Here is a 57,671-nt window from a genome sequence, read left to right as displayed (position 1 = left end):
GGCGCCGAACGCACCCGCGTCCTGCTCGCCGGGGTCCTCGCCGCCGCGCTGGCCGCGCTCGCGGCCTCCCGTGAGTGGACCTCGGTCACCGCGACCACCCACGCCGGGCTCACCACCACGACCACCCAGACCGGCGCCGACTACGCCTCCTGGGCCCTGCCGTGCGCGCTCGCCGGAGGCGCGGCCTTCCTCGCGATGCTCGCCGCCGGCGTCCGGGTCCGCCGCTTCCTCGGTGCGGTCGCCGCCCTCGCCGGGCTCGCCGCCGCGCTCGGCGGCCTCCTCAACCTCGACGCGGGCGCGTGGCCGATCGCGCTCGCCGCGGCCGGTCTCATCCTGGCCTCGGCCGGGGCCGCGACCTGCGCCCGCGCGGGACGCTGGCCCGCCGCCGCGGCCCGCTACGAGGCCGCGTCCGAGACCGGCGACGCCATAGCAGAGGACCCGGTGTCGCTGTGGAACGCCCTCGACTCGGGGCAGGACCCCTCGTCGCCTAATATCACGGCATCGGCGCAGGAGAAGGGACGATCTTAGGTGAACGTGCTGGAGCAGATCATCACCGAAGTCCGCGCCGATCTCGAACGGCGCCAGACCGAGATCCCCATCGAGCGGATCCGCGAGGCCGCCGAGGCCGCCCGGCCCGCGTTCGACGGCTACGCCGCCCTCTCCGGCGGCGGTGTGAGCGTCATCGCCGAGGTCAAGCGGGCCTCCCCGTCCAAGGGCGCCCTGGCCGACATCCCCGACCCGGCCGAACTCGCCGCCGAGTACGCCGCCGGCGGCGCCTCGGTCATCTCGGTCCTCACCGAGGCCAACTACTTCAAAGGCAGCCTCGACGACCTCGACGCCGTGCGCGCCAAGGTGCAGGTCCCGGTGCTGCGCAAGGACTTCGTGGTCTCCCCCTACCAGGTCCTGGAGGCCCGCGCCCACGGCGCCGACCTCGTGCTGCTCATCGTGGCCGCGCTCGACCAGGACACCCTCGTGTCCCTCCACGAGCGCATCGAGGGCCTGGGCATGACCGCGCTCGTCGAGGTCCACACCGAGTCCGAGGCCGACCGGGCCCTGAGGGCCGGGGCGAAAGTCATTGGCGTCAACGCCCGCGACCTGACTACCCTCCAGGTGGACCGCTCGGTGTTCGAGCGGATCGCCCCGGGCCTGCCCCGCGACGTCGTCAAGGTCGCCGAGTCGGGCGTCCGCGGCACCCGCGACCTCATCCGCTACGCCAGCGCCGGAGCCGACGCCGTGCTCGTGGGCGAGGGCGTGGTCAAGCAGAAGAGCCCGCGCGAGGCCGTCGCCGAACTGGTCACGGCCGGGTCGCACCCGGCCACGCCAAGGCCCATCTAGGCGGAAGTTCCGGCCCCGGCCGGTGGAGAGACGAGAGGGAGCGATCGTGCCCAATCCAGACGCCCGCGGCCACTGGGGCGAATTCGGGGGACGGTTCGTCCCCGAAGCGCTCATCGCCGCCCTCGACGAGCTGGAGGCCGCGCACACTTCGGCGCTGGCCGACCCGGCGTTCATGTCCGAACTGGACGCTCTGGGCCGCGAGTACGGCAACCTGCCCTCGCCGCTGTACCTCGCCGAGCGGCTCTCCGAGGCCGCCGGGGTCGAGGTGTGGCTCAAGCGCGAGGACCTCAACCACACCGGCGCGCACAAGATCCGCAACGTGCTCGGGCAGGCGCTCCTGACCCGCCGTATGGGCAAGACCCGGATCATCGCCGAGACCGGGGCGGGCCAGCACGGCGTCGCCTCGGCGACCGCGGCCGCGTACTTCGGGTTCGACTGCACGGTGTACATGGGCGAGGAGGACACGCGGCGCCAGGCGCTGAACGTGGCCCGGATGCGGCTCTTGGGGGCCGAGGTCGTGCCCGTGACGACCGGTTCGCGGACGCTCAAGGACGCCATGAACGAGGCCCTGCGCGAATGGGTCGCGACCGTGGACGACACGCATTACCTCATCGGCTCGGTCGGCGGCCCGCACCCGTTCCCGCAGCTGGTGCGCGACTACTGCCGCGGCATCGGCGACGAGGCCCGCGCGCAGTTCCTGGAGCGCACCGGGGGCCTGCCGGACGTGGTCGCGGCCTGCGTCGGCGGCGGTTCGAACGCGATGGGCATCTTCACCGCGTTCCTCGACGACGACGTGCGCCTCTACGGCTTCGAGGCCGGCGGCGACGGCTACGACACCGGTCGCCACGCCGCCACGATCACCGCCGGGCAGATCGGGGTGCTCCACGGCGCCCGCACGTTCGTCCTCCAGGACGAGGACGGGCAGACGATCGAGTCGCACTCGATCTCGGCGGGCCTGGACTACCCGGGGGTCGGCCCCGAGCACGCGCACCTGGCCCAGAGCGGCCGCGCGGTCTACGAGCCGGTGGACGACGCCGAGGCCATGGCGGCCCTGGAGCTCTTGGCTCGCACCGAGGGCATCATCTGCGCGATCGAGTCCGCGCACGGCCTGGCCGGGGCGCTGCGCCTGGCGAAGGGCCTGGAGCCGGGCGCGAAGGTCCTGGTGAACCTCTCGGGCCGCGGCGACAAGGACATGGGCAACGTGGTCGAGTACTTCGACTTCGACAAAGGGGAGCAGTAGATGCGTTCGGCCGAAGCGTTCGCCAAGACTAAGGCCGAAGGCCGCGCGGCCCTCGTCGGCTATCTCCCGGCGGGCTACCCCACGCTCGCCGACTCCATCAAGGCCGTCGACATCCTCATCGACGGCGGCGCCGACCTCATCGAGCTCGGGCTGCCCTATTCGGACCCGGTGATGGACGGCCCGGCGATCCAGCGGGCCGCCGACCAGGCGCTGTCGGCGGGTTTCCGGACCCGGCAGGTCTTCGAGGTCACCGAGGCCGTGGCCGGGCGCGTCCCGATCATGGTCATGACCTACTGGAACCTGGTGGAGCGCTACGGGGTCGAGGCGTTCGCGCGCGACTTCGCAGCGGCGGGCGGGGCCGGGCTCATCACGCCCGACCTGATCCCCGACGAGGCCGAGGAGTGGATCGCCGCCTCCGATGCGCACGACCTCGACCGGGTCTTCCTGGTCGCGCCTTCGTCCACTGAGGAGCGCATCGCCTCCACGGTGGCGGCCTGCCGCGGCTTCGTCTACGCGCAGTCGGTCATGGGCGTCACCGGCGCCCGCTCGGACGCGCCCGCGGCAGCGCCGGAGCTGGTGCGCCGCACCCGCGCCCACACCGATCTGCCGATCGGGGTCGGGCTCGGAGTGCGCAGCGGCGACCAGGCCGCCGAGATCGCCTCGTACGGTGACGCGGTCATCGTCGGCTCGGCGATCGTGAACTGCTATCTCGACGCCCCGGACATCCCCACCGGGCACCAGCGGCTCGCCGAACTCACGGCCGACCTGGCCGCGGGCGTCCGCCGCTGAAACCCTATATCATATATCCTATAGGATATTCGGGGACGACTCCGGCCCGCGCGGGCCGGGGCCGCGCCGTTCTCCTCAACCCGATAGGTTTATGCGTCGTGGACCTCGCATACATCCCGAGCCCTGACCAATCGGTCTGGTACCTCGGCCCCATCCCGATCCGCGCCTACGCGTTCGCCATCCTCGCGGGGATCATCGCCGCCTGCTGGATCGCCGAGGTGCGCCTGCGCAGCCGCGGCGCCCCCAAGTGGGCCGTGCTCGACATCGCCGTGTGGGCGGTGCCCTTCGGCATCGTCGGCGGCCGCCTCTACCACGTCTTCACCAGCCCTGACGCCTACTTCGGCGCCGACGGCGACCCCTGGCGGATCCTCCAGATGTGGGAGGGCGGCCTGGGCATCCCCGGCGCGATCTTCCTCGGCGGCGTCGGCGTGTGGCTCGCGTGCCGCCAGCTCGGCCTCAAATTCACCATGGTCGCCGACGCGGTCATCCCCGGCATCCCCGTCGCCCAGGCGATCGGCCGCCTCGGCAACTGGTTCAACCAGGAGCTCTACGGCAAGCCGCTCGACGCCTGGTGGGCGGTCGCGATCGACACCCAGCACCGCGTCGCCGGCTACCGCCAGTTCGAGGCGTTCCACCCCACGTTCCTGTACGAACTGCTGTGGAACCTCGGCGTCGCGCTCGCCGTGTGGCTCGCCGACCGCAAGTGGAAGTTCGGCGGCGGCCGTGCCGTGGCCCTCTACGTGGCGCTCTACGGCATCGGCCGGTTCTGGATCGAAGGCCTGCGCATCGACCCCGCCCAGGACTTCGCCGGGCTGCGGCTCAACCAGTGGATGAGCGTCATCGTGGTCGTCCTGGCCGTGGTCTACCTGCTGCGGGTTCGTGCGATCCGCCAGGTCTTCGTGGTCGAGGACGGCAAGCGCGTCCTCGTCGACTGGAACTCGACGGCCGCGACCGAGGCCGGCTACGTGGGCGGCGCCCTGCCCTGGGGCACCGAGCTCGACGTCCCCGAGACCGACGCCGAAGCAGACGAGACCGACGACGACCCCGCTCCCGAAGACACCCCCGAAGACCCGCCCCTGTCGGACGCCGAGTCCGGCGAGAGCCGGTCCCGCGACGACGGGTGACCCCCGCCGCCTCCCCCCGAGCAGGTGCACATGCAGAACCGTAGAGCCGTAGTGGTCGGCGCCGGCGTCGCCGGGCTCGCCAGCGCGATCGTCCTCTCCAAGCTCGGGTGGCAGGTGGCGCTGCTGGAGCGGCGCGAGCGACTCAAGGGCGACGACCTCGGCATGGTCCTGTGGGCCTCGGGCGTGCGCGCGCTGCGCGCGCTCGGGGTCGACGCGACCCTGGATGCGGCCGGGACCCCGGTGGAGCGCTTCGAGATCCGCAGCGAGGAGCGCGTGTCCTCCTCGTTCTCCGCGGCCGTGGTCGGGGCCGACGACGGCACCCCGTCGGTCATGGTCCACAACGCGATGCTCTACGAGGCGCTCGTCTCGCGCCTGGGCGACAGCGTCCAGGTCTTCCCGGCCACGAAAGTGGACCGGATCGACCTCGTCGACCTGGCCGCCGGGGACGCCGACCGCCGCTGGGACGCCGACCTCGTGGTCGCCGCCGACGGCATCGACTCGCCCACCCGCCCGCTCATCGCGCCCGGCTCGCCGACCGTCGACGCGGGCGTGGTGGTGTTCCGCGGGATCATCCCCGCGCACCGGGCCCCCGAGCGGGTCGCCGACGCGGTCGAGATGTACGGGCCCGACCGCCGCCGCTTCGGCTACGGCGACCTCGGGCACGCGGGCGCGTGCTGGTGGGCCACCGTGCCCGGCGGGATGCGCCCCGAGTCCCCGCAGATCCAGCACGAGCTCATCAACCGCTGGTTCGCCGACTGGCCCGCACCCGTTGGCAAGTTCATCGCCGCCACGCGCCCCTCCGAGCTGACCCAGCAGGCCGTGCGGTACGTGTGGCCGGTCCCGGCGAGGCTCCACCAGAGCGCGGGCGAGGGCGGCCTGGTGCTCATGGGCGACGCCGCGCACGGGGTGGCCCCGATCCTCGCCCAGGGCGCGAGCCTGGCCTTGGAGGACGCGGTGACCCTCGGCTGGGCGCTGCGCCGCAACCCCGAGTCCGTACCCGAGGCCCTGGCCTCCTACGACCGGGCCCGCGCCGCCCGCATCAAACGCGTCGCGCGGCTGTCGCGGCGCGTCCACACGATCGCCTCGGGCGGGAGGGGCGTCACCCGCGGCCTGCTGCGGGCCGTCCCCGACTCGTGGGTGCAGAACCAGGCGGTGTCCCTCGCCGACTGGCGGCCGCCGCGCTGAGGCGAATATCCTCGGGGCCATGCAGATCCGCGACGCCGCCGAGTCCGACTGGCCCGCCATGTGGGCCTTCATGCGCCCCATCGTCGAAGCCGCCGAGACCTACCCGTGGGCGCCGGACACCCCCGAGGACTGGGTCCACGCCTACTGGATGGAACGCCCCGCCCCCGCGTCCCGCCTCGTCGCCGAGCTCGACGGCCAGGTCGCGGGCACCGTCGAGATCCACCCCAACCTCCCCGGGCAGGGCTCCCACGTGGCGAACGCCGGGTTCATGGTCGACCCGGCCTTCGGCCGCCGCGGCGTCGGCCGCGCCCTCGGCGAAGCCGCCCTCGCCCGCGCCAAAGCCGACGGCTTCTACGCCATGCAGTTCAACGCCGTCGTCGCCACCAACACGCACGCCGTCAAGCTCTGGCACTCCCTGGGCATGTCGACCCTCGCGCTCATCCCCGGCGGCTTCGACCACCCCAAGGACGGCCTGGTCGACATGCACCTCATGTTCCGCGTCCTGTGAACCTCGCCTTGCCTGTGTAGCATCGCAAACGCCATGAACGAACTCCAAGCGTCCCTGCTGGCCGTGGGCGTCCCCGACGTCGAAGCGGCCGTGGCGATCCACGCCCTCCTCGGCTCCGACCCCGCGCTGCTGGCCGAAGCCGGCGACCTGCCCCAGCGGCTGACCCTCGTCGACCCCTGGGTCAAGTCCACGTTCCTGCACCCCGACGGGCCCTTCCTCGAACGAGCGGCCACCGCCGTCGCCGACGCGCTCGGCGAGGAGCCCACCGCGAACCTCGACGCGATCTTGAACCAGATCACCGTCAGGCCCCGCACCGTCGCCGACCTGCGCATGACCACCGGCTTGGAGACGGCCGAGATCGCCGCGATCCTCCCCGACCTCGCCGAGGCCGGACTCGTCCGGCCCGACACCAACCCCCTCGACTTCGACAATCCCTTCTGGACCATGGATCACCGTTTCGCGCGATTCGCCTACGCGATGTTCGCCGACGGGCACCTCCAGCGCTGGAGGCGCGGCTACATCACCGACAAGCTGTGGCAGATGACCCACGCCCGCTTCGACCGGTACGTGTGCCGCCCCGAGTTCAACCGCCTCGCCCGCGAATGGGCCCTCGGCGATCCCGCCGCCGCAGCCTCGACCCGCATCGTGGTCCCCGACCCGCGCTTCAAGCAGCTGCGCACCATCGAGATCGCCGTCTGGAACGAAGAGGGCGACCCGATCGCGTTCGGCACCGTCCGCTGGAAGTTCAAGATGGTCCTCAACCAGTACAAACGCCTCCGCCACGTCAGGCGCCTCCTCGGCGACCCGCCCACGCGCCTCTACTGCGTCGCACCCCGGGTCGACGCCGCGCTCGCGGCCGAGACCGACCCCGACCTCTACCTGATCGGGCCCCAGAAGCTCCTGCCGCGAACCGAATCGTGACACCGGGTTGTGCCCAGCGGTGCCGTTCCCCTCGCCCTGCCGTCCCCGGCGCGCGGGCGCGGCTAGGCTGAGGCGCATGGTCGACATTCCCAAAGAGAGCACCGAAACGGTGCGCCACCCCCGAGTCGCCGTCGTGTGGTCGGTCCTGTCGGCCGAGATCGAACGCTTCGCCGCGGGCACCGGCGCCACCTTGCGCATCCTCGACGTGGGCGGCGGCTCCGGCGGCTTCGCCGTGCCCCTGGCCGAACTGGGCCACGAGGTCACCGTGGTCGAACCCAGCGCCAACGCGCTCGCCACGCTGCGCCAAAGGGCCGCCGAAGCGGGCGTCACCGACCGGGTCAAAGCCGTCCAGGCCGACGCCGACGAACTCCCCGAGATCACCGAGCCGGGCACCGCCGACCTGGTCCTGTGCCACTCCGTGCTCGAAATGGTCGACTACCCCGACTCGGCGCTCGACGCCCTCGCGACCGTGTGCGCGCCCGGCGGGGCCGTGAGCATCATGGTCGCCAACCGCATCGCCGCGGTGCTCGGCCGGGCCCTGTCGGGCCAGTTCGGGACCGCGCTCGACCTGCTCGTCCACGTCGACGGCGTCAGCGAGCAGCGCGACACCATCAAGCGCCGCTTCGAGACCGCGACCCTCACCGCGCTCGTGGGCGGCTCCGGCCTGGTCACCGAGCAGGTCCACGGCGTCGGCGTCGTCACCGACCTCATCCCGGCCTCGGCCAAGACCGAGACCGGCTCGGGTGAAGCCCTGCGCGAGTTCGAACTCGCCACCGCCTCCCGCGTCCCCTTCCGCGACATGGCCACCCACATCCACCTCCTGGCCCGCAAACCGATGCGCTGATACGACTTTCGACAGGGGTCGCCCGCGCGGTCCTACGCACTTGGACGTAGAGCAATTACGTCCGTCGGCCGAGGTCACCGCCGTTTGCGGCCCGTAGCCTGGTCGCATGAGCACGATACGCAGCCCCTGGCCGGGCGCACAGGCCCTCGCCTTCGACCTCGGCCTCGCCGTGCTGCTCTGGCTCCTGACCTCGGCTACCACCATCGGCGCCGATCCCGACCACGACCCCGGCCCGGCCGCGTTCGCGCTCATCGGCGCCTCCGCCGCTTTCTTGGCCCTGCGCCGCCCCTGGCCCGAACTCGCGCTCGCCGGGAGCCTCGCGAGCCTCTACACCTACCTGTGGCTCGGGCTCCCCGAAGGCCCCGTGTACCTCCTCCCGGCCATCGCGGTGTTCTTCTACGCCTTCGCCAGACCCCTCAAGACCGTCTTGGCGGTGCTCGCGGTCCTGTTCGCCCTCAACACCGCCTACCAGACCTTCGCACTCGGCACCGCCTCCGAGCTGTGGCTCAACGCCACGATCTCCCTGGTGTGGCTCGGCATCGCCGCCACCGGCGGCCGCATCGTCCGCGAGGCCCGCAGGGCCCGCGCCCGCGCCCGCGACGCCGAACGCGAACGCCAGCGGGCCGACGAACGCGTGGCGATGGCCCGCGAGATCCACGACGTGGTCGGCCACAGCCTCGCCGTGGTCTCCATGAACGCCGGCGTGGCCCTCCACGTCCTCGAACGCCACGAGCACACCCCGCCCGAAGCGGTCGAGAACCTCCAGGCCATCCGCGATACCGCCGGACGCGCCCTCGCCGACCTGCGCGCCACCCTCGCGCCGCTGCGCTCGGGCCGCCCGGCCGAACTGCGGCCCACCGGCGCCATCGCCGACCTCCCTTCACTCGTCGACGGCGTGCGCAAAGGAGGCCTGAGCGTCGACCTGCGCATCACCGGTGACGCGGACACCGTCGCGACCAACCTCGCGGCCACCGTCTACCGCGTCGTCCAAGAGTCACTCACCAACGTCATCCGCCACGCCGACGCCACCAGCGCCGCCGTCACCGTCGACTGCGGACCCGACACCGTGGACGTCCGCGTCGAAGACGACGGCCGCGGCGGCCCCGTCGACCTCGACCGCGCCGGGCAGGGCCTCACCGGCATGATGGAACGAGTCCACATGGCCCACGGCGAATTCGACGCAGGGCCCCGGCCGGGCGGCGGCTTCACCGTCACCGCCTCGCTCCCGGCGACCCGCACGCCCCGAAAGGAGCCGCGCCCGTGATCGAGCTCGTCATCGCCGACGACCAGAGCCTCATCAGGATGGCCCTGCGCAACCTGTTCAAGAACGAGGCCGACATCCGCCTCGCCGCCGAAGCCGAGGACGGCGACCAGGCCTGGGAACTCGTGCAGCGCATCAAACCCGACGTGGCCATGCTCGACGTGCGCATGCCCGGCATCGACGGCCTCGAAGTGCTCCGCCGCATCAGCCGCGACCCGAACCTCGCCAAGACCCGCGTCGTCATGATCACCACCTTCGAGATCGACGAGTACATCTTTGACGCGCTCGCCGGAGGCGCGGCCGGGTTCGTGATGAAGGACGCCGACCCCGCCGACCTGCTCAAAGCCGTGCGCCTCGCCGCCGCGGGCGACTCGCTCCTCAGCCCCGACGTGACCCGCAAGGTGATCGACGCCTACGCCGAACGCGGCACGGGAGCGGCCCGGCCCCACCGCAACCTGCCCGACCTCACCGAACGCGAACGCGAGATCCTCCGCTGGGTCGCCACCGGCCTGGCCAACGACGAGATCGGCGAACGCCTGTTCATCAGCCCCGCCACCGTGCGCACCCACATCGGCAAACTCCTGTCCAAACTCGACGCCCGCGATCGCGCCGGGCTCGTCGCCATCGCCTACCGCTCCGGCCTCGACATCCCCGAAGTCTGACCGGACCCGAAGGCCGCGCCCGCACCGGGCGCGGCCTTTTCCCTTGCGCCTCAACGCTTCGACGTAGAACAGGACACGCGCACACGACGATGCGCGTTCGGTCCCCGGCGGCGACATTGGACCCACCGAGTCATCCGACCGAAAGGACCCCCCAATGTCCGCACCACCGAAGAAGGCCGCGCTCGCGTTCGCCGCGACCCGCCGCGGGCGCTGGTTCGCCCTCGCCGCCTGGGCGCTCCTGGCCGTCGTCGGCTTCAGCCTCGCCCCCAAACTCGGCGGCATCCAAGACGACGCCCAGATCAACTGGCTCCCCGCCGACGCCGAATCCACCGAGGCCAAACGCGTCGCCGAAACCGAGTTCAACCAGAAAGGCCTGATCAGCCTCCTGGTGGTCTACACCGCTGACGCCGAGATCGGCGCTGACGCGTACGCCGCCGCCGAAGCCGACCGCGCCGCCCTCGACGACCTCGCCGCGCCCGGCGAGACCGCCGCTGGCCCGATCCCCTCCGAGGACGGCCGGGCGCTCATGCTCGTCGTGCCCCTCGACGACCTCTCGCTCGAAGACGAAGGCGAAGCGCTGTTCGCCGAAGCGAACACGATCGTCACCGACGGCCTCCCCGCGGGCGTCGAGGTCGGCTTCACCGGCGGCGCGGCGGTCTCCCGCGACATGGAATCGGCGTTCGAGCAGCTCGACGGGCCGCTCACCTGGATGACCATGGGCGTGGTCGCCCTCGTGCTCGTCCTCTCCTACCGCTCGCCGCTCCTGCTGCTCCTCCCACTGGCGTGCATCGCCGTCTCCGAGCGGCTCGCAGCCGGCCTGGCCTACCTCCTCGGCGAATACGCCGGGGTCACGATCAACGGCCAGAGCACCGGCATCCTCACCGTGCTCGTCTTCGGCGTCTCCACCGACTACACGCTTCTGCTCATCTCCCGCTACCGAGAAGAACTGCGCCGCAATGAGAACCGCTTCACCGCGCTACGTGAAGCCGTGCTGCGCACCACGCCCGCCGTGCTCGCCTCGGCCGGGACGGTGATCCTCGCGCTCGCGGTGATGCCGCTCGCGTCGGTCTCCAGCACCGCCGCGCTCGGCCCGGTCCTCATCGCGGGCGTCGCCAGCGCCGCCCTCGCCTCGCTCACGCTGCTCCCGGCCGTGCTCTCGCTGTTCGGCCGCGCCGTGTTCTGGCCCGTCACACCGCGATACGACCCCGAAGAGGCCAGCGCCCCCGCGCAGCGCCGCCACCGCATCTGGGGCCGCGTCGCCGGCCTGGTCTCGGCCCGGCCGCGCCTCATCGCCGTCGCCACCACCGCCGGACTCGCGCTCCTCGCGCTCGGCTGGATCAACCTCTCGACCGGCCTCGAACGCTCCGAACTGCTCACCACCGAGACCGAGACCCAGCTCGTGGCCGAGGCCATGGCCGAGCACTACCCGGCCGGGGCGAGCGAACCGGCCGAGGTCTACGTCCACCAAGCCGACCTCGAAGCGGCCCTCGCGGTCCTCGACACCGAGAACGGGGTGGCCGACGTCGAGGAACCGATCCTCGCGACCGGTTCGGACTGGGTGCGCCTCAACGCCGTCCTCGCCGACGAGGCCTCCTCGCCCGAGGCCGAAGAGACCGTCCTGGCCCTGCGGGCGGCCTTCGACGACGCCGGGACCGAAGCGCTCGTCAGCGGCCCCACCGCGACCCAGATCGACCTCGCCGAGGCCAACGACCGCGACCTGCGGCTGCTCATCCCGCTCATCCTCGCCGTGGTCTTCGGAGTGATCCTCGTGCTGCTGCGCGCCGTGTGGGCCTCACTGATGCTCATGGCCTGCACGGTCCTCTCCTTCGCCGCCGCCGTCGGGGCCGCCGGGCTGGTCCTCGACCGGATCGGCCGCGGCAGCGTCGACCACAGCTTCGTCCTGTTCGGGTTCCTATTCCTGGTCGCGATGGGCATCGACTACACGATCTTCCTCATGACCCGCGTCCGCGAGGAGATCCCCAGGTGGGGCCACCGGGTCGGCACCCTCCGGGCCCTCACCCTCACCGGCGGGGTGATCACCTCCGCCGGGCTGGTCCTGGCCGCCACGTTCAGCGTCCTCGCGCTCATGCCGCTGACGATGCTCATGCAGCTCGGCGTCGTGGTCTGCATCGGGGTCCTCGCCGACGCGATCATCGTCCGCTCCCTGCTCGTCCCCGCGCTCGTGCTGTGGATCGGCGAGCGCATCTGGTGGCCCGGCAAGGTCACCGAACGCGCAGGCTCCTGACCCCCGACGCGGCGGGCCCGACCGGCCCGCCGCGTCACCCCCTCGACTCGGTGGGACGGAACCGGCTAGCCTCGGGCCATGCCTTCGAGCCCGCACCTGGCGGACCAGCAGCCCGCCTACGGCACCGGCACGCTCGCCGACGTCATGCCCACCGCCCTCGCGGCCCTCGGCGTCCCCGCGGCGAACGGCCGGGCCGCGAACGCCGAACTCGACGGCGTCAGACGCGTCGCGGTGCTCCTCCTCGACGGCTTCGGCTACCACCTCCTCGGCCAGGCCGCCCAGGCCAGCGCCACCATCGGCGCGATCCACCACGGCGAACTGGGCACCCTCGCCCCGATCACCGCCACCGTCCCCTCCTCCACCCCGATCAGCCTGGCCTCCTTGGCATGCGGGATCCCGCCCGGCGAACACGGCATCATCGGCTTCACCGTGCGCGTGCCGGGTACCGGCGACCTCGTCACCCACATCCGCTGGGACGGCGCCCCCGACCCCGAGACCTGGCAGCCCAGGCCCACCAGCTTCGAACGCGCCACCGCCGACGGCGTCGTGTGCACCGTGGTCGCAGGCGGCACGTTCCGCGACACCGGCCTCACCCGCGCCATCTACCGCGGCGCCGACTGGCTCCCCGCCACCGGCCCCCGCGAGACCGCCGAAGGCGTCATCGCCGCCCTCGCCCGCGGCGACCGCAGCCTCGTCTACGCCTACCTGCCCGACGTCGACACCGCCGGGCACTTCCACGGCATCGGCTCGCCCGAGTGGCTCGACGCCGTCGCCCGCGTCGCCGAGACCATCGACGGCATCCTCACCGGCCTGCCCCGCGACGCCGCCCTGCTCGTGACCGCCGACCACGGCATGGTCAACGTCACCGACCGCCTCCACATCGACGAGCGCCCCGACCTCCTCCACGGCGTCGAGGCCGTCGGCGGCGACGGCCGCATGCGCTACCTCTACACCGCCCCGGGCGCGACCGAGGAAGTGCGCCAAGCCTGGGCCGAAGCGGTCGACGGCCGCGCCGAACTCATCGACCGCGACGACGCCATCGACCGAGGCTGGTTCGGCCCCACCGTCACCGACACCAGCCGCGAACGCATGGGCGACCTCGTCGTCGCCTGCGAGGGCACCTTCGCGATCGTCGGCGCCGAAGGCGAACCCCCGCATGTGGCCAGGCTCATCGGCCAACACGGCGGCCTCACCGCCGCCGAAATGGCTATCCCCCTCTGGACCTACCGCAACGGCTGACGCGGCCGACCCAATACACCCGAACGGGTGACACTCGGGCCGCGCGGCCCGATTCCTGTCGTACCCCCGCGCCAATATGGGCTCTACCTTTTCCCCTCGGGTGGGTGGGGGCTAGGGATGGCCGCCCAGCGCGACTCCCCGCCAACCCGGGATTGTCGGACCCGGTCGCTACGCTTCCGACGTGACCAGCGATCTCCACCGCGTCATCGGTCCGGATCTGTCCGATGAATCGACCGACATCCTCCATGTGGACATGGACGCGTTTTTCGCGTCCGTCGAGATCGCCCGCGACCCCTCGCTCCGCGGCAAACCCGTCATCGTCGCCGGGCTCGGGCCCCGCGGCGTCGTCTCCGCCGCCTCCTACGAGGCCCGCAAATACGGCGTCCACTCCGCGCTGCCCACCGCCATCGCCCGCCGCCGCTGCCCCCACGGCGTCTTCCTCACCCCCACCACCTCCTACGGCGAGGTCTCGCGCGCGGTCATGGCGATCTTCCGCGAGTTCACCCCCCACGTGCAGCCCATCTCGGTCGACGAAGCGTTCCTCGACGTCGCCGGAGCCCGCCGCCTCATCGGCAGCCCCGCCGAGATCGGCCGCGCCATCCGCGAACGGGTACGCGCCGACCACCGCATCACCTGCACCGTCGGCATCGCCTCCACCAAATTCCTCGCCAAACTCGCCAGCGAGCACAGCAAACCCGACGGCCTCGGCATCGTCCCCGCCGCCACCGAACTCGAATTCCTCCACCGCCTCCCGCTGCGCGCGATCTGGGGCATCGGCGAGAAGACCGCCGAGAAGCTCACCCGCCTCGGCATGCGCACCGTCGCCGACCTCGCCCGCCTCGACGTCGACGCCCTCGCCGCGTCCGTCGGCACCGCCAGCGCCGAGCACCTCTACGCGCTGGCGCGCAACATCGACCCGCGGCCGGTCCGGCCCGAGCGGGTGGAGAAGTCGATCAGCGCCGAGACCACGTTCGACCGCGACGCGCCCGACGGCGCGGTGTGGGGACCGGCACTACTGGAACTGTCGCGAAAGGTCGCATCACGGGCCCGCGCCGCCGGATGGGCGGGGCGCGGCGTCACGGTGAAGATCCGCTTCGGCGACTTCAAGACCATCACGCGCTCGCGGATGCTCTCGGCGCCCACCGACGTGGGCCAGGAGATCTACGCGGCCGCAAGGGATCTGGCCGACGCGGCCGCCACCGCGCCGGTGCGCCTGATCGGGGTGCGGATCGATCACCTGGTGGAGGCGGCCGCGGTGGGCCGTCAGGTCGCGCTCGGGGAGCCCGAGCACGGGTGGCGGGACATCGAGACGGTCATGGACGCGGCGGTCGCGAAATTCGGGAAGGACGCGGTCGGATCGGCCGCGCGAATGCGTCGTCGTGACTCGCGTGTAGACACACCGGATTCGGGGAACCCGCGCCATTGAGCGCTTCGGCGCTCGGGGCCGAACCCCAGCGGACTCAGTGAGGCCAGAACGGATCGATTCAAGGACGAACTGCCTTCCGCCTCGGGCGAAAGCCTCGTAGACTTGGTTCCAAGCACTGAGGCCTTGCCGGGGCCTCGCCGAGACTAGCGCAGGAGGAGTGTCGTGCCGCTCTCCGACCACGAGCAACGCCTGTTCGAACAGATCGAGCAGTCCTTGTCCGAAGACCCGCAGTTCGCCTCCGCTGTGCGTGCCCAAGACCCCGCCCATGTGACCCGGCGCAGGATGATCCTCGCCGGGATCGTCACCGTCATCGGCATCGGTGCGGTCATCGGCACGGTGATCGCCGGCGGCGACGCCGCGAAGTGGGGCGCCCCGGTCGGCGCCGTCCTCATGTTCGGCGGTCTGATCCTGGGCCTGTGGGCACAGCGGCGCAGCTCGAACGTGAAACTGAAGGCAGTGGACGGCAAGGCCACCCGGACCACCGGCTCGGGCCCCTCGTCCAAAGCCCCCAAGCCCGGCGGCTTCACCTCGCGCATGGAAGAACGCTGGCGCCGCCGCCGCAACAACGGCGACATCTTCTGATCCCGCACGAGATCACACCCGAAACGGCAGAGACGGGCCAAGCCTGAAGGCGGGCCCGTCTTCCCATGCCCGGCGAGCGTCGAAACGAGGGCAGCGTGATGCGCCGAGCGAGGCTGCCCTCTGGGCCCCCGGTGAATAGGGTGCCGCACGGGTGCGACATTCGGCGGCGGCAGCGCCGACGAGGCACCGACTCGGGGGAGGAGCGGCGCTCGCGTTCGCGGGCTCCGCGGGGCCGAAACGAGGGCAGGGGCGGGCGCCTCGCGGCGGCGTTTTGTGGGCCCCCGGTTTATAGCGTGCCTTATGGGTGTGACAGTCCGGTTCGGCGTTAGGGAGTTTCGCGTATGCGAGCGGGCAGCCGACGAAGCTCGCCGTGCCGAGGCTCGTGTGGCGTCGATCGTCGGGAAAGGGGCGTTTTCGGCCGTGGATACGACGAAGCCCGGTGGGGGAGTTCCCCGCCGGGCTGTCGTTCGTCTGGTGGCCTAGCGGCCGCGGAGCATTGCTCGGCGGGCTCCCTTTCCGGCGTTGGTGCTGGTGGGGATCGGGCCCTTGGGGATCGCCATGCCGATGCCGAGGGCGTCGAGACGCTTGGCGATGTGGTTGGCGGCCTTGGAGTCGATGTTCTTCGGAAGCTTCATGAGGCGCTTGCGCACCTCGGTGACCGAGAAGTCGTCGTTAGCGCCCTCGCCGACCGCGAACGTGTACACCGGGGTCGAGCCGACCACGCGCGAGATGCGCTTCTTCTCCTGGCCGAGCAGCTTGCGGACCTTGCCGCCGCCCTCGCCCAGGAGCACCACGCCGGCCTTGCCGACCGCGCGGTGGACCATCTGCGTCTCCGACAGGGCCGCCACGCCCGGCGTGACCTGCCAGCCGCGGATGCCGTCGATCAGCGCGTACGCCGCACCCGGCTTGCCGATCGCCTCGTTGTTGACCACCTTCGTGGTGCGCATGTTGAGCACGATGAGGCCGGCCAGCAGCGCCACGAACAGGGAGCTGACGAACCAGATCAGGGAGAAGTCCGCGAAGATCACCAAAGCGGTCACGATCACGAACGGCAGCAGGATCGCGGCGGCCTCCAACGGCAGGAACAGCTTGTCCCGCTGGTTGGTGAACTTGATGGCCATCCCGATGGTCTTCAGGCGTGACCCGAACGTCTCTTTGTCCTGCTGCTTTGCCATGTTCTCGATTCTAGTGTGCGGCGCCGGGCGCTACGCGCGGGCTTCGGCGCGGGCGTCGATCGCCTGTCGGTACAGACGCCCCGCCCGGTACGAGGAGCGCACGAGCGGACCGCTCATGACGCCCGCGAAACCGATCTCCTCGGCCTCGGCCGAGAGCTCCACGAACTCCTCGGGCTTGACCCACCGGTCGACCGGGTGGTGGCGCTTGGTCGGGCGCAGGTACTGGGTGATCGTGATCAGCTCGCACCCGGCCGCGTGCAGGTCCTTGAGGGCCTGCGAGATCTCCTCGCGGGTCTCGCCCATGCCGAGGATCAGGTTCGACTTGGTGACCAGGCCGTCCTCGCGGGCCTTGGTGATCACTTCGAGCGAGCGCTCGTAGCGGAACGCGGGGCGGATGCGCTTGAAGATCCGCGGCACCGTCTCGACGTTGTGCGCGAGCACCTCCGGCCGCGAGGAGAACACCTCGGCGAGCTGGTCGGGCTCGGCGTTGAAGTCGGGGATGAGCAGCTCGACGCCGCAGTCGGGGATCGCCGCGTGGATCTGGCGGACGGTCTCGGCGTAGAGCCACGCCCCGCCGTCCTCCAGGTCGTCGCGGGCCACGCCGGTGACGGTGGCGTACTTCAGGCCCATCGTCTTGACCGAGTCGGCGACCTTCATCGGCTCCAGCCGGTCGAGCGGGCCGGGCTTGCCGGTGTCGATCTGGCAGAAGTCGCACCGGCGCGTGCACTGGGAGCCGCCGATGAGGAACGTGGCCTCGCGGTCCTCCCAGCACTCGTAGATGTTGGGGCACCCGGCTTCTTGGCAGACCGTGTGCAGCCCCTCGCTCTTGACGAGGTTCCGCAGCTCGGTGTACTCCGGGCCGGTCTTGGCCTTGACCTTGATCCAGGAGGGTTTCCGCTCGATCGGGGTCTGGGAGTTGCGCACCTCGAGGCGCAGCATCTTGCGTCCTTCAGGCTGTACGGAAGTCACGGACCCAGACTACGCCGCGAGTCCGCGGACCGGCAGGTGTCGCTGGGCACAGCGACCGCGCGCACCAGACGTAGGATGACGTTCCCGCTGGTCTAATCAGAGCCGCCGAGCACTCCGGAGGGAACAGCAGTGGAACTCATTCACCAAGGCAAGGTCCGCGACGTCTACAGCGACGGGGACGACCTCGTGCTCGTCGCCTCCGACCGGGTCAGCGTCTACGACGTGGTCCTCCCGACGCCCGTGCCCGGCAAGGGCGCACTGCTGACCGCGTTGAGCCTGTGGTGGTTCGAGCGCCTCGGTGACCTCGTGCCGGGCCACGTGGTCTCATCGACCGACGTCCCCGCCGAGTTCGCCGGGCGGGCGCTGCGCGTCAAGCGCCTCGACATCGTCAAGGTCGAGGCGATCGCCCGCGGCTACCTCACCGGCTCCGGGCTCGCCGAATACCGCCGCACCGGCACCGTCGGCGGCATCGCCCTCCCCGCGGGCCTCGAAGACGGCTCGCGCCTGCCCGAGCCGATCTACACCCCCTCCACCAAGGCCGACATCGGCGAGCACGACGAACCCGAGACGTTCGAGCAGACCGCCGACCGCCTCGGCCCCGACCTGGCAGAGCGCATCCGCGACCTGACGATGGCCGTCTACCGCCGCGGCAGCGAGATCGCCCTGGCCAAAGGCATCATCATTGCCGACACCAAGCTCGAATTCGGGTTCGACCAGGACGGCACGCTGACCCTCGCCGACGAGGTCCTCACCTCGGACTCCTCGCGGTTCTGGGACGCCGAGGCCTGGAAGCCCGGCCAGACCCAGCCCTCGTTCGACAAGCAGTTCGTGCGCGACTGGGCCCTGTCCACCGGCTGGCGGCCCGATGACGGCGAGGCCCCCGAGATCCCCGAGGCGATCGTCGAGGCCACCCTCGCCCGCTACGTCGAGGCCTACGAACTCCTCACCGGCGAGCGCTGGCGCTAATCGGCCCGGCCCGAGACCCTCGGGACCCACATCCGGACCCGCCAGCCCCCGTCGACCGTCGGGTCGGCCGAGAAGGTGCCGCCGAGCAGTTCGGCCCGCTGCCGCAGGCCCAAAAGGCCGTGGCGGGAGCTCGGCAGTTCCAGGACCGGGCGTGAACCGGGCGTGTTCACCACGCTCACGTCCGCGCCGTCGGCCCAGTTCGCGACCGTCACCGCGACCGAAGCGCCCGGAGCGTGCTTGCGGGCGTTGGTGAGCGCCTCCTGCACGGTCCGGTAGATCGCCCGCTCCGCGGCCGGGTCGAGCCCGATGATCCGGTCGACCTTCAAGGTCGCCTCGATCCCTGAGCCGTCGACCAGCGCGTCCAGGTCTTCGAGGGTCGGCTGCGGTGCCAGCTCGGTCGCCCGCGAGCCCGAGGCCCGCAGCACCCGCACCATGTTCCGCAGCTCCTCCAGGGTGGTCACGCTGAGGCGCCGGATCATCGCCGCGCCTTCGCGGACCTCCTCGTCGCGGGCCTGGACCTGCATCGCCCCGGCCTGGACGGCGATGAGGCTCACCTGGTGCGAGACCACGTCGTGCATCTCCCGCGCCAGCTGCGCCCGCTCGGCCGAGAGCGCCTGCTGGGTGAGCAGGAGCTGCTCGTGCTCGCGGGCCTCCTCGATCTCCACGAGCCGGTCCGACAGCGCCCTGCGGGACCGCTGGATGTACCCGATGATCGCCGGGACGCAGGCCAGCACGGCGTAGTACAGCTGGTTGCGCAGTGGCAGCTCGCCCCAGAACGACCAGTGCAGCGCCTCCGCGACCGTGTAGTCGGCGTCGTACAGGAAGACGTATATGAGGCTTGAGTTCCAGAACATGAAGCACGCCGCCAGCAGCGCCGCCCCGGCCACCGACACCCACGGGCGGCGGGCGCGGCGGGCGAGGCTGTAGACGGCGATCATCGAAGCGACCTTCTCGCCGACCATGGCCGCCGCCGGGAGCGTCACCAGCAGCACCAGGAACGGGAAGCGGCGGCGAAACAGCAGGGCCGCGACCCCCAGGATCGCGAACGAGGCCGCCGGCTGGTTGTCGATCGAGAGGACCAGCAGCAGGTGCACCACGGCCACCGTCATCACGACCGCGTCGAAGGCCCACTGCGGCACCGGCCGCGAGAGCCCCCACAGGGTCACTCAGGGTCCCCTCGGAGCAGCCCCGCGTCGTGCGCGGCCAGCGCCGCCTGCACCCGGTTGGAGACCTGGAGTTTGGTGAGGATCGAGGAGACGTGGTCCTTGACGGTGCCCAGGCCCAGGAACAGTTCGGCCGAGATCTCCCCGTTGGACTTGCCCTCGGCCAACAGCAGCAGGATCTGCCGTTCGCGTTCGGTGAGCCGGTCGAGGCGGGGGTTGGGCCGGTTGGCGTCCGAGCGCTCCAGGTACCCGGCCACCACCGCCTGGGTGACCTTCGCCGACAGGACCGCGCCTTCGGTGACCAGGGCCCTGACCTGGTAGGCCAGGTGCTCGGGTTCGGTGTCCTTGAGCAGGAACCCGGCCGCGCCCAGACGCAGCGCGGTGTACACGTACTCGTCGGTGTCGAACGTGGTCAGCATCGCGGTGATCGGGGGGTGGGAGAGGTTCTTGAGGCGTTTGAGCACGGTCAGACCGTCGACGTCCGGCATCCGGATGTCCAGGAGCACCACGTCGGGGCGCAAGGTCATGACCCGGTCCACCGCGTCCGCGCCGGAGACGGCGTCGACGACCGCGATGTCCTCGGCGGCGCTCAGGATATGGGTGAAACCCGAGCGGATGAGAGCTTCGTCGTCGACGATCAGCACTCGGATCACGTGGACCTCCCCTGCAACCTATTCACCATGTGAGGGCTCATCATCCCTGGGGCCGGTGACCCGACGAACGGCGGGTCGACTTCCATCCAGTAGACGGATAAGAAACCCCGACCATCGGCAGACTGACTCAGGACCATCGAACGTCAACCGGGGTGTCCAAGGGTCCAATTCGGAGGGGGACCTCCACCGGACCGGCTCCGGCGCATAGAGGGAGGTGCGCGCGGGCGCGAGCGGCGACGCTTGAAGCCCCACCCATCCGATTCCCTGGAGGCACCATGTGCGGCTTCGCAGTCCGCGCCGGCGCTAACCCCGAAGCCGACGCCCGGCGGTTCGCCGCGGCACTGGCGCTCCTGGCCCACCGCGGCCCCGACGAGAGCGCCGTGGTCAGCGCCGGGGAACGGGTCCTCATGGGCTTCCAACGCCTCTCGATCATCGACCTCGACGCCTCCCATCAGCCGATGAGCCGGGGCGACGAGACCGACCCAGAGCGGTACACGATCGTCTTCAACGGCGAGATCTACAACTACCTGGAACTGCGCGACGAGCTCGTGCGCGTCCACGGCGAGACCTTCACGACCCGCGGCGACACCGAGGTGCTCCTGGCCGCCTACCGACACTGGGGCCCCGACCTGGTCCACCGCCTGCGCGGCATGTTCGCGTTCGTGGTCTACGACCGGTCGGCCGACCTCCTCTTCGCCGCCCGCGACCAGTTCGGCATCAAGCCGCTCTACTGGACCAACTTCGACGGCGCGACCTGGCTCGCCAGCGAGAAGAAGGTCCTGCCCGGGCTCGCCAACCCCGACTTCGTCGACCCCGACCAGGTGGCCCACTACGCGACCTTCCAGTACGCGCCCGAACCGGCCACGCTCCACCGCCACGTGCACCGCCTCGAGGCCGGGCACTTCGCGATGTTCCGGCCCGGCACCGAACCGCGCCAGCAGCGCTACTTCGAGCCGATGTTCCGCCCCAAGCACGTCCCCGACGGCGAGCGCCTCGCCGAGGAGATCCGCGAGGCCCTGCGCGACTCGGTGCGCGCCCACATGCAGTCGGACGTCCCGGTCGGGGCGCTGCTGTCCAGCGGCATCGACTCGACCGCGATCGTGGCGCTGGCCCGCGAGGTCGACCCCAGGATCCTGACGTTCACCGCGCAGTTCACCGACCCGAACCTCTTCGACGAGTCCGAGGTGGCCTCCGCGTCGGCGGCAGCGCTGGGGGTGCGGAACATCCCCGCCCCGGTGTCGGTCGAGGACGTCATCGCCGAGTTGCCGAACATCGTGTGGCACCTGGACGACCCGGTGGCCGACCCGGCCCTGGTCCCGCTGTACTTCGTGTCCAAGACCGCCGCCGAGCACGTCACGGTGGCGCTGGGCGGCGAGGGCGCCGACGAGCTGTTCGGCGGGTACCGGATCTACCACGAGCCGTTGTCGCTCAAGCGCATCGAGTCGCTGCCGGCCTCGACCAAGCACCTGCTGCGCCGCGCCTCGGCGATGCTTCCCGAAGGCGTCAAGGGCAAGAGCTTCCTCGAACGCGGCACCGTCGAGCTCCAGGAACGCTTCGTGGGCAACGCGAAGATCTTCACCGGCGACGCCAAGCGCCGCCTGCTCCACCGCGAGGTCTCCTCGTTCCGCGAGGTCACCGACCCGATCTGGGAGGCCTCGGCGCACCTGGACCCGACCACGCGCATGCAGCACATGGACCTGAGCACCTGGATGCGGGGCGACATCCTCGTCAAGGCCGACCGGATGTCCATGGCGCACAGCTTGGAGCTGCGGGTGCCGTTCCTCGACCGCGTGGTCTGGGACGTGGCCTCCCGCGTCCCGGTCGAGCACCGCCTCCACGGCCAGCAGACCAAGACCGCGCTGCGCCGGGCCGTGGCGAACCTGGTGCCGCCTCAGATCGTGGAGCGCCCCAAGCTCGGCTTCCCGACCCCGCACCGGCAGTGGCTGGCCGGGGCCATGTTCGAGTGGGCCGACCACGTGATGGCGACCGCCGGGTGCGGCCACCTGCTCGACATCGAGTACGCGCGCGGCCTCCTGCGGGCCCACCGCGACGGCGAGGCCGACAACTCGCGCAAGGTCTGGGCCGTGATGATCTTCTGCCTCTGGTACTCCCAGCTCGACCGGCCCCCGGTCGGCGCGGGCCGCGCCAGGGCCCCGCGCGCCGCCCAGAACACGGTCAACCTGACCCCGAACCAGGCCCCGGCCGCCGTCTGAACCTTCCTCCCCCCGGAAACAGGGCCCGGCCCGCGGCAATGCCGCGAGCCGGGCCCTCACCACCTAGAACAGGCCCGAGCCCACGAACCCGCCCTCACCGGCCCCCGGCGGCAGCGCGAACACCGCGCTGCCCTCGGCGACGATGAACTCCGACAACCGGTCCGAGGCCGCCATCTTCTCCTGCGCGTCCACGAACGCCTGCGGATCGGCCTGGAACGACACGAACAGCAGCCCCGCGTCATAGGGCCGCGCGGCGTGCATGTGCCCGTCCTCGTGCGCCTGCCCGGCCGCGTCCGAGCTCACCTCGGACTGCGTGAGGAACCCGTAGTCGTAGTTGTAGCCCCGCCGCACCATCGGCGCGTCGTGGACCACCGCCACATGCGCGTCGGCGGGCACCGCGGGCAGCCCCGACGCGTCCAGCGCCGCGAAGTCCGGATGGTCGAACTCCCCGCCACCGCTCAGCGGCGCCCCTGAGTCCCGCTCCCGCCCGATCGTGAGGTTCTGGTCCTCGGCCGAGAGCATCGACCAGTCCGGCAACCGCATCCGGATCTTGCGGAACACCAGGTACGTGCCGCCCTCGAACCACGACGGCTCCGCCTCCGAAGCCCACACGCGGGCGTCGAACTCCTCGCCCCCGGCCTCGGGGTTCGCGCTGCCGTCCTTAAACCCCATGAGGTTCCGCGGCGTGCCGCCCGCGCCCGACGAGAAACCCTCCTGCACCCACGCGAGCGCGGCCAGCCCCACCGCCCGCTTGCGCAGCTCCAGAAAAGCGCCGCTGACGACCTGCCGGTCGTCGCCGCACACCTGGACGAGCAGGTCCCCGCCCGACCAGGCCGGGTTGAGCCGGTCCCCGTCGAACTCGGGCAGCTCCACCAGCTTCGCGGGCTGCGCCGCCTCCAGACCGGTCTTGGCGAAGGCCGCCGGGCCGATCCCGAACGTCACGGTCAGCCTCGCCGGGGCGAGCCCCGCGGCCACCGCCTCGGCGTCGAACTGCTCCGGCCCGTCGATCGCGGCCTTCGGCGGCGCTTGCCCGGCCGCGAGCGCGGCGGCCACCGCCGACCAGTCCTTCAGCAGCGCTTCGAGATTCGCCGCCACCCCGGCGGCGTCCAGCGCCTCACCTGAAGCGGCATCGCTCGCCGCGAGGTCGAACGCCGCGAACAGCGCGTGCCCCTGCATCGGCGTCGCGATCCCCGCCTGACGCTCGCCGTAGAACGGCTCGGTGCCCAGGCTCGCCTCCTCGCCACCAGCACCTTCGTCGCCTCGCCCCGACGCGATCGCCGCACCGGCTCCCGCGCCCACGGCCGCCGTCAGCGTCGCCGTGGCCAGCGCGGCCCGCCGCGACACGACCGGTCCAGACCGCTCCCCGGGCTCGGGGTCCTTCGGTCGCGAACCCCACCACCCGAGCGCCACGTCGGCGATCACGAACGCCGCCAACGGCATCCCCAGCAGCGGCAGGAACCAGCCCACCCCGGCCGCGACCGCCAACACCACTGCGACCAGCGGCCACGGCAGCTGCCGCAGGCTCCCGCGCGGATACGGCCTGCCGACGAGGCCGCCGCGCGGCCTGCGCAGCCACCACATCCGGTACCCCCACACGATCAGGCACCCCAAAGCCACCATCGCCACGGCCAGGACCAGCTGGTTCGCCAGCCCGAACAGCAGACCCATGTGGGCGGCGATGAACACGTTCGTCACCTGCGCCATGAACGGCCAGTCCGCGAACCGCAGCTCCTGGGCCACCTCCGGTGCGCCCGAAGCGGTCTCCACGACCAACTGGTCCTGCTGGACCGGGAACGACCGCTGCGTCTCGGCCACCAGGAACTGCGTCCCCGCACCCGAAGGCAGCGTGATCTGCAACGGCCCCTCCAGGTCCGCGTCGAGGGCCGCCGAGTGGACCGCGTCGAGCAGCGCCACCGAGAACCCCGACGCGCCGCCCGCATCGACGTGCCCGTGCGCGGCATGGTCGCCCGCGCTCGCGCCCGAATCGGCGGTGAGCGCCGGAGTGCTCCAGCTCAGTGCCGCGCGCAGCTCCGAGACGTGCTCGCCGGCGTACTTCGACCACGTCAGACCCGTCGCCGACAGGAACAGCAGCACCGCGGCCAGCCACAGCCCGACCGGGCCGTGCCACGCGAGCGTCCGCGACCGGGCCGAGGCGGCCCGCCGGTTCGACCTGCGGCGGCCGAGCCACAGCACGACGCCGCCGAGCGCCACCACCCACAGCCAGCTCGCCGCCAGCTCGGAGTAGATCCGGCCCACCTCACCGAGGTGCAGGTGCCGGTGGAGCGTGGAGACCCACTCGCGCACCGGACCGGCCTGCGAGGACCCGTACGAGGTCGAATCGCCGAGCACCTCCCCGGTGTACGGGTCCACGTACACGACCGCGACGGCACCCGAGTCGCGCAGGGTCCCGTCGTCGACCAGCACCGCCGTGGCGGCCTCGGGCCCGGCCGCGGGCCGCACCGCGGTCACCGGCCAGTCCGGGTGCGCCTCGGTCACGGCGTTCACCTGCTCGCTCAGCCGCAGCGGCTCGCCGCCGGGATCGACGGTCCGCAGGTCTTCGTACAGGTAGTCCTCCAATGGATATGAGAGTGCGTAGGCCAGCCCGGTCAACGCCGAGACCAGCAAGAATGGTGCGATGAGTATCCCGGCGAAGAAATGCAGCCGGAGGAGCAGCCGCCGCAGGGCAGCCTTGTATCGATGGTTCATGGCTCGCTTTCTGAGCAGCCCGGATCGGATCACGGGCAGGGGTCAGCGCCGAACGCGCTGGGGGACGAGAAGACTCAAGAGAAAGCGAGCCGCGGCGGGCCGCGCCGCGAGATGGCGGTCCGCACCGCCGAGACCGGACGCGGCACCCGCGCCCGAGTGAGGAACCGCCTCGGCCGCACCGCGACCAGCGCACCGGCGCCGAGCACCCGCATCGCGCGGGCCGCGAACAGCGTCACCAGGTCCAGCAGGGCCGCCAGCGCGGCGTCGCCGCGCGCCAGCCACGAGGCCTGGGCCAGCGCCGCCGCGACGTGCACCAGCCACATGCTCACGCCCGCGCCGTGCGCGTGCCCCAGCGCCTCGGCCGCACCGAGCTCGAACAGCTCGTGCAGACCCCACTGGGCCAGAAGGCACAACGGCGCGAGCGAGGCCAGCCCGCGCTGCGAAACGCCCACGGCGTACGCGAGACCGAACACCGCGAAGTACGCCCCCACCAGCGGCACGAAGCCAGGAGCGTGGCCGCCGCTCCACAGGTGCAGCAGCAGCGAAGCGGACACCGAGACGGCGGCGAACACGGCGGCCCGCAGCAGTCGGAACGGAGTCTCGCTCACCTGCACGCGCGTATTGTGCCACGCCCGCAGGCAAAGCCGCGCCCCCGCGTCGGCACATCGACGCGGGGGCGAGTTTCACGAGGGACTAGGCCTTCTTGCGGCCGTACGTCAGACGGCGCAGCACGACCTCGAACGGGCCGCGTTTCCCGGCCTTGTCCAGCAGGACCGCGATGACCACCGTGGCCGCCCAGGTCGCGAACGCGTACCCGAACGCGCCCAGGTAGCCCAGGTGCTCACCGAGGCCGAAGCCCCAGGCCGCCAGCAGCGGGGCCATGATGATCGACTGGAGCAGGTAGCTGGTCAGCGACCGCTCGCCGACCGCAGCCAGCGCCCCGGGCACGCCGCGCCTGCCGTAGCCGCGCAGCTTGTGCGCCAGCAGCGCGAACCCGCAGATGTACCCGAGCCCGGCGTACATGCCGCCCAGCAGCGTCAGGTAGAGCGCGCCGATCCACACGCCCTTCGCGGGCTCCCACGCGCCGAGCCCGATGAGCGCCACCGGCAGCGAGCTGAGGACGTTCACCACCATGCCGGAGACGAAGAGCTTCTTGAGCACCGGCAGGTGGTCTTCGGGGTGGTTGAGCACTCCGGCGCGCTGGAGCATCATGCCCGCGATGATCAGGGGGAAGAACGAACCGGTGACGACGATGGCCAGCGAGGCCACCGGCGAGGCGACCGCGCCCGTGATGATCTGGTCGAGGTACAGCGAGCCCGTGCTGGAGGTCGGCGGCTGGGGCGAGGTGTAGGCGAACGCCATGACCGGCGCGCCGACGACCACCACGTAAGCGGAGGTCCACCACAGCCACTTCTTCAGGCCCTTGTCGGAGAGGTGCACGAAGAACAGCGCGATGAGCCCGGCGGCCCCGTACGGGGCCAGGATGTCGCCGAAGAACAGCAGCATCGCGTGCACGAATCCGAACAGGATGAGCCACCACGAGCGGCGGCGCAGGACCTTGCGGACGGCCTTGGCCTCCATGCCGCGCGCGAACATGCGCGAGGCCATGACGGCGATGCCGAACCCGTACAGGATCGCGAACATCGGCCTGGACCGGTCGGCGATGAGCAGCTGCTCGATGAAGTACGCGACGTGGTCGGCGACCGACTGGCCGGTGTTGTGGTTGTACTTGTCCTGCGTCATGCCCCACAAGTGGACCGGGACGTTGGCGAGGGCGATGAACAGCAGCATGCCGCCGCGCGCGATGTCGGGTGCGAGCGAGCGTTCGGCTTTGGTGATGGGCGTGGGCGGCCCAGTGTCCTGCCTTGTGGCAGTTGACATCTCGGATGCTCCTTTATGCTCGGTGACGGGTTTCCGTGGTTTCCGCCTTCATTGTATGAAGATCCCGCCCCTCGCGCGGTACCGCCAGCACCACCATCCGCGAATGCCGAAGGGCCCCACCGCATCGCGGTGGGGCCCTTCGCGTGCTTACTCGCTACGCCTTGGTGAACAGGAGCGCCGCGTTGTGCCCGCCGAAGCCGAACGCCGTGTTCAGCGCGGCGTTGAGCTCGACCTTGCGGGCCTCGTTCGCGGCCACGTCCAGGTCCAGCGCCGGGTCGGGGTCCTCCAGGTTGATCGTGGGCGGGATGACCCCGTCCACGATCGCCATGATGGCCGCGATCGACTCGACCGCGCCCGCGCCGCCGAGCAGGTGCCCGGTCATCGACTTGGTCCCGGTGAGCACCACGTGGTCGCCGACCTCGCGCTTGATGCCCTTGACCTCGGCCATGTCGCCCACCGGCGTGGACGTCGCGTGGGCGTTGACGTGTCCGATGTCCTTGGGGTCGATGCCGGCCTGACGGATCGCGGCCGCCATCGCCCGTCCGCCGCCGCGGCACTCCGGGTCGGGCTGGACGATGTCGAACCCGTCGGAGGTGAGGCCCGAACCGGCCACGACCGCGTAGATCCGGGCCCCGCGGGCCTCGGCGTGGTCGCGGCGCTCCAGGATGAGCGCGCCCGAGCCCTCGCCCATCACGAAGCCGTCGCGGCCCGAGTCCCAGGGCCGAGAGGCGTGCTCGGGGTCGTCGTTGCGGGTCGACATGGCCTTCATCGAGGAGAAGCCGGCCATCGGCAGGCCGCCGATGACCGCTTCCGAACCGCCGGCCACGACCACGTCGGCGCGGCCGAGGCGGATCATGTCGGCGGCCCACGAGATGGCCTCGGCCGAAGTGGCGCACGCGCTGGTGGGGGCGTGCACGCCGGCCCTGGCCTGGAACTCCAGGCCGACCACGGCCGCGGGGCCGTTGGGCATGAGCATGGGCACGGTGAAGGGCGAGACCCGGCGCGGGCCGCTCTGCTCCAGGATGTCGTCCTGGGCGAGGAGCGTGAGCGCCCCGCCGATCCCGGAGCCGAAGACGACGCCGAGGCGTTCCTTTTCGAGGTCGTCGTTCAGCCCCGCGTCGTCCCACGCCTGCTGAGCCGCGATCAGCGCGATCTGCTCGGAGCGGTCGAGACGGCGCAGCCGGACCCGAGGCAGGACCTCGGAGGGCTCCACCGCCAGTTCGGCGGCGATGCGGCAGGGGAGTTCCTGTGCCCATTCGTGGTCGAGCACATGGACTCCCGACCGCCCGGCCACGAGTGCTTCCCAGGTCGACGCCACGTCCCCGCCGAGGGGAGTGGTCGCGCCGAGCCCGGTCACGACTACCTCAGTCACATTAACCCTTCGCGATGTAGGAGACGGCGTCGCCGACCGTCTTCAGGTTGGCGACCTCGTCATCGGGGATCTTGACGCCGAACTTCTCTTCGGCGGCGACGACGACCTCGACCATGGCGAGCGAGTCGACGTCAAGGTCGTCGGTGAAGGACTTGCCCTCGGCGACGTCGTCGGGGTTGACGCCCGCGACCTCTTCGAGAATGTCGGACAGGCCTTCGGTGATCTCTTCACGAGACAGAGCCATGAGTTATTTCCTCTCGATAGTTACGGGCAGCGGATGACCTGCCCGGCGTAGGTGAGCCCGCCGCCGAATCCGAACAGGAGGATCGGGGCGCCGGAGGCCACCTTGCCACTTTGAACCAACTTCGACAGCGCCAGCGGCACCGATGCCGCCGACGTGTTGCCGGAGTAGACGATGTCCTCGGCGACGATGCAGTCGTCGCTGAAGTCGAGGCGCTTGGCGATGCCTTGGATGATCCGCAGGTTCGCCTGGTGCGGCACGAAGGCCGCCAGTTCCGAGATCTTGACGTCGGCCCGCTCGGCGACCTTCTCGATGAGCGGGGCCAGCTGGGTGGTGGCCCAGCGGAAGACCGTCTGACCGGCCTGCTTGATGAACGGCACGTCCTCCTCGATGCGGATGACGTCGCTCATCGACGGTTCGGAGCCCCACACCACCGGGCTGATGGCCAGCGCCGGGTCGTCGGTGCCCTCGACCACGACCGCCCCCGCGCCGTCGCCGAAGAGCACGCACGAGGTGCGGTCCTCCCAGTCGGTGACTGCGGTGAGCTTCTCGGCCCCGATCACGATGGCGCGCTTGGCGCTGCCGAGGCGGATCGCCATGTCGGCCTGGGCCAGCGCGTACTCGAAGCCCGAGCAGGCGGTGTTGACGTCGATGGCGGCCGGGACGTCGAGGCCGAGGGCCTCGGCGACGCGGCAGGCGGTGTTGGGGCAGATGTCCTTGGCCGAGACCGTGGCGACCACGACCATGTCGATGTCGCCGGGGCCGTAGCCGGAGTTCTCGAGGGCCTGCCGGGCGGCCCGGATCGCCATGTCGGCGACCTTCTCGTCCTCGGCGGCGATGCGGCGCTCCTTGATGCCCACGCGCGAGACGATCCACTCGTCGGTGGTGTCGACGATCTTGGACAGGTCCTCGTTGGTGAGGATCTTCTCCGGCTGGTAGTGGCCGACGCTGACGACGCGCGATCCGTTGACGCTCACTCGACTCCTTCGTTCGCTGCACTGCCTTGGGAAGCCAGGTCGGCGGCGGCCGCCAGGTCCTCGGGGGTGTTCACGTTGACCCGTTCGACACCTTTGAGGGCCCGCTTGGCGAGCCCGGTGAGCGTCCCCGCGGGAGGCAGTTCGACGACCGCCGTGACGCCCAGTTCTCCAAGCGTACTCATGCAGGCGTCCCACCTGACCGGTGACGTGACCTGAGCCACGATTTGCTGCAACGCGGCCTTGCCGCTGGACACGGGCTTCCCGTCGCGGTTGGACAGGAGCGTGCGCTGCGGGTCGGCGACCTCGATCTCGGCGGCGACCGCTTCGAGTGCCTCCTGCGCGGGGGCCATGTGCGGGGTGTGGAAGGCCCCGGCGACCTTGAGGGCGATGACGCGGGCCTTGGCGGGCGGGTCGGCGCTGAGCTTCTCGACGGCCGAGACGGGCCCTGCGGCCACGATCTGGCCCGCGCCGTTGCGGTTGGCCGGCCACGCGCCGGCCGACTCGATCGCGGCGAGCACCTCCTCCTCGACCCCGCCGAGCACGGCGGCCATCGTGGTGGGCTCGATGTCGCACGCGGCGGCCATCTCGCGCCCGCGCACGGCGGCGAGGCGCACGGCGGCCTCGGGGCTGAGGACCCCGGCGATCGCGAGCGCGGTGAGCTCCCCGACCGAGTGCCCGGCGACCACGTCAAAGGCCTCCGAGTCTGCGAGCAGTCGCTCGGCGGCCAGGATTCCGGCGGCCACGAGCAGCGGCTGGGTGTTGGCGGTGTCGGTGATTTCGTCCTGGTCGGCCTCGGTGCCGAGGCGGACGAGGTCGAGGCCGATGAGGTCGGACCAGTCGCGCAGGCGAGCGGCCGCGGCGGGGTCGGCGATCCAGGGCTTGAGGAACCCGGGCTTCTGCGAACCCTGCCCGGGGGCGAGAATGGCAAGCACACTATGACTTTCGCATCGGCGGCATGGGATACGGGAGCTGTCAGAGAACTGAAAGCCCGTGCAGTTCTTGTAGGGAATCTACAACACTGATTGTCAACTGCGAGAACGCCGGGTGCCCGACGAGTTCTCCAGCCTCCCTATGGTCAACCCCACACGCAGAACGAACGAGTCATGGGGATCGGTGGGGGAGAAACCGGTCACCTCCTGGATGCGGCGGAGGCGATAGCGAACCGTGTTCGGGTGGACGTACAGCTCGCGGGCGGTGCCTTCGAGGACCCCGCCCGAGGCGATGAACGCGTCCATCGTCTCCAGGAGCTCGCCCCCGGCGCGGCGCAGGGTCGTGTAGACGACCTCGCGCAGGCTCGTGTAGGCCGCCTCGTCCCCGGCGATGGCCCGCTCGGGGAGCAGCTGGGTCGCGGTGACCGGCCGCGGGGCGTCGGGCCAGGCCGGGGCCGAGCGGTGCCCGGCCACGGCCGCCAGTGCCGACGCGGAGGCGTCGGCGAGGCCGTTCACGGTGGGGCCCACCACGATCGGCCCGTCGCCGAACTGACCGGTGAGCTTCTCGACGATCTCGACCGGTTCCTTGACGCCGCCCAGGAGCAGCACCAGGCGCGCGCCGTGGACGCCCGCGAGGATGTCGAGTCCGAGCCGCCGGGCGGCCCGCTGCACCGAGTGGAGCACGAGCGTGGCCTCGCCGCCGGGGGTGGCCCCGCAGACCACGGTGATGGTCTGCGTCTCCGACCATCCGAGCGCGGCGGCGCGGCTGATGAGCTCGTCGGGGTTGTCGCCGCGCAGCAGCGCGTCGACGAGCATCGCCTGGAGCCGCGCGTCCCACGCGCCGCGGGTCTCGGCCGCGCGGGCGTAGACGCGGGCGGAGGCGAACGCGATCTCGCGGCTGAAGCGCAGCACCGACTCGCGCAGCTGCGACTCCTCGCCTTCGGCGGCGAGCTGGGGCACCTGCTCCTCGACCACGTCGATGACGACCTGGATGAGGGCGACGGTGTGCTGGAGGGAGATCACGCGAGCGAGCTCGAGCGGCGCGGCCTCGAAGACCATGTCCGAGGAGCCCAGGTCGTCGCCGGAGTGCCGCAGCCATTCGAGGAACTGCCGCACCCCCGCCTGCGCCACCAGGGTCACCATCGAGCGCTGCTCGGCGGGCAGGTCGCGGAACCAGGGGAGGCGCTCGTCCATCCGGGTGAGGGACTGCGTCGTCAGCGCCGAGGAGGAGCGTTCGATGTTCTGAATGGTCGTGGCCAGGTCCATGCCCTATAGCCTGCCAGACGTGGCGCGCGCCGCGCACCGCCGTCGGCCGGAATAGCGCGGTCGCCACTACTGTTGCGCGGAAGAGCACCACAGAAGCCACGACAGGGAGGGGCCACATGGCCACGGTTGAACTGACCAAGGACAACTTCGAGGAGACCGTCACCGGGAACGGCATCGTGCTGGTCGACTGGTGGGCGGACTGGTGCGGGCCCTGCAAGATGTTCGCGCCCACGTTCGAGGCCGCGAGCGAGCAGCACGCCGACGTCGTCTTCGGGAAGATCGACACCGAAGCCCAGCAGGAGCTCTCCGCCGAGGCCGGGATCCAGTCGATCCCGACCCTGATGGCCTTCCGCGACGGCATCCTCCTCTACAGCCAGCCCGGCGCCCTGCCGCCCGCAGCGCTGGAGGAGATCATCGGCAAGGTCAAGGAACTCGACATGGACGCCGTCCGCGCCGAAGTCGAGAAGGAAGAGGCCGAAGGCCACGACCACCACGACCACGACGGCCACCAGCACTAGGCGCCGCCCCACGATCCCTATAGGATATATCCTATAGGATCTGCGGCGAGCGCATGAAGGCGAGACGATCGAAGGGCGGGACGCATCGCGTCCCGCCCTTCGTCGTGTCCGGGCGCATCGCGGCGGACGCGACGAAGGGCCCCAGATGGATCGCGGCGGACACGGCTGAGGGCCCCGGGCGCATCGCCCGGGGCCCTCAGCCGTCGCTCTTAGGAGTCGCCGCCCGCTTCGCCGGCTTCCGCCGCCGTCGGGTCGGTGATCTTGTACTCGGCCGCGGCCTGGGCCGCGAGTTCGGGTTTGACCTCGCCTCGGGCGGCGAGCTGCTGGAGCGCGGCCACGGTGATCGACTCGGCGTCGACGTTGAAGTGGCGGCGCAGGGCCCCGCGGGTGTCGGAGTGGCCGAACCCGTCGGTGCCCAGCGAGGTGTAGTCGCCCGGCACCCAGCGGCTGATGAGGTCGGGGACCGACCGCATGTAGTCGCTGACGGCCACGAACGGCCCCTCGGCGCCCGTGAGCTTCTCGGTGACGTACGGGACGCGCTTGTCGGCCTCGGGGTGGCGCAGGTTGTGCAGGTCGGCCGCGATGGCGTCGCGGTTGAGCTCCGACCACGAGGTGACCGACCACACGTCGGCGGCCACGCCCCAGTCGGCGAGGAGCTCCACCGCCTTCTGCGCCCACGGCATGCCCGAACCGGAGGCGAGCAGCTGTACTCGCGGCCCGGTCGCCTCGGAGGTCGATACCTTGTGGATGCCCTTGAGGATGCCCTCGACGTCCACGTCCTGCGGCTCGGCGGGCTGCACGATCGGCTCGTTGTAGACCGTCAGGTAGTAGAAGACGTGCTCGCCGTCCTCGTACATGCGCTTGAGGCCGTCCTGGACCAGGTGGCCGAGCTCGTAGCCGAACGCCGGGTCGTAGGAGATCACCGCCGGGTTGGTGTGCGCCAAGAGGATCGAGTGGCCGTCCTCGTGCTGGAGGCCCTCGCCGTTGAGCGTGGTCCGGCCCGCGGTGGCGCCCACGAGGAACCCGTTCGCGAGCTGGTCGGTGGCCGCCCAGATCGAGTCGGCGGTGCGCTGGAACCCGAACATCGAGTAGAAGATGTAGAACGGGATCATCGGCTCGCCGAGGGTGTCCCCGGAGGTGCCCGCGGCGGTGAACGCGGCCATCGAACCGGCCTCGTTGATGCCCACGTGCATGAGCTGGCCCTGCTCGGACTCCTTGTAGGACAAGAAGAGGTCGCGGTCGACCGAGAGGTACTGCTGGCCGTGCGTCGACCAGATCTTCGCGGTCGGGAACATCGCGTCCATGCCGAACGTGCGCGCCTCGTCGGGGATGATCGGGACCCAGCGCTTGCCGATCTCCTTGTCCCGCATCAGGTCCTTGAGCAGACGCACGAGCGCCTGGGTGGTGGCGATCTTCTGCTTGCCCGAGCCGCGCTTGGTGGACTTGTAGGCGTCCGAGTTCGGCAGGTTCAGCGGCACGACCGTGTTGCTGCGCGAGGGGATCGGGCCGCCGAGGGCCTTGCGCCGCTCCTGGAGGTACTCGTGCTCGGCCGAGTCCTTCGCGGGCGTCACGTACGGCGGCAGGTACGGGTTCTCTTCGAGCTGCGCGTCGGTGACGGGCATGTCGAGCGCGTCGCGGAAGCCCTTGAGGTCGTCCAGCGAGAGCTTCTTCATCTGGTGGGTCGCGTTGCGGCCCTCGAAGGTCGAGCCGAGCTTGTAGCCCTTGACGGTGTGCGCGAGGATCACCGTGGGCTGGCCCTCGTGCTCGGTCGCGGCCTTGTACGCGGCGTAGATCTTGCGGTCGTCGTGGCCGCCGCGCCGCAGGTCCCAGATCTGGTCGTCGGTCATGTGCTGCGCCAGCGCCTTGGTGCGCGTGTCGCGCCCGAAGAAGTGCTCGCGGATGAACGCGCCGGACTCGGCCTTGAAGGTCTGGTAGTCCCCGTCGGGCGTGGTGTTCATGAGGTTCACCAGCGCGCCGTCTGCGTCGGCGGCCAGCAGCGGGTCCCACTCGCGGCCCCACATGACCTTGATGACGTTCCAGCCCGCGCCGCGGAAGTACGACTCCAACTCCTGGACGATCTTGCCGTTGCCGCGCACCGGCCCGTCGAGGCGCTGGAGGTTGCAGTTGACGACGAACGTGAGGTTGTCGAGCTCGGCGCCGGAGGCGAACTGGAGCGCGCCCCGCGACTCGACCTCGTCCATCTCGCCGTCGCCGAGGAACGCCCACACCTGCTGCTGCTTGGTGTCGGCGATGCCGCGGTCGTCCATGTAGCGGTTGAACATCGCCTGGTAGATCGCGTTGATCGGGCCCAGGCCCATCGACACGGTCGGGAACTGCCAGTAGTCGGGCATCAGGCGCGGGTGGGGGTAGGACGGCAGGCCGCCCTGGGGGCGCGAGACCTCCTGGCGGAAGCCGTCGAGGTCGTCCTCGGTGAGGCGTCCCTCCACGAAGGAGCGGGCGTACATGCCGGGGGAGGCGTGGCCCTGGAAGAAGATCTGGTCCCCGCCGCCGGCGTGGCCGCGGCCGCGGAAGAAGTGGTTGTAGCCGACCTCGTAGAGGTTCGCCGCGGAGGCGTAGGTCGAGATGTGCCCGCCGACGCCGATGCCGGGGCGCTGCGCGCGGTGGACGGTCATCGCCGCGTTCCAGCGCACGAACGCGCGGATGCGGTGCTCGACGGCCTCGTCACCGGGGTAGTGCGGCTCGGCTTCGACCGGGATGGTGTTCACATAGTCGGTGCTCGTGGACGCCGGAACGCCGATCTGGCGCTTGCGGGCGTGTTCGAGCAGCCGCTGCATGACGTAGCGGGCGCGGGTGCGGCCGCCGGCGTCGAGGAGGCCGTCCAGGGATTCCAGCCACTCGGTGGTCTCCCCCGGGTCAGTGTCCGGTACTTGGGTCGGCAATCCGTCACTGATGGGCGGCCGGTTCTGTTCCGTGGTCACGGGCGATCCCTCGTTCTAAGACTGCGGCTGTGCAGGGTTACTTTAGGCAGCAGAGTGTCATCGTTCTCCACCATCCTCCCTTGAATCTACCGCGAGCATCGTGCGCCCACCCGCCTTGATGCGACCGCGCCCACACTCCCGCGACCTGGCACGGCGTTCACCTGCACCGCCGCGCATCGCACTCCGGCCCGATGAGATGACGAGCACGTGAACGAGTCCTCACCTTCGCCGGTCAGGCCCGTGCGACCGCTTGCCGGGGCTCGTCCCGCTCGGGCACGCGAGTCGGCCATATGCCCCACCTCATATGCTCTAGTTCATATGCTGTGCACAGCAGAGCGCGCGCTCTGGCAGGTCGACCTTTGGAGGATGAAGCAGTGAACGCTCCGGGCAGCCCGGTGGACTCATCGAGCGTGGTACAGCGACTCGGGCTCGACGGCGTCGAATCCGTCATGGAGATCGGCTTCGACACCGACGTCGACGCCGCGTTGCGATCGGCGGTCATCGACACTGTCGGGGAGCTCCTCGACGAGGATTCCGACGAGATCGTCGGCGCGGTGCTCCTGTGGTGCCGCGACGAGGACGGCGACCTCGTGGACGTCCTCCTGGACGCCCGCGACCCGCTCGAGGAGTCCGGGGTCGTGTGGCTCCTGACCCCCAAGGCCGGACGGCGCGGCCACATCGACCCCGCCGACGTCGAGGAGTCCGGCGCGCTGGCCGGTCTCAAATCGACCAAGACCCTCAACGCGTCCCCCGACTGGGTGGCCTACCGCATGGTCGTGGCCCGGCGCTGAGTCCTCCTCGCCGCGACACGTGTCATCCAGGCCCCGTCCGCGCCGGGCTCCCACGGCCCGCGGGAACGGGGCGCTAACGTCGAGCCCGACCGACCACCGTTGGCCCCTCGCGGGGCCGTACCCGAGGAGCGCCCGATGACGATCGAACCCGGAACTTTGGCCCCCGGCTTCACCCTCAAGGACCAGAACAACCAGGAGGTCTCGCTCGCCGACTTCGCCGGCGACAAGCACGTCCTGCTCGTCTTCTACCCGTTCGCGTTCACCGGCGTCTGCGAAGGCGAACTGTGCGGCATCCGCGACAACCTCGACGCCTACCAGACCGACGACGTGCAGGTCCTCAGCGTCTCGGTCGACTCCCCGTTCGCCCACAAGGTCTGGGCGCAGCGCGAGGGCTTCGAGTTCCCGCTCCTGAGCGACTTCTGGCCGCACGGCGAGGTCGCCCAGGCCTACGGCGTCTTCAACGCCGAGAAGGGCATGGCCAACCGCGGCACGTTCGTCATCGACAAGGAGGGCGTCGTCCGCTTCAGCGAGATGAACCTCCCCGGCGAGGCCCGCGACCAGGCCGCCTGGCAGAAGGCCCTGGCCGAACTCCAAGCCTGACAACCAGAACGAAGGGCCGCCGGGAGACCGGCGGCCCTTCTTCATGCGATTCGTCCGCCTTCCAACGCGACCCGGGGGCGTCCCGAGCGCGTCTGTCTGAAAGTCTTTCGGAAGACACGCCTCGCACCGCAGACGACGGGAACCCCATGCCGCGCATCCCCATCGCCATCGCCTCCACGGCGCTTCTCGCGCTCGCGGGCTGCTCCTTCTTCGAGTCCGATGAGGAGGACCTCGACTTCGCCGCGTACGAGGACCAGGTCACCGACATGTACAACGAGGGCGTCCGCCTCATCGAGGAGCTCGACGCGGCCGAGGCCAGGATCGTCCAGGCTTGCCTGGAAGAGCAGGGGTTCACCCTCCACTCTCCCGACGAGTTCACCAGCTGGACCGGCGGCGAGCGCGAGACCTTCCTCGAAGACGCCCCCTACGAGTGGTTCCTGCCCACCCGCGAGGAGGCCGCCGAGCGCGGGTTCTGGCAGTGGGCCACGCTCGACGTGGCCGAGACCGCGGCCCCGGACCTCTACGCCGAATGGACGGCGTTCGAGGAGTCCGAGTTCGGGACGCCTTGGGGCGAGGAGCCCGCCGAGTTCTACCACCTCGAACCGAGCGAGCAGTACGCCTGGTACGTGGCTTACGCGGGCGAGGCCTGGGCCACGGAGATGCACCCCGACCTCGGCGGGCCCGGGCGCGAGACCGACGAGAACGGCGAGGAGATCTACACCAACCCACCGCCGGGCGGCTGCAAGCTGGAGATGATCGAGGCGGTCTACGGCGGGCTCGAAGGCACCGAGAACGAGGAAGAGGGCTCCACCGACTGGACGTTCCGGCCCGAGCAGCCGATGGGCGACTGGGCGGACATGCACCAGCGGTACGAGAAGCGCACCGCCGACGCCGAAGGCGACCTCGTCGACTGCCTGGACGACCGAGGCTCGTCGGGCTGGGAGTTCCACAACGGCTACCTGCTGGTCAACCAGTACCTCTCCGAATCGGGGGAGGGCGAGTACCCGCTGCACTCCTATGAGGATGCCGGGACCGCGTGGCCCGACCCGCCCGCCGACGCCCCCGAGGCCGACGACTTCGAGGGCTGGTTCGCGTTCGAGACCGACCTGGCCCTCGACTTCGCCGAGTGCGGCGACGAGACCGGCTTCCGTGAAGCCGCTGAGCATGCCTGGCAGCAGGCGCAGCTGCGCTTCTACCTTGACGTCGAAGACGAGACCTACGCCTGGCAAGAGGAGATGCGCGGCCACCTGGAGAAGGCGCAGGAGGTCATCGGGGCGTGAGCGCCATGCGTCAAGGCGACGGTGGTCTGAGCGCTTCGTCCGGTGTGGGCGCGGCTTCGCCCCAGGGGCTCAAGAAGACGTACGTGATCATCGGGTAGCGCTGCCTCAGGCGGGCTTCGGCTGCTCTGCTGGTGCGCTCGATGGCTTCGCCAGTTGCGTCGTCGCGGAAGTCGATCTTGGCCGCGACCAGGACCGAGGTCGGTCCGAGCTGGAGGGTGAGGAGGTCCTGGACCGCGGTCACGTCCTCGGTGGACTCCAGTTCGGCCCTGACCGAGGCGCGGAAGCGCGGGGGGAGGCTGCGGCCGATGAGGAGCGATATGTTCGCGTGGCCCAGAAGCACGGCCACGATCAGCAGCAGCACGCCGATGAGGACGGACGCGCCGCCGTCGTAGAACGGGTCGCCGGTGATCTCGGTGAGCATGAGGCCCAGCGCGGCCAGGAGGAGGCCGATGAGCGCCGCGAGGTCTTCGAGGAACACCGCCTTGAGGCTCGTGTCCGGGGTGTAGCGCAGGAACCGGGCCGGGCGGACCTTCCAGTGACGTGACTCGCTGCGGATCTGGACGATGGTGCGCAGGAACGAGACCGCTTCGAGCACGAACGCGATCGCCAGCACCACATAGGAGATGAGGTAGTCGGTCTCGCCGCCGTCGTGCATCGAGTGGAAGCCGTGCGTGATGGAGAACAGCCCGCCTGCCACGAACGTGAACGCGGCAGCGAGCGCGGCCCACATGTACGCGGTGGACCCGTAGCCGAACGGGTGCGCCTCGTCGGCGGGCTTGACGCTGTTGCGCAGCGCGATGTACAGCATGACCTCGGTGACGGTGTCGGCCGCCGAGTGCGCGGCCTCCGACACCATCGCCGCCGACCCCGACAGGACCCCGGCGATGAGTTTCGCGATGGCGATCGCGAGGTTCATCAACCCCGCCACGAGCACGGTCAGCACGCTCTCCGACTTCACCCCGGCATCGCTCACGGGAACGAGCCTATGCGAGCGGAGCACCCGAGACGGGAAAGTCGGGGCATGACGAAGGCGGCCGGACCCGAAGGTCCGACCGCCTATGGTCGTCGCGGCTAGTCCTCGTTCTTGTCGAGGTAGCCCCATTCGCCCACGTTGGAGAACACGCGCATCGTGGTCGCCCAGTTGTCGCGGACGTTCACCACGTCCTCGTTGACCATGACGAGTGCGGGGACCCACGCGAGGGGGAGCTGCACCGACTGGTCGATGGAGATCTGGCCGGCCCGGTTGTTCAGTTCGGCCGCGCGGTCGCGGTCGAGGGTGGTGGCCAGTTCGGCGGCGATCTGGTCGACCTCGTCGTTCTGGAAGCCGGTGTGGCCCTCCTCGCCCCAGTAGTCGGCGGCCGAGGACGCGAACAGCGGGGTCTCGATCCAGCTGAACTGGATGAGGTCCCAGTCGCGCTCTTCGAGGACGGTGTTCAGGCCGCCGGCCGGGATCGGGTCGGTCACGACCTCCACGCCGAGGTCGGCGAGGTAGGTGATCACCAGGTCCTGGATGATCGGGGTGAACGCGTTGCCCTCGATGCCGGTGCGGTACCGCAGCGAGACGGCCTCACCGGCGGGGGTGAGGAGCTGCTCGCCCTCCCAGGTGTATCCGGCCTCCTCGAGTATGCCGCGGGCTGCGTCGAGGTCGCCCGAGCCGAGCCCGGACTCGGTGATCTGGTCGGTGAAGTACTCAGAGCCCGGTCGGAAGAGCAGGTTCTTCATGGCCTCGGAGTCGGCGTAGGCGTTCCCGTAGGCCCGGTCGACGATCTCCTGGGCGTCGAGCGCGGTGAAGACCGCGCGGCGCAGCGGCTCCTCGGCCAGGAACGGGTTGTCGAAGTTCGCGTCGATGTGGGACCAGCCCGACTGCGGCGCGACGGAGAACTTGATGTCGCTCTCGGACGCGAGCTGGTTGAGCACCTCGGGGTCGAAGCTCGACGGGGCGGCCCCGTCGATCGTGCCCTGGCGCAGCTCGGTCACCATCGCGTCGGCGCCCTGGATGTACTTGAGCGTCAACGAGTCGAGCGTGGACTGCTGCGAGCCGGTCCACTCCTCGTTGGGCACGTACTTGGCGTAGTCGCCCAGGACGCCTTCGACCATCTTGAACGGTCCGGCGCTGTAGTCCAGCGGCGGGTTCTCCGAGAAGTCGCGCACGGAAGCGGCCATCTCCTCGGCGTCCGTGCGCCAGTTCGGGTACCCGCGGGCCTCGGCGATGTGCGCGGGGTGGGTGATGACCCCGGCCGCGTACCACTCCGCGTCGAGGTAGCCCTCCTTGTAGGTCACCACGATCGAGCCGTCCTCGCCCTCCTCGATGGTCTCCACGTTGGATCCCCAGCTGGAGGCCGGGACGCACGCGGCGCACTGGGCGTCGTCGGTGGAGGTGGCCTTCCAGTGCCACACGAAGTCGTCGATGCCGATCGGGGTGCCCTCGCCCCAGGTCGCGTCGTCCTTGAGGTGGTAGGCGACGGTCAAGGGCGCTTCGGCGAGGAGCTCGGGGCCCTCGGCGTAGATGCCGTCGTTGTAGTGGATCTCGCCGTTCTGGTCGAAGGAGAAGACCGAGGGGCGCAGGGGCTGGTTGATGATCGAGGTGGCGAGGCTGGAACCGTAGATGTCGGCCTGGCCCCAGGCCTCCCACTGGCCGTCGACGGCCCACACGAGGTCGCCGCCCTCGGCCCGGGGGCCGGAGTTGCACCTGGTCGGCTCGGTCACGCAGTCCTCGAAGCCGACGCCGGTGTCGGCGCCTTCCTCGCCGCCTCCGCACGCGGCGAGCACCAGGGTGAGGGCGGCCGCGACGGCGGCGAAGGGTCTGATCAGGACGCCGCGGGTCGGCGCCTTGGATTCGGGCATGGCTTGTGCCTTTCGCGATGTATGCGGGGGTGTGCCCCGGTAGGGCTCACACAGACGTTACCTCCTCTGTCAAGAAAGTCAATTAAAACGATAGGAATACTCGTGTATCTCACACTCGCCGGACCCTAATCGGCGAGCCGACTGAACCCGCTGCGGTGGAACACCAGGGGCCCAGCGGTATCGGCGTGCTCGACCGCGTGCAGCCGCAGCAGCACGATCACGTGGTCGCCGGCGGCGACCTCCTGGAACACCGAGCAGTCGAACCGCGCCAGCCCGTCGTCGAGCGTGGCCGCGCCAAGGTCCGAGACGCTCACCGCGAGCCCCTCGAAGCGCCGCGCCGGGTCCCCGGCGAGCTGGCGGCACACCGCCCCGTGATGGGCCGCGAGCACCGTCAGCCCCAGCCGCGCGGCCCGGCGCAGATCTGGCCAGGTCTTCGAAGCGGTCGCGATCGAGAACGACACCAGCGGCGGGTCGAGACTCACCGAGGTGAACGAGCTCGCGGCCAGGCCCGTCACCCGCCCGTCCACTTCGGCGGCCACGGCCACCACACCGGTCGGGAACACCCCGAACGCCTCGCGCAGCCGCTTGGGGTCGAGGTCCTGGTTGGTCGTCAGAGAGGGAACGATGGACATGGGGTGCCTCCCGAAGGGTCAGCTCGCGAAGGGGACGGCCGCGGCCCTGCGGCGCATCGGAGCGGGGTGCTCCCAGAGGCCACGCCGGGCCAGCACGGGCAGCACGCCCTCGCCGAACCAGTACGCGCCCTCCAGATGCGGGTAGGCCGAGAGCACGAACTCCTCGACGCCCGCCCGGTGGTACTCCTCGATCAGGTCGGCCACCTCGGCGTGCGAGCCGACCAGGGCCGTGCCCGCCCCGCCGCGCACCAGCCCGATCCCGGCCCACAGGCCGGGACTGACCTCCAGGCCCGACCTGGTGCCGCCGTTGAGGGCGAGCATCCGGCGCTGGCCCTCCGATTCGGAGCGGCGCAGTCCCTCCTGGACGCGGGCGATGTCGGCGTCGCCGATCCCGGCCAGGAGCCGGTCGGCCTCGGCCCAGGCCTCGGCGGCACTGTCGCGGTTGATCACGTGGACCCTGAGCCCGAACCGGATCGGGCGCTCGCGCCCTGCGGCCAGCTCGCGGATCCACGCGATCTTCGCTGCCACCGCCTCGGGCGGCTCGCCCCAGGTCAGGTACACGTCGGCGTGCTCGGCGGCCACCGATCCAGCGGCAGGGGAGGACCCGCCGAAGTAGATGTGGGGCACCGGGTCCGGGACTTGCGCGAGCCGCGCGCCCTCGACCCGCAGGTGCTTCCCGGTGAAGTCGACGGTCTCCCCGGCCCACAGGCGGCGCACGATGTGCAGGAACTCCCCGCACCGCTCATAGCGCGCGTCCTTGTCCTCGAAGTCGCCGTACATGCGCTGCTCGTGCGACTCCCCGCCGGTGACCACGTTGAGCAGCAGCCGCCCGCCGGAAAGGTGCTGGAACGTCCCGGCCATCTGCGCGGCCAGGTACGGCGAGACCACCCCGGGCCGGAACGCCACCAGGAACTTCAAGCGATCGGACACCTGGCTGAGCATGGCCGTGGACACCCACGCGTCCTCGCACCACGCGCCGGTCGGGGTCAGCGCGCCCGCGAACCCGTTGTCCTCGGCGGCCCGCGCGACCTGCCCGAGATAGGACACCGACGCTGGCCGGGCCGAGGCCCCGGCGTCGACGCCGTGCCCGCCGTCGACCACCTGGCGGCCGTCGCCGCCGTTCGTGGGCAGGAACCAATGGAACTGCAACGCGCTCATAGCTTCCTCTCGTCTACAACTGGCCGTGGCGCGGCGGGGCCGCGCCGTCGAGGGCCCAGCGGCCCAGGTGCTGGACCTTCCACGCGGCCGGGTCGTGCAGGGTGTGGATGCGGGCGTTGCGCCAGTGCCGGTCGAGCCCGAGCCCGGCCAGCGCGCTGCGCGTGCCCGCCACTTCGAAGAGCCGACTCGACACCGACACCGCGACCTGCGCGGCCGAGGCCCGGGCCGCGGCCACCGCGAGGCTCGCGGTCGCGGCGCTCGCCTCGTCCAGGCCTGCGTTCGCGCGGTCCACGGCCTCGGCGGCGTGCGCGAGCAGCGCTTCGGTGCCGCGCAGCGCCAGCTCCATCTCCCCGAACGCGTGCACGGTGAGCGGGTCGTCCGCCGCCCGCTCCACGCCCGCGTCCGGGTAGGGCCGGCTCCGGGTCCGCACGAACTCGGCGGCCTCTTCCAAAGCGGCCCTGGCGATCCCGGCGTCGATCGCGGCGTGCAGCACCTGCGCGAACGCGCCGTACGTCTGCGGCCCTTCGAACGTGGCCGCGTACGGGGTGATCCACTCGTCGGTGACCGCGACGTTCCGCAGCCGCACCGTGCCGCTCGCGGTGGTGCGCTGCCCGATCCCGTCCCAGTCGTCGGCGACCTCGACGCCCTCGGCGTCGCGCCGCACCCACGCCACGTGCATCGGCCCCTCGACTCCGAGGTGGGTCAGCACCGGGATCCAGTCGGCGAACAGCGCCCCGGTGCAGTAGAACTTGACGCCGTCGAGCCGCCACCGCCCCTCGCCGTCCGGGGTCAGGGTCGTGCGATGGTCCCTCACGTGCTTGGTGCCGAACTCGGTCTGCGCGTTGCCGAACCGCTTCCCCTCCAGCACCTGCCCGAACAGCCGCTTGCACTGCTCGGAGTCGCCCTGCAACCGCAGTTGGTTGACGTACACGAAGTGGCTGTGGGGGATCTGAGCGATGTTCGGGTCGCCCCATGCCAGCAGCCGGAACACCTCGGTCACGGTCGCCACGTCCAAGTCGGCCCCGCCGCTCTCGGCCGGGACGGTGACCGCGAGGAGCCCAGAGGCGGCGAGCCGGTCGAGCTCGCCGTGCGGCAGGAGGCGCCGCGCGTCGCGTTCGGCCGCCCCTGAGGCGAATTCGCGGGCCAGGCCCGACGCCGCCGCGATCGCCGCGGCGGCGCCGAGCACCGGCACCCTCGTACAGGCGGGGTCGTTCATGACGCCCGCTCCAACTCCAGCGCTTCGAGTTCGCGCACGATCGGCAGCACGTGCTTCCCGAAGTGCTCCACGTCCTCCAGGTAGTGCAGGAACCCCAGCAGGATCAGGTTCGCGCCGCGCCGCTTGTACTCGATGATCCGGTGCGCGATCTGCTCGGGCGTGCCGATCAGACCGGTTCTGAACCCGTCGTTGTACTGGACGAGGTCGGCGAACTCGGAGTCCTGCCACATCCCCTTGCCATCCGAGGTGGACTTACCGGCCTGCTTGACCGCGCTCCCGAAGCCCTCCACGGCCTCCCGGTCGGCCTTGTCGACGATCTCGCGCAGCACCTCGCGTGCCTGGGCCTCGGTGTCGCGGGCGATGAGGAACCCGTTGACCCCGAACCGGACCGTGCGGCCGTGGACCTGCGCGACCTCCCGCACGTCCCGGATCTGCGCCTCGACTCCCTCTGGAGTGTTCCCGTTGGCGAAGTACCAGTCCGAGACCCGCCCGGCCATGCCGCGCGCGTCCACCGAGTTCCCGCCCTGGAACACCTCCGGATGCGGCCTGCCCTCGCCCGCGACGGGCTTGGGCTTGAGGTCGAAGTCGTGCAGCCGGTAGAAGTCCCCGCCGAACTCGGCGTGCTCGCTCGTCCAGATCTCCTTGAGGTACCGGATGAACTCCTCGGACCGCCGGTAGCGCTCGCCGTGTTCGAGCCACGGCTCCCCGAGCTTGGTGAACTCGTCCTTGAACCAGCCCGAGACCACGTTCACCGCCGCGCGCCCGCCCGAGAGCTGATCCGCGGTCGCGATCCACTTGGCCAGCACCCCCGGATGCCACAGTCCAGGGTGGACCGCCGCGATCACCTTGAGCCGCTGGGTCGCCAAGAGCAGCGCCAGACTGAAACTCGTGGACTCGTGCTGGTACGCCGCACCGTACGAGGCGATGTACCGCACCTGCGAGAGCGCGTAGTCGAACCCCGACTCCTCGGCCAACCGCGCCAGGCGCACGTTGTAGTCGTAACTCCAGTCGGTGCGCTGCTCGATCTTGCTCACCACCAGGCCGCCGCTGACGTTCGGCACCCAGTAGGCGAACCGCAGCGGCTCGTGCGCGCCCACCGGCTCCTCGGCGCCCATCACGTGTACCAGGTCGGCGCGGGCAGTTCACCGGTCAGCGCGTAGCGGCCCACCTCGGCCCGCTTGTGCGCCACCGGATCGTGCAGCGAATGGGTCCGGACGTTGCGCCAGAACAGGTCCAGGCCCACCGCGTTCGCGCTGGCCCGCGCCCCGGTGACCTCGAAGATCCGCGAGCCGATGTCGAGCCCGGCGTCGATCGCGGTCTGCTTGGCCGCCGCGATCACCACCGCTGCCTCGCCGCGCTCCTCGGGGGTCACCGCGTCGGCATGCGCGTTGATCGCCTCGATCAGCGAAGCCGCCCGCTCGGCGAGGGCCTCGGCGGCCCACAGCTTCGACCTGAGGTCCCCGTAGGTCTCCTGCACGTAGAACTCGTCCACCCCGCGCTCCTTCACCTCGGCGGCGTACGGCCAGGCCCGGGTGCGCTCGCGCGTGTACGCCGCGGCCGTAGTGAGCGCGCCTTCGGCGATCCCCAGGTAGAAGTTGGTGAACACCAACTGGATCAGCGGCACGTTGAGCGTGTTGTACGTGCGCGGCACGAACTCGTGTCCATCCGCAGTGGACACGTACCCGGCCGCCGCGGCCCACGGGACGCGCACGCCGTCGATGATCGCCGAGCCGCTCTCGGTGAGGCGCTGGCCCAGGTTGTCCCAGTCCCCGGCGAAGCGGATGCCGTCCTGGTCGGTGGGCACGATCGCGAAGACGTGCTTGTCGGTGCCTTCGAGGACCCCTTCGAGCACGGTCACGTCGGAGACGCGGCCGCCGGTCGAGAACGACTTCTTGCCCGAGAACACGAGCTCGCCGTCCTCCTCGCGGATCACCAGGTCGTCGTCGCGCGGGTTGACGGCCCCGCCGAAGAACCACTCCTGTTCGGCCGCTTGGCGTTCGACGGCCTCGATCTGCTCGGGGGTGGCCACGAGCCTGGCGGCCCAGGCCCACAGGTAGTGGTAGCCCAGGAGCTGGCCGATGGAGCCGTCCCCGGCGGCCACGGCGCGGATGACGCGGTAGGCGGTGGTCCAGTCCTGCCCGCCGCCGCCGTACTCGGCGGGGGCCAGGAGCGGGACGAGCCCGGCGTCCTTGAGCAGCTGGACCTCGGCGTACGGGGTCTGCCCGGCGCGGTCGCGCTCGACCGCGTCCACGGCGAGCCTGGCGGCGACCTCGCGGGCGCGCTCGACCCACCCTTCGGAGGTGGTGGGCCGGTCCCGCCAAGCGGAGTTCGCCTCCGGCGCTGATTCGGTCATGGTGTCGAAGCCCTCTCTCGTAGTAACCTTTTCCTATCAATTTACTAGGAAATAAGGCCGGTTCAAGGGTCGCGACCATCGGTTCGGCCGATGCCGCGATCGGCGACGCCGATGGGACTCTCGAAGGCGGGCAACGGATGCGCATCGAACAACTCCAGTACGTCGCGGCGGTCAGGCGCTACGGGTCGCTGCGCCGCGCCAGCGAGCACCTGCACGTCTCCCAGCCCGCGCTCAGCGAGGCCATCAGCAAACTCGAACGCGAACTCGGCGTCACGCTCCTGGAGCGCCGCCGCGAGGGCGCGCGGATCACGTTGCGCGGCAGCGAACTCCTCGAACACATGATGGGTGTGCTCGAAGCGGTCGACCGCCTCCAGCACGCCGCGGGCACCGGCGAGGCCGCCGCGATCCACATCCGCGTGGGCACCGTCAACGCTGGGACCGCGAGCCTGCTCCTGCCCGCCATCCGCGACTTCCGCCGCGAGCGGCCCGAAGCCCGCGTCGAGGTCCGCGCCCTCCAGCAGACCGAGATCGAGGCCGGTCTGGCCGAGTCCGCGCTCGACCTCGGCCTGGTCAACGTCCTCGACGACTTCGAAGCCCCCGCGCGCCTCCTGGGCGACGCGCTCGTGCGCGGCAGGCCCGTCGCGGTCCTGCCCGGCGCCCACCCGCTCGCGGCCCGGCCCGAGGTCACCGCCGACGAGCTGCGCACCGAGGCCTTCGTGGGCATGCGCGAGGGCTACGTGATGCACCGCTTCGCCGAACGCCTCTTCGACGGCCGCCCGCCGCCCGCCTGGCACAGCGTCGACGGCGCCGAGATGGGCAAACTCCTCGTGGCCGAAGGCCTCGGCGCGACGATCCTGCCCGACTACTCGGTCCTCGGCGACCCCCTCGAACGCTCCGGGCTCATCACCGTGCGCCCCATCGAAGGCGACGCCACGAAAGTCACGATGTGGCTCTTGCGCCGCCGCACCACCAGACCACCCGCAGCCGTGGCGGCACTCGCGGCGGCCCTGCGAACCCACGCGACCCGAGGCCGCCGCTGAGCACCGGCGGTGGCCGCGCCCAGTGGCGCGAGCGGGGCGGCGAGTCGCCGCCCCGCCCGCGGGCCGCGATGGCATCGTTGCGCGCCCACGACGCTCCCGCACCGCGGCACCGCGCTCGCCGCACCCTCGCCTGTCGTTCCCGCCCCTTCGCCGCACAGCCCCTCCCGAACCCGCCTCGCCGCCGCCGATCGCGCCTAGGCTGAACCTCATACGCCCGAACCGAAGGAGGACCGCATGACCGTTGACGTGACCGACGCGCCCGACCGGCATCGCTACGAGGCCCGGATCGACGGGGAGCTCGCCGGATTCGCCGAGTACCGCCGCCGCGACGGCGTCATCACCTTCACCCACACCGACGTCGACAGCGCCGCCCAGGGCTCCGGCGTGGCCTCGGCGCTGGCGCGCGCCTCGCTCGACGCCGCGCGTGAGGCCGGGGACAGCGTCGAACCGGTGTGCCCCTTCTACGCCGGTTGGATCGAGCGCCACCCCGACTACCAGGACCTCCTCCACGAGGAAGCCCCGAAGCTGGGGGAGGAGTCATAAGCAACCTCGAAACCCGACCCGTCGAGACCCCTTGCGGCCCTTCGGGTCAGGAGGCCGCCGAGCCGCGACTGTTCGAAGAGCGGGACGTGCCGCTCGGCGGCGTCCGCGCCATGCGGGTCAGCCGCACCCTCCCGCAGCGCGAGCTGCCCACCGTGGGCGCGTGGTGCTTCCTCGACCGGTTCGGCCCCGAACCCACCGACATGCGGGTCCTGCCGCACCCGCACACCGGCCTCCAGACCGTGACCTGGCCGGTCGCCGGGGAGATCCGCCACCGCGACAGCCTCGGCAGCGACGTCGTGGTGCGCCCCTCGCAGCTCAACCTCATGACCGCGGGTCCCGGGATCGCCCACTCCGAGTTCTCCTTGGGTGATCGCCCGGTGCTGCACGGCCTCCAGCTCTGGGTCGCCCTGCCCGACAGCGGGAACGGGATCGCCCCAGGCTTCGAGCAGCACGCCGCACTGCCGCGCGTCTCAGGCGAAGGCTGGAGTGCCACCGTGGTCCTCGGCGACCTCGACGGGACCGCCTCGCCCGCAACGGTGTTCACCCCGATCCTCGGCGCGCAGCTCGAACTCGACGCAGGGGCCGAAGCCACCGTCCCGCTGCGCAAGGAGTTCGAGCACGCCCTGCTCGTCATCGACGGCGAGTTCGAGGCCGCGGGCACCCGCGTCAGGCCCGGGCCGCTGCTCCATCTCGGCACAGGCCGAGGCGAACTGCGACTGAGCTCGGCGACCGGCGGCAGGGTCTTCCTGCTCGGCGGCGCACCGTTCGAAGAGGACCTGGTGATGTGGTGGAACTTCATCGGCCGCAGCCACGAGGACATCGTGGAGGTCCGCGAGGCCTGGGAATCGCACGACGCCCGCTTCGGATCCGTGGAGGGCCACGGCGGCGAACGCATCCCGGCCCCGCCGATCCCGCCGCTGCGGCTGACCCCGCGCAGGCGCGGCTGATTCGTTCCCGCCCCTTCCATTATTTATAGCCCCGAGCGGGAAACCCCTGATACCGGGTCACCTCCCGAGCGATGCTCGTGCTGCACAATGACCCGTCTGACGAGGGAACGGAGACGCGGACATGCGTGTACTGATCGCAACCTACGGATCGAGGGGCGACGTCGAGCCGGTGGCCGGGCTCGCGCTTGAACTCCGCAAGCTCGGCGCCGACGTGCGGGTCGGGGCCCCACCGGACGAGGAGTTCACGCGCCGCCTCAAGACCGTCGGCGCCGAGGCCGTCCCGGTCGGTCGGCCCGTGCGCGAACTCCTGCGCAGCCGCCCCACCGACGCCGAAGCGACCGCCGCCGCGATCGTCAATTCGCAGTACGAAGGCCTGCGGGCCAACGCGTTCGACTGCGACCTGCTGCTGGCGACTGGCATGGTCCCGGCCGCGGCCGCCACCGTCGCCGAAGAGCTCGGCATCCCCTACCGCTTCGCGAGCTTCATCCCAGGGGTCCTGCCCTCCCCGCACCACCCGCCGCACCGCAGGCCCGGCAAGCCGTTCCCGCCCGGCGCCTCCAACCAGGAGCTGTGGGCGATCGACGCCGAGAACCTCAACGCGCTCTACGGGCCGCCGCTGAACGAACTGCGGGCCGCACGCGGGCTGGGCCCGGTGGCCGACATCCGCACCCACGCCTACACCGAGCGCCCGATCCTCGCCTCCGACCCGGTCCTCGGCCCGTGGCGCGAGGCCCCCGACCTGGAGGTGATCCGCACCGGCCCGTGGATCCTCCCCGACGACCGGCCGCTCCCGGCCGACCTCCTCGCGTTCCTCGACGCGGGCGAGGCCCCCGTGTTCGCCGGTTTCGGCAGCATGCCGATCGCCGAGCCCGAGGAAGTCTCGCGCGCGCTCGTCGGCGCGGCCCGCGCCGCGGGCCGCAGGCTCGTCCTCTCCAGCGGCTGGGCCGGTCTCGCCCCGATCGACGGCGAATCCGACGTCTTCGGCCTCGACGAGGCCAACCACCAGAAACTGCTGCTCCGCACCGCCGCCGCGATCCACCACGGCGGCGCGGGCACCACCGCGACCGCCGCCAGATCCGGTGCGCCGCAGGTGATCGTCCCGCAGCTGGCCGACCAGCCCTACTGGGCCGAACGCGTCGTCGCGCTCGGCATCGGGGTGGCCCACGTGGGCCCGACCCCCACGGCCGAATCGCTCGCGGCCTGCCTCGACGCGGCCCTCGACCCCGACACCGCGACCGCCGCCGCGGCCCTGGCCGGAACCCTCCGCACCGACGGCGCGGCCGTGGCCGCCAGGTTCCTCCTCGAAGAACTCGACCGGTGAGCAGCGTCATGGTGCCACTGGAGTCCGCGCGGACTAGTTTCGGAATTAAGCGAAATACCGAAGGACGGTGAACGTGCTCGACGAGTGCAAGGCCCTCTCGAATGAGACGCGCCTGCGGATCCTCGCCTGGCTCAAGGACCCCGAGGCCCACTTCCCGGGCGGGGATCACGCCGAGCTCGGCGTGTGCGCGGGCCTGATCCAGCACAAGGCCGGGGCCTCGGCCTCGACCGTGTCGGCGCACCTGGCGATCCTCCAGAGGGCGGGGTTCCTCCGCGCCACCAGGCGCGGCCAGTGGATCTACTACCGCCGCGACGAGGCCCGCATCCGCGAGTTCACCGAGTCGCTCCACAGCAGTCTGTAGAAAGAGGCGAACATGCCACTAGCCCTGTCGATCCTCGACCTGGCGCCGATCGCGCCGGGCCGGTCCGCGCGCGAGAGCTTCGCGGCGAGCGTCGAACTCGCCCGCGCCGCCGAACGCAGCGGCTACCGGCGGGTCTGGTACGCCGAGCACCACAACATGCCCACGATCGCCTCCAGCGCCACGAGCCTGCTCATCGGCCACGTGGCCGAGCACACCGACTCGATCCGCCTCGGCGCGGGCGGCATCATGCTGCCCAACCACTCGCCGCTGATCATCGCCGAGCAGTTCGGCACGCTGGAGACCCTGTTCCCCGGCCGGATCGACCTGGGCCTGGGCCGCGCGCCGGGCACCGACCGCGTCACCATGCGCGCGATCCGCCGCGACGCGACCTCCTCGGACACCTTCCCGCAGGACGTGCTGGAGCTCCAGGGCTACCTGCGGGGCGAGTCGCGCATCCCCGGCGTCCAGTCCACGCCGCTGGCCGACACCGAGGTCCCGCTGTACCTGCTCGGCTCGTCCCTGTTCGGCGCGCAGCTCGCGGCCCGGCTCGGCCTGCCGTACGCGTTCGCGTCGCACTTCGCGCCGGACGCGCTGCACGAGGCGATCGCGGCCTACCGCGAGGACTTCGAGGCGTCCGAGCAGCTCGCCGAGCCTTATGTGATCGCGGGCGTCAACGTGTTCGCCGCCGAGGACCGCGCCTCGGCCGAGGCCCAGCGGGCGATCTCCTACCGCAACCGGGCCCGCGCGTTCGTCAAGCGCGGCCAGGGCGGCAGGGACTACACCGACGACGAGATCGACGCGTTCCTCGCCTCCGCGGCCGGGGCCCAGCTCTCGGCCATGACCCGCTACACGGCCACCGGCACCGGCGACGAGGTGCGGCAGTACCTTGAGGACTTCGCCGCCTCGGTCGCCGCGGACGAGCTGATCACCGCCCACCACGCCGAGCAGGTCGACGACCGAGTCCGCTCGGTCGAGCTCACCGCCCAGGCGCTGAAACTGATCTGACGAGAAGGCCGGTCCTCCGAGAGGACCGGCCTTCTCCTTATGCCTTCTGGCGTCCCGGGGTCAGGAACACCGCGACCAGTGCCGCGGCCACCGCCGCGATCGCGGCCACCGCGAACCCGTCGGCGAACCCGGTGATGGTGTCGCCGACCAGGCTCACCGCCGCAACACTGGAGACCACGGCCACCCCGATCGAGGCCCCGAACTCGTGGAAGGTGCTCACCAGGCCCGAGGCGATCCCGGCCTCGTGCGGCGCGACCTGCCCGAGCGCGGTCGCCGAAGCGACCACGTACAGCGCGCCGGTCCCGGCTCCCGCGACGGCCACGCCGATCGTCACCGCCACCGGGTTCGTCCACAGCGCTGCGATACCAAGTCCGGCCGCGGCCACGACCAGCCCCATGACGGCCGGAGTGCGAGTCCCCGCTTTGGCCAGGATGCGCCCGGTGAGGTTCGCGCCGAGCATCGTGCCCAGTGCGACCGGCAGGAACAGCAGCCCGGTGTGCAGGGCCCCGTAGCCGCGCGCGTGCTGGAAGTAGAACGTGCCCAGGAAGAACACCGCGATCATGAGCACCGTGGCCATGAGGATCAGGAACGTGCCGGTGGCGACCGGCCTGCGCGTCAGGATCTTCAGGTCCATCAGCGGCACGCTCGCCTTGCGCTGCCACAGCGCGAAGACCGCGTATCCCACGACGGCCGCGAGCACGAACCAGCCGGTGTTCGCCGACAGCCAGCCGGCCTCACCGGCGTTGATGAGCCCGTAGATCAAGGCCGCGGACGAGGCGGTGACCAGCAGCGCCCCGAAGACGTCCACGCGCCCGCTCCCGGCCCCGCTTCGCTTGGGCGCCAACGCGGCCAGAACCACGAAGATCACGATCCCGATCGGCACGTTCACGAAGAACACCCACGGCCAGCCCGGGCCCGCGGTGAGCAGGCCGCCCACGAGCAGCCCGAGGGCCGCCCCGCCGCCGCCGAGCGCCGACCACACGCCGAGCGCCTTGTTGCGCTCCGCGCCGTCGAACAGCGTGACCACCATCGACAGCGCCGCAGGTGAGAGCATCGCCGCGCCCACGCCTTGGGCGATGCGGCCGCCCACGAGCATCTCGGTCGAGGTGGCCAGGCCGGTCACGAGCGACGCGACCGTGAACACGGCCAGCCCGGCCAGGACCACGCGTTTGGAGCCCAAAAGGTCGGCGATGCGGCCGCCCAGCAGCATCAGGCCGCCGAAGGCCAGGGTGTACGCGCTCACCGTCCAGGTCAGCGCGGCTCGGCTGAGGCCGAGGTCGGATTCCATGTGCGGCAGCGCGATCGCCACCACGGTCACGTCGAGGATGAGCATCAGCTGGGCCGCCCCGAGGAAGCCCAGCAAGCGCCATCGCAGCGGATGGGGTGCGGTCGACGCCTCAAGCGTCGTCGTATCGGTCATGATCGCCTCCGGTCGATAACTCGTATGTCAATGTACGAGTTCTAACCGAGAGCGTAGCTCGTATATTCCCGTACGAGTTACGCTGGTGCGGTGACTTCCACTCGCCCGCGCCGCCGCGCCGACGCCGAACGCAGCATCGCCCGCATCGTCGCCGCCGCCCGCGCCAGCCTCAGCCGCGACCCGGACGCGACCGTCGACTCCATCGCCGAGGCCGCCGGGGTCGGCCGCATGACCCTCTACGGCCACTTCCCGACCCGCGCGGCCCTGGTCGACGCCGCGTTCGCCGACGCCCTCGAAGCCGGCGACGCCGTCCTGAGCGCCGTCGACCTCACCGGCAATGCGCGCGACGCGCTCAGCCGCCTCCTGGCCTCCAGCTGGGAAGTCGTGGCCGAATCGGTCTCGCTGCTCGCCGCCGCCCAAGGGGTCCTGCCCCCCGGGCGCATCCGCGAACTCCACCAGAACGCGGGCGACCGCATCGGCGACCTCATCCGCCGCGGCCAGGCAGATGGCGTCTTCCGCACCGACCTGCCGCTCTCCTGGCTGGTCAACGTCGTCCACTACGTCCTCCACGGCGCCGCCGAAGAGGTCCGCGCCGAGCGCCTCGCCGCCGAGGAGGTGCCCGCCATCGTCACCGCCACGATCCAGTCGATCCTCGCGCCCTTGGCACGTTCGGGGGATTCCCAGCGCCCCGCGGAACCGTAAAGTTCCTCGTAGACACGGACGATCCCCAAGGTGAGGACCAGAGCGATGAGCGAATACGACGAGACCCCGTACGAGACCGACGCGCCCGCGGAGGACGAGATCCAGGCCGAGGACGACTCGACCGGCGGCACCGGCCTCTCGCACGTCGAAGAGGTCTTCGACCTCGACGGCGACGGCTACGCCGACGACACGATCACCGTCGGCCCCAACACCTACATCGACGTCGACGGCGACGGGGTGGCCGACGCGGTCGCCACCGACCTCGACGGCGACGGCATCTCCGACCAGGTCCTGGTCGACCTCGACGGCGACGGCTCCTTCGAGACCGCGATCTCCGACACCGACGGCGACGGCGTGGCCGACACCTTCGAGTCCGACACCGACGGCGACGGCGTCGTGGACCAGGTCTCCTACGACACCAACGGCGACGGCTACATCGACCAGGTCGTGACCGACACCGACGGCGACGGCTACGCCGACGTCATCGCCACCGACTACGACGGCGACGGCCTGGTGGACGAGATCGTGATCGACACCGACGGGGACGGCTTCGCCGACACGATCCTCACGGACACCGACGGCGACGGCTACCTCGACACGGTCCAGACCGAGTCCAACCCCGGCGGCGACTCCTTCCAGTCCCAGACCGGCCAGACCATCTGACCCACCGGCTCCGGCACCGCCCCAGGGGTGCCGGAGCCGCTCCAATTCACGTACGCGGACGGTCACTCGGTGCGACGATGACGCCATGTCGACTCAACCGAAACCCGCGTCCGCCGCGATCGCCGAACAGCACAAGTCCTACCTCGGCCGGCTCCCGTTCGCCGACCGCCAGGACTTCGAGGACGCTACCCGCGGCCTCATCGCCCGCCGCGAACCGAACGCCGTCCACGACGCGGACGGCAACGTGGTGTGGGACAACGACACCTACGACTTCCTCGACGCCGAAGCGCCCGACACCGTCAACCCGAGCCTGTGGCGCCAGTCCCAGCTCAACGCGATCCAAGGACTGTTCGAAGTGGTCCCCGGCATCTACCAGGTCCGCGGTCTCGACCTCTCCAACACCTCCTTCGTCGAGGGCGACGAAGGTGTGATCGTGGTCGACACCCTCCTCTCCAAGGAGACCGCCGCCGCCGCGCTCGCCCTCTACCGCGAGCACCGCGGCGACCGCCCGATCAAGGCCGTGGTCTACACGCACTCCCACGCCGACCACTTCGGCGGCGTCAAGGGATTCGTGACCCAAGAGCAAGTCGACGCCGGGGAGGTCAAGGTCTTCGCGCCCGAAGGCTTCGTCGAGCACGCCGTGGCCGAGAACGTCTATGCCGGGACGGCGATGAGCCGCCGCGCCGCCTACATGTACGGCGCGGCCCTCGCCCGCGGCCCGCAGGGCGGGGTCGGCGCCGGGCTCGGCCAGACCATCTCCACCGGCGAGGTCACCCTGATCCGCCCCACCGACGAGGTCACCACCACCGGCCAGGAGGCCACCGTGGACGGTGTTCGCATGGTCTTCCAGATGGCCCCCGACACCGAGGCGCCCTCCGAAATGCTCATCTACTTCCCGGGCTTCAAAGCCCTGTGCGCCGCCGAGGACGCCACCCACACCTTCCACAACCTGCTCACCCTCCGCGGTGCGGTAGTGCGCGACCCCCACGGCTGGTCCAACTACCTCACCGAGACGATCGACCTCTTCGGCGGCGACGCCGAGGTCGTGTTCGCCTCCCACCACTGGCCCACCTGGGGCGCGGATCGCGTCGTCGAGTTCCTCTCCATCCAGCGCGACCTCTACGCCTACGTCCACGACCAGACGCTCCGCCTGCTCAACAAGGGACTCACCGGCCCCGAGATCGCCGAGGCCATCGAACTGCCCCCGGCCCTGGAGAACGCCTGGAGCGCCCGCGGCTACTACGGCTCGGTCAACCACAACGTCAAGGCCGTCTACCAGCGCTACCTCGGCTGGTTCGACGGCAACCCGGCCAACCTGTGGCAGCACCCGCCCGTCGAGCGGGCCAAGCGCTACGTCGACTGCATCGGCGGGGCCGACGCTGCGCTCGCCAAGGCCCGCGAGGCCTTCGACGCGGGGGACTACCGCTGGGCCGCCGAACTCGCCAACCACGTCGTCTTCGCCGAGCGCGACCACGCCGAGGCCCGCGAACTGCTCGCCGACACCTACGAGCAGCTCGGCTATGGCTCCGAGAACGGCACCTGGCGCGACTTCTACCTCTCCGGCGCGACCGAACTGCGCGAGGGCCAGTTCGGCACGCCCACGCAGAGCGCCGCCGGCGACGTCATCGGGGCGCTCACGCCGACGATGTTCTTCGACGCCATCGCGATCCAGATCGACGGCCCCAAGGCCTGGGACCTCGCGATCGCTATCGACGTGGTCGTGACCGACACGGACGAGCGTTACCGCCTGCGCCTGCGCAACGGCGCGCTCACCTATTCGAGCGCGAGCCAGGACGACGAACCGGATGTCACGATCACGACCCCGCTGCGAGGCCTGCCCGCGATCGCGCTCGGCGGCCTCGCCCCCGAACGCCTCGCGGCCGCCGGGGTCGAGATCAGCGGCGACGCCTCGGTGCTCAAGACACTCGCGGGCGTGCTCGACCCCGGCGACCCGGACTTCGCGATCGTCACGCCGTGACGCGAGGGCGTTTACACAACGGACGCGGCCCGCCGGTGCATACCGGCGGGCCGCCGTCGTGTCCACAGTTTCCATAAGTACGGATTCGATTACCCAAAGTGATAGTTTCCGATGGGCGTCGTATGTCGGACGGCGCTGGGGCTGTCTCAACTGGAGGATCGATGCGCTCGATCGGGCGGAAAGCCGCGGCTGCTTTTGCCGCGCTGGCGGTATCGCTGTTCATGGTGCTGATCCCGGCGGCTCCGGCGGTGGCGCAGGACGCATCGCTTACTGTCACGAAAGCGGCCTCAACGGACACTGTCCAGCCTGGTGAGACATTCACGTACACGATCAGAGTTGGCTGTACGGACTTTGATGCTGGCTGCATCAACGCCACGGTCACCGACGTCATCCCTTCCGAGTTCATCGTCGAAGGCACGCCGACAGTGGATGGCCAGTCTCCTGCGACTGTGCAAGTGGATGGACAGACCGTTACGGTCGAATTCATTGCTCAGCTAACGCCTAGTGAAACCGGAATGATTGCTGGTTCCACCTCGGACATCCAGATTCTCGTCCGCGTCGACCCCGACCTCCCGCATTCGGCTGACGGAATCCCCGTACCGAACACCGCTGAATTCGCGGCAGACAACGCTCCGACCGTCACCGACACCGCCGAGGTCACCCCCATAGTCCCGCTCGATCTCGAAGTCTCCGCCGACAAGTCCTTCGACCCCACCCAGGCCGTCGCCCGTCCCGGCACGCCCACCACCGCCACGATCAGCGCCACCGACGCGTCCAACGGGGACGTCGACTACCTCCGCCTCACCGACCCGACCGATCCGTCCGCGAGCCCGAACCCGTTCGACTACCTGGCCTTCACCGGCTTCGGCGACGTGGTCTTCCCCGAAGGGGCCGACCAGGTCCAGGTCGACGTGTGGGTCGACGGCGCGTGGGTCTCCGGCACGCCCGGCCCCGACGCGGTCCTGCCCGACGGCGTCGACCCCGACGACGTGCGCGGCATCCGCCTCACGTTCACCAACTCAAGCGGCGACCCGATCCCGGCGGGCGGCACCGCCACCGTCCCGGTCGAGCTCGTCCACCGTGCCAACGTGGAGGACATCGACGCGGCCACGACCGTGAACAACACCGTCACCGCCGAGACCGCCGCCGAAGGCGAGACCGCCACCGACGACGCCTCCGCCGACTACACGCTCGTCCCGCTCGAAGTGGCCGCGGCCGCCGGGAAGACCTTCAGTCCCGACCCGGTCGCCGCGGGCGACCCGAGCACCGTGACCCTGACCGGCACCAACGCCGGCACCCCGGTCGACACGATGACCATCACCGAACCCGACCCGAGCACCGCCAACCCGTTCGAGAACGGCCTGACCTTCACCGGCTTCACCGACGGCGTGGTGTGGCCGACCGGGGCCACCGAGGCCTCGATCACCTACACCTACGCCGACGGCACCACCGAGACCTTCACGACCACCGACGTGAACACCCTGCCCG

The 57,671-nt window shown here is 70.9% G+C and carries 50 protein-coding genes and 2 pseudogenes (2 of these 52 cut by a window edge); 31 read left to right on the top strand and 21 right to left on the bottom strand.

The genetic code is table 11. From position 1 onward, the window contains the following. The 15 genes from AB0B28_RS13735 to AB0B28_RS13665 all read left to right on the top strand — a co-directional run. On the top strand, window positions 1-528 hold the 3' portion of the coding sequence (locus tag AB0B28_RS13735) for a Trp biosynthesis-associated membrane protein (protein ID WP_360120576.1). Its footprint begins 27 nt before the window's first position; 528 of the gene's 555 nt are visible here — the last part of the coding sequence; its start codon lies off the left edge, out of view; its stop codon occupies window positions 526-528. Window positions 529-534: 6 nt separating this feature from the next. Beyond that, entirely contained in the window at window positions 535-1,335 is an 801-nt protein-coding gene (trpC, locus tag AB0B28_RS13730; protein WP_360120671.1) for an indole-3-glycerol phosphate synthase TrpC, read from the top strand. A gap of 46 nt (window positions 1,336-1,381) precedes the next feature. Beyond that, window positions 1,382-2,575, top strand: a complete 1,194-nt coding sequence (gene trpB, locus AB0B28_RS13725; protein ID WP_360120574.1) for a tryptophan synthase subunit beta — start codon at window positions 1,382-1,384, stop codon at window positions 2,573-2,575. Continuing rightward, entirely contained in the window at window positions 2,576-3,364 is a 789-nt protein-coding gene (gene trpA / locus AB0B28_RS13720) for a tryptophan synthase subunit alpha (protein ID WP_360120572.1), read from the top strand. 98 nt (window positions 3,365-3,462) lie between these two features. Then, entirely contained in the window at window positions 3,463-4,488 is a 1,026-nt protein-coding gene (gene lgt / locus AB0B28_RS13715) for a prolipoprotein diacylglyceryl transferase (RefSeq protein WP_360120570.1), read from the top strand. Window positions 4,489-4,518: 30 nt separating this feature from the next. Further along, a complete protein-coding gene (locus AB0B28_RS13710) occupies window positions 4,519-5,673 on the top strand; it encodes an NAD(P)/FAD-dependent oxidoreductase (RefSeq protein WP_360120568.1) in 1,155 nt (384 codons plus the stop codon). 19 nt (window positions 5,674-5,692) lie between these two features. Beyond that, window positions 5,693-6,181, top strand: a complete 489-nt coding sequence (locus AB0B28_RS13705) for a GNAT family N-acetyltransferase (RefSeq protein ID WP_360120566.1) — start codon at window positions 5,693-5,695, stop codon at window positions 6,179-6,181. Between the two features lie 33 nt (window positions 6,182-6,214). Further along, window positions 6,215-7,102, top strand: a complete 888-nt coding sequence (locus tag AB0B28_RS13700; RefSeq protein WP_360120564.1) for a hypothetical protein — start codon at window positions 6,215-6,217, stop codon at window positions 7,100-7,102. Between the two features lie 76 nt (window positions 7,103-7,178). Beyond that, the gene (locus tag AB0B28_RS13695) at window positions 7,179-7,946 is read left to right on the top strand and encodes a methyltransferase domain-containing protein (RefSeq protein WP_360120562.1); all 768 of its coding nucleotides are present in this window, start codon (window positions 7,179-7,181) and stop codon (window positions 7,944-7,946) included. Window positions 7,947-8,052: 106 nt separating this feature from the next. Next, on the top strand, window positions 8,053-9,210 hold the full coding sequence (locus AB0B28_RS13690) for a sensor histidine kinase (RefSeq protein WP_360120560.1): 1,158 nt from the start codon (window positions 8,053-8,055) through the stop codon (window positions 9,208-9,210). Continuing rightward, window positions 9,207-9,869, top strand: coding sequence for a response regulator transcription factor (locus AB0B28_RS13685; RefSeq protein WP_360120558.1), 663 nt, complete (start codon window positions 9,207-9,209; stop codon window positions 9,867-9,869). The genes AB0B28_RS13690 and AB0B28_RS13685 overlap by 4 nt, the downstream gene beginning before the upstream one ends. 154 nt (window positions 9,870-10,023) lie before the next feature. Next, window positions 10,024-12,114: an MMPL family transporter gene (locus AB0B28_RS13680; RefSeq protein WP_360120556.1), complete on the top strand. Its 2,091-nt coding sequence runs from the start codon at window positions 10,024-10,026 to the stop codon at window positions 12,112-12,114. A gap of 78 nt (window positions 12,115-12,192) precedes the next feature. Beyond that, the gene (locus AB0B28_RS13675) at window positions 12,193-13,353 is read left to right on the top strand and encodes a nucleotide pyrophosphatase/phosphodiesterase family protein (RefSeq protein ID WP_360120554.1); all 1,161 of its coding nucleotides are present in this window, start codon (window positions 12,193-12,195) and stop codon (window positions 13,351-13,353) included. 181 nt (window positions 13,354-13,534) lie between these two features. After that, window positions 13,535-14,779 carry a DNA polymerase IV gene (gene dinB, locus AB0B28_RS13670; RefSeq protein ID WP_360120552.1) on the top strand — a complete coding sequence of 415 codons (1,245 nt, stop codon included), beginning with the start codon at window positions 13,535-13,537 and terminating at the stop codon, window positions 14,777-14,779. 162 nt (window positions 14,780-14,941) lie between these two features. After that, on the top strand, window positions 14,942-15,361 hold the full coding sequence (locus AB0B28_RS13665) for a DUF3040 domain-containing protein (protein WP_360120550.1): 420 nt from the start codon (window positions 14,942-14,944) through the stop codon (window positions 15,359-15,361). Between the two features lie 479 nt (window positions 15,362-15,840). Here AB0B28_RS13665 and AB0B28_RS13660 read toward each other — a convergent pair whose 3' ends face one another. Further along, on the bottom strand, window positions 15,841-16,536 hold the full coding sequence (locus tag AB0B28_RS13660; RefSeq protein ID WP_360120548.1) for a DUF4191 family protein: 696 nt from the start codon (window positions 16,534-16,536) through the stop codon (window positions 15,841-15,843). A 30-nt stretch (window positions 16,537-16,566) separates the two neighbouring features. Further along, window positions 16,567-17,505: a lipoyl synthase gene (gene lipA / locus AB0B28_RS13655; protein WP_360120546.1), complete on the bottom strand. Its 939-nt coding sequence runs from the start codon at window positions 17,503-17,505 to the stop codon at window positions 16,567-16,569. A 129-nt stretch (window positions 17,506-17,634) separates the two neighbouring features. Here lipA and AB0B28_RS13650 point away from each other — a divergent pair, with 129 nt between their 5' ends. Continuing rightward, window positions 17,635-18,471 carry a phosphoribosylaminoimidazolesuccinocarboxamide synthase gene (locus AB0B28_RS13650; RefSeq protein ID WP_360120544.1) on the top strand — a complete coding sequence of 279 codons (837 nt, stop codon included), beginning with the start codon at window positions 17,635-17,637 and terminating at the stop codon, window positions 18,469-18,471. On the opposite strand, the gene AB0B28_RS13645 is transcribed toward AB0B28_RS13650, so the two are convergent. Continuing rightward, window positions 18,468-19,637: a histidine kinase gene (locus AB0B28_RS13645; RefSeq protein ID WP_360120542.1), complete on the bottom strand. Its 1,170-nt coding sequence runs from the start codon at window positions 19,635-19,637 to the stop codon at window positions 18,468-18,470. The two genes, AB0B28_RS13650 and AB0B28_RS13645, sit on opposite strands and share 4 nt — an antisense overlap. Next, window positions 19,634-20,287 (bottom strand): response regulator transcription factor, encoded by a 654-nt coding sequence (locus tag AB0B28_RS13640; RefSeq protein ID WP_360120540.1) that lies wholly within the window; start codon window positions 20,285-20,287, stop codon window positions 19,634-19,636. The genes AB0B28_RS13645 and AB0B28_RS13640 overlap by 4 nt, the downstream gene beginning before the upstream one ends. Window positions 20,288-20,562: 275 nt before the next feature. Here AB0B28_RS13640 and asnB point away from each other — a divergent pair, with 275 nt between their 5' ends. Beyond that, on the top strand, window positions 20,563-22,500 hold the full coding sequence (gene asnB / locus AB0B28_RS13635) for an asparagine synthase (glutamine-hydrolyzing) (RefSeq protein ID WP_360120539.1): 1,938 nt from the start codon (window positions 20,563-20,565) through the stop codon (window positions 22,498-22,500). A gap of 63 nt (window positions 22,501-22,563) precedes the next feature. Here asnB and AB0B28_RS13630 read toward each other — a convergent pair whose 3' ends face one another. From AB0B28_RS13630 to AB0B28_RS13595, 8 genes and pseudogenes are all read right to left on the bottom strand, one after another. Continuing rightward, a complete protein-coding gene (locus tag AB0B28_RS13630; protein WP_360120537.1) occupies window positions 22,564-25,206 on the bottom strand; it encodes a Dyp-type peroxidase in 2,643 nt (880 codons plus the stop codon). Between the two features lie 74 nt (window positions 25,207-25,280). Next, a complete protein-coding gene (locus AB0B28_RS13625) occupies window positions 25,281-25,814 on the bottom strand; it encodes a hypothetical protein (RefSeq protein WP_360120535.1) in 534 nt (177 codons plus the stop codon). Window positions 25,815-25,899: 85 nt separating this feature from the next. Further along, the gene (locus AB0B28_RS13620; RefSeq protein ID WP_360120533.1) at window positions 25,900-27,087 is read right to left on the bottom strand and encodes a DUF418 domain-containing protein; all 1,188 of its coding nucleotides are present in this window, start codon (window positions 27,085-27,087) and stop codon (window positions 25,900-25,902) included. Window positions 27,088-27,241: 154 nt separating this feature from the next. Beyond that, window positions 27,242-28,459, bottom strand: coding sequence for a beta-ketoacyl-ACP synthase II (gene fabF / locus AB0B28_RS13615; protein ID WP_360120531.1), 1,218 nt, complete (start codon window positions 28,457-28,459; stop codon window positions 27,242-27,244). A gap of 1 nt (window position 28,460) precedes the next feature. After that, window positions 28,461-28,697, bottom strand: a complete 237-nt coding sequence (locus tag AB0B28_RS13610) for an acyl carrier protein (RefSeq protein WP_360120669.1) — start codon at window positions 28,695-28,697, stop codon at window positions 28,461-28,463. A gap of 26 nt (window positions 28,698-28,723) precedes the next feature. Continuing rightward, window positions 28,724-29,677, bottom strand: a complete 954-nt coding sequence (locus AB0B28_RS13605; RefSeq protein WP_360120529.1) for a beta-ketoacyl-ACP synthase III — start codon at window positions 29,675-29,677, stop codon at window positions 28,724-28,726. An 8-nt stretch (window positions 29,678-29,685) separates the two neighbouring features. Next, window positions 29,686-30,609 (bottom strand): annotated as a pseudogene (locus AB0B28_RS13600) (ACP S-malonyltransferase); the annotation flags it as partial. A gap of 93 nt (window positions 30,610-30,702) precedes the next feature. Next, complete coding sequence (locus AB0B28_RS13595; protein ID WP_360120527.1) at window positions 30,703-31,872, bottom strand: helix-turn-helix domain-containing protein; 1,170 nt, start codon at window positions 31,870-31,872, stop codon at window positions 30,703-30,705. Window positions 31,873-31,988: 116 nt separating this feature from the next. Between AB0B28_RS13595 and trxA the strand changes: the two genes are divergently transcribed. Beyond that, window positions 31,989-32,390: a thioredoxin gene (gene trxA, locus AB0B28_RS13590; protein WP_360120525.1), complete on the top strand. Its 402-nt coding sequence runs from the start codon at window positions 31,989-31,991 to the stop codon at window positions 32,388-32,390. A gap of 209 nt (window positions 32,391-32,599) precedes the next feature. On the opposite strand, the gene aceE is transcribed toward trxA, so the two are convergent. Continuing rightward, window positions 32,600-35,329: a pyruvate dehydrogenase (acetyl-transferring), homodimeric type gene (gene aceE, locus AB0B28_RS13585; RefSeq protein WP_360120523.1), complete on the bottom strand. Its 2,730-nt coding sequence runs from the start codon at window positions 35,327-35,329 to the stop codon at window positions 32,600-32,602. A gap of 410 nt (window positions 35,330-35,739) precedes the next feature. On the opposite strand from aceE, the gene AB0B28_RS13580 reads away from it, so the two are divergent. The 3 genes from AB0B28_RS13580 to AB0B28_RS13570 all read left to right on the top strand — a co-directional run bounded on the left by AB0B28_RS13580 (window position 35,740) and on the right by AB0B28_RS13570 (window position 38,000). Continuing rightward, on the top strand, window positions 35,740-36,120 hold the full coding sequence (locus AB0B28_RS13580) for a DUF3052 domain-containing protein (protein WP_360120521.1): 381 nt from the start codon (window positions 35,740-35,742) through the stop codon (window positions 36,118-36,120). Between the two features lie 135 nt (window positions 36,121-36,255). Continuing rightward, entirely contained in the window at window positions 36,256-36,720 is a 465-nt protein-coding gene (locus AB0B28_RS13575; RefSeq protein ID WP_360120519.1) for a peroxiredoxin, read from the top strand. Between the two features lie 146 nt (window positions 36,721-36,866). Beyond that, entirely contained in the window at window positions 36,867-38,000 is a 1,134-nt protein-coding gene (locus AB0B28_RS13570) for a hypothetical protein (RefSeq protein WP_360120517.1), read from the top strand. A gap of 10 nt (window positions 38,001-38,010) precedes the next feature. On the opposite strand, the gene AB0B28_RS13565 is transcribed toward AB0B28_RS13570, so the two are convergent. From AB0B28_RS13565 to AB0B28_RS13535, 7 genes are all read right to left on the bottom strand, one after another. Then, window positions 38,011-38,973: a cation diffusion facilitator family transporter gene (locus AB0B28_RS13565; RefSeq protein ID WP_360120515.1), complete on the bottom strand. Its 963-nt coding sequence runs from the start codon at window positions 38,971-38,973 to the stop codon at window positions 38,011-38,013. Window positions 38,974-39,071: 98 nt separating this feature from the next. Further along, window positions 39,072-40,844, bottom strand: coding sequence for an ABC transporter substrate-binding protein (locus AB0B28_RS13560; protein ID WP_360120513.1), 1,773 nt, complete (start codon window positions 40,842-40,844; stop codon window positions 39,072-39,074). Between the two features lie 125 nt (window positions 40,845-40,969). Beyond that, window positions 40,970-41,476 (bottom strand): flavin reductase family protein, encoded by a 507-nt coding sequence (locus tag AB0B28_RS13555; protein ID WP_360120511.1) that lies wholly within the window; start codon window positions 41,474-41,476, stop codon window positions 40,970-40,972. Between the two features lie 18 nt (window positions 41,477-41,494). Next, on the bottom strand, window positions 41,495-42,634 hold the full coding sequence (locus AB0B28_RS13550; RefSeq protein ID WP_360120509.1) for an LLM class flavin-dependent oxidoreductase: 1,140 nt from the start codon (window positions 42,632-42,634) through the stop codon (window positions 41,495-41,497). 13 nt (window positions 42,635-42,647) lie between these two features. Then, window positions 42,648-43,850 carry an SfnB family sulfur acquisition oxidoreductase gene (locus AB0B28_RS13545; protein WP_360120507.1) on the bottom strand — a complete coding sequence of 401 codons (1,203 nt, stop codon included), beginning with the start codon at window positions 43,848-43,850 and terminating at the stop codon, window positions 42,648-42,650. Next, a complete protein-coding gene (gene sfnG, locus AB0B28_RS13540; protein ID WP_360120505.1) occupies window positions 43,847-44,965 on the bottom strand; it encodes a dimethylsulfone monooxygenase SfnG in 1,119 nt (372 codons plus the stop codon). Before sfnG ends, AB0B28_RS13545 begins: the two co-directional genes overlap by 4 nt. Next, on the bottom strand, window positions 44,965-46,203 hold the full coding sequence (locus tag AB0B28_RS13535; RefSeq protein WP_360120503.1) for an acyl-CoA dehydrogenase family protein: 1,239 nt from the start codon (window positions 46,201-46,203) through the stop codon (window positions 44,965-44,967). The genes sfnG and AB0B28_RS13535 overlap by 1 nt, the downstream gene beginning before the upstream one ends. A 137-nt stretch (window positions 46,204-46,340) precedes the next feature. Between AB0B28_RS13535 and AB0B28_RS13530 the strand changes: the two genes are divergently transcribed. The 6 genes and pseudogenes from AB0B28_RS13530 (at window position 46,341) to AB0B28_RS13505 (ending at window position 51,420) form a co-directional block, all read left to right on the top strand. Further along, complete coding sequence (locus tag AB0B28_RS13530; protein ID WP_360120501.1) at window positions 46,341-47,243, top strand: LysR family transcriptional regulator; 903 nt, start codon at window positions 46,341-46,343, stop codon at window positions 47,241-47,243. 198 nt (window positions 47,244-47,441) lie between these two features. Further along, window positions 47,442-47,786, top strand: a pseudogene (locus tag AB0B28_RS13525) (GNAT family N-acetyltransferase); the annotation flags it as partial. An 86-nt stretch (window positions 47,787-47,872) separates the two neighbouring features. Next, window positions 47,873-48,733 (top strand): pirin family protein, encoded by an 861-nt coding sequence (locus AB0B28_RS13520; RefSeq protein ID WP_360120499.1) that lies wholly within the window; start codon window positions 47,873-47,875, stop codon window positions 48,731-48,733. A gap of 121 nt (window positions 48,734-48,854) precedes the next feature. After that, complete coding sequence (locus AB0B28_RS13515; RefSeq protein WP_360120497.1) at window positions 48,855-50,054, top strand: glycosyltransferase; 1,200 nt, start codon at window positions 48,855-48,857, stop codon at window positions 50,052-50,054. A 67-nt stretch (window positions 50,055-50,121) separates the two neighbouring features. Then, the gene (locus tag AB0B28_RS13510; protein ID WP_360120495.1) at window positions 50,122-50,415 is read left to right on the top strand and encodes a metalloregulator ArsR/SmtB family transcription factor; all 294 of its coding nucleotides are present in this window, start codon (window positions 50,122-50,124) and stop codon (window positions 50,413-50,415) included. 12 nt (window positions 50,416-50,427) lie between these two features. Continuing rightward, window positions 50,428-51,420 (top strand): LLM class flavin-dependent oxidoreductase, encoded by a 993-nt coding sequence (locus AB0B28_RS13505; RefSeq protein WP_360120493.1) that lies wholly within the window; start codon window positions 50,428-50,430, stop codon window positions 51,418-51,420. Window positions 51,421-51,457: 37 nt separating this feature from the next. Here the strand turns inward: AB0B28_RS13505 and AB0B28_RS13500 are convergent, their stop codons facing one another. Continuing rightward, the gene (locus AB0B28_RS13500) at window positions 51,458-52,840 is read right to left on the bottom strand and encodes an MFS transporter (protein ID WP_360120491.1); all 1,383 of its coding nucleotides are present in this window, start codon (window positions 52,838-52,840) and stop codon (window positions 51,458-51,460) included. A gap of 90 nt (window positions 52,841-52,930) precedes the next feature. Here AB0B28_RS13500 and AB0B28_RS13495 point away from each other — a divergent pair, with 90 nt between their 5' ends. The 4 genes from AB0B28_RS13495 to AB0B28_RS13480 form a co-directional block, all read left to right on the top strand. After that, entirely contained in the window at window positions 52,931-53,542 is a 612-nt protein-coding gene (locus AB0B28_RS13495) for a TetR/AcrR family transcriptional regulator (RefSeq protein ID WP_360120489.1), read from the top strand. A 45-nt stretch (window positions 53,543-53,587) separates the two neighbouring features. Continuing rightward, window positions 53,588-54,205, top strand: a complete 618-nt coding sequence (locus AB0B28_RS13490; RefSeq protein WP_360120487.1) for a hypothetical protein — start codon at window positions 53,588-53,590, stop codon at window positions 54,203-54,205. A gap of 85 nt (window positions 54,206-54,290) precedes the next feature. Beyond that, window positions 54,291-56,183 (top strand): alkyl sulfatase dimerization domain-containing protein, encoded by a 1,893-nt coding sequence (locus AB0B28_RS13485; RefSeq protein WP_360120485.1) that lies wholly within the window; start codon window positions 54,291-54,293, stop codon window positions 56,181-56,183. Between the two features lie 515 nt (window positions 56,184-56,698). Then, window positions 56,699-57,671: the 5' end (the start) of a DUF5979 domain-containing protein gene (locus tag AB0B28_RS13480; RefSeq protein WP_360120483.1), read on the top strand. 5,678 nt of this gene lie beyond the right edge of the window; the window shows 973 of its 6,651 coding nt (coding positions 1-973); its start codon is at window positions 56,699-56,701; the stop codon falls past the right edge of the window.

The organism is Glycomyces sp. NPDC046736, from assembly GCF_040645615.1.
Lineage (GTDB): Bacteria > Actinomycetota > Actinomycetes > Mycobacteriales > Micromonosporaceae > Glycomyces.
This window is presented reverse-complemented; position numbering and strand designations above follow the sequence as displayed.

Bases quoted from the DNA above. Each gene is read 5' to 3' on its own strand.
- AB0B28_RS13560 (WP_360120513.1), bottom strand. From the start codon at position 40,844: ATGCCCGAATCCAAGGCGCCGACCCGCGGCGTCCTGATCAGACCCTTC.
- AB0B28_RS13630 (WP_360120537.1), bottom strand. From the start codon at position 25,206: ATGAACCATCGATACAAGGCTGCCCTGCGGCGGCTGCTCCTCCGGCTG.
- AB0B28_RS13575 (WP_360120519.1), top strand. From the start codon at position 36,256: ATGACGATCGAACCCGGAACTTTGGCCCCCGGCTTCACCCTCAAGGAC.
- AB0B28_RS13515 (WP_360120497.1), top strand. From the start codon at position 48,855: ATGCGTGTACTGATCGCAACCTACGGATCGAGGGGCGACGTCGAGCCG.
- AB0B28_RS13535 (WP_360120503.1), bottom strand. From the start codon at position 46,203: ATGACCGAATCAGCGCCGGAGGCGAACTCCGCTTGGCGGGACCGGCCC.
- AB0B28_RS13675 (WP_360120554.1), top strand. From the start codon at position 12,193: ATGCCTTCGAGCCCGCACCTGGCGGACCAGCAGCCCGCCTACGGCACC.
- AB0B28_RS13485 (WP_360120485.1), top strand. From the start codon at position 54,291: ATGTCGACTCAACCGAAACCCGCGTCCGCCGCGATCGCCGAACAGCAC.
- AB0B28_RS13550 (WP_360120509.1), bottom strand. From the start codon at position 42,634: ATGAGCGCGTTGCAGTTCCATTGGTTCCTGCCCACGAACGGCGGCGAC.
- trxA (WP_360120525.1), top strand. From the start codon at position 31,989: ATGGCCACGGTTGAACTGACCAAGGACAACTTCGAGGAGACCGTCACC.
- AB0B28_RS13545 (WP_360120507.1), bottom strand. From the start codon at position 43,850: ATGAACGACCCCGCCTGTACGAGGGTGCCGGTGCTCGGCGCCGCCGCG.
- AB0B28_RS13705 (WP_360120566.1), top strand. From the start codon at position 5,693: ATGCAGATCCGCGACGCCGCCGAGTCCGACTGGCCCGCCATGTGGGCC.
- AB0B28_RS13620 (WP_360120533.1), bottom strand. From the start codon at position 27,087: ATGTCAACTGCCACAAGGCAGGACACTGGGCCGCCCACGCCCATCACC.
- sfnG (WP_360120505.1), bottom strand. From the start codon at position 44,965: ATGGGCGCCGAGGAGCCGGTGGGCGCGCACGAGCCGCTGCGGTTCGCC.
- AB0B28_RS13690 (WP_360120560.1), top strand. From the start codon at position 8,053: ATGAGCACGATACGCAGCCCCTGGCCGGGCGCACAGGCCCTCGCCTTC.
- AB0B28_RS13490 (WP_360120487.1), top strand. From the start codon at position 53,588: ATGAGCGAATACGACGAGACCCCGTACGAGACCGACGCGCCCGCGGAG.
- AB0B28_RS13530 (WP_360120501.1), top strand. From the start codon at position 46,341: ATGCGCATCGAACAACTCCAGTACGTCGCGGCGGTCAGGCGCTACGGG.
- AB0B28_RS13570 (WP_360120517.1), top strand. From the start codon at position 36,867: ATGCCGCGCATCCCCATCGCCATCGCCTCCACGGCGCTTCTCGCGCTC.
- trpA (WP_360120572.1), top strand. From the start codon at position 2,576: ATGCGTTCGGCCGAAGCGTTCGCCAAGACTAAGGCCGAAGGCCGCGCG.
- AB0B28_RS13695 (WP_360120562.1), top strand. From the start codon at position 7,179: ATGGTCGACATTCCCAAAGAGAGCACCGAAACGGTGCGCCACCCCCGA.
- asnB (WP_360120539.1), top strand. From the start codon at position 20,563: ATGTGCGGCTTCGCAGTCCGCGCCGGCGCTAACCCCGAAGCCGACGCC.
- AB0B28_RS13500 (WP_360120491.1), bottom strand. From the start codon at position 52,840: ATGACCGATACGACGACGCTTGAGGCGTCGACCGCACCCCATCCGCTG.
- AB0B28_RS13700 (WP_360120564.1), top strand. From the start codon at position 6,215: ATGAACGAACTCCAAGCGTCCCTGCTGGCCGTGGGCGTCCCCGACGTC.
- AB0B28_RS13680 (WP_360120556.1), top strand. From the start codon at position 10,024: ATGTCCGCACCACCGAAGAAGGCCGCGCTCGCGTTCGCCGCGACCCGC.
- AB0B28_RS13710 (WP_360120568.1), top strand. From the start codon at position 4,519: ATGCAGAACCGTAGAGCCGTAGTGGTCGGCGCCGGCGTCGCCGGGCTC.
- AB0B28_RS13660 (WP_360120548.1), bottom strand. From the start codon at position 16,536: ATGGCAAAGCAGCAGGACAAAGAGACGTTCGGGTCACGCCTGAAGACC.
- AB0B28_RS13555 (WP_360120511.1), bottom strand. From the start codon at position 41,476: ATGTCCATCGTTCCCTCTCTGACGACCAACCAGGACCTCGACCCCAAG.
- AB0B28_RS13595 (WP_360120527.1), bottom strand. From the start codon at position 31,872: ATGGACCTGGCCACGACCATTCAGAACATCGAACGCTCCTCCTCGGCG.
- AB0B28_RS13505 (WP_360120493.1), top strand. From the start codon at position 50,428: ATGCCACTAGCCCTGTCGATCCTCGACCTGGCGCCGATCGCGCCGGGC.